The 57,671-nt window shown below is 31.9% G+C and carries 56 protein-coding genes and 3 other annotated features (1 of these 59 running past the window's edge); of the genes, 6 read left to right on the forward strand and 50 right to left on the reverse strand.

The features are described 5' to 3' along the window. Window positions 1-53: 53 nt before the first annotated feature. The 21 genes from B5E75_RS05835 to B5E75_RS05935 all read right to left on the reverse strand — a co-directional run bounded on the left by B5E75_RS05835 (window position 54) and on the right by B5E75_RS05935 (window position 23,041). Complete coding sequence (locus B5E75_RS05835) at window positions 54-311, reverse strand: DUF4315 family protein (protein ID WP_087357835.1); 258 nt, start codon at window positions 309-311, stop codon at window positions 54-56. 15 nt (window positions 312-326) lie between these two features. Beyond that, window positions 327-2,051, reverse strand: coding sequence for a C40 family peptidase (locus B5E75_RS05840; protein WP_087357836.1), 1,725 nt, complete (start codon window positions 2,049-2,051; stop codon window positions 327-329). A 3-nt stretch (window positions 2,052-2,054) separates the two neighbouring features. After that, window positions 2,055-4,475, reverse strand: coding sequence for a VirB4-like conjugal transfer ATPase, CD1110 family (locus B5E75_RS05845; RefSeq protein ID WP_206413964.1), 2,421 nt, complete (start codon window positions 4,473-4,475; stop codon window positions 2,055-2,057). After that, on the reverse strand, window positions 4,444-4,839 hold the full coding sequence (locus B5E75_RS05850; RefSeq protein ID WP_087357837.1) for a PrgI family protein: 396 nt from the start codon (window positions 4,837-4,839) through the stop codon (window positions 4,444-4,446). The genes B5E75_RS05845 and B5E75_RS05850 overlap by 32 nt, the downstream gene beginning before the upstream one ends. A 17-nt stretch (window positions 4,840-4,856) precedes the next feature. Then, window positions 4,857-5,723, reverse strand: coding sequence for a VirB6/TrbL-like conjugal transfer protein, CD1112 family (locus B5E75_RS05855; RefSeq protein ID WP_087357838.1), 867 nt, complete (start codon window positions 5,721-5,723; stop codon window positions 4,857-4,859). A gap of 18 nt (window positions 5,724-5,741) precedes the next feature. Continuing rightward, window positions 5,742-5,957: a Maff2 family mobile element protein gene (locus B5E75_RS05860; RefSeq protein WP_002588764.1), complete on the reverse strand. Its 216-nt coding sequence runs from the start codon at window positions 5,955-5,957 to the stop codon at window positions 5,742-5,744. Between the two features lie 169 nt (window positions 5,958-6,126). After that, window positions 6,127-7,893: a VirD4-like conjugal transfer protein, CD1115 family gene (locus B5E75_RS05865; protein WP_087357839.1), complete on the reverse strand. Its 1,767-nt coding sequence runs from the start codon at window positions 7,891-7,893 to the stop codon at window positions 6,127-6,129. Continuing rightward, window positions 7,890-8,375 (reverse strand): PcfB family protein, encoded by a 486-nt coding sequence (locus tag B5E75_RS05870; protein WP_087357840.1) that lies wholly within the window; start codon window positions 8,373-8,375, stop codon window positions 7,890-7,892. Before B5E75_RS05870 ends, B5E75_RS05865 begins: the two co-directional genes overlap by 4 nt. Window positions 8,376-8,401: 26 nt before the next feature. Then, window positions 8,402-8,743 carry a DUF7768 domain-containing protein gene (locus B5E75_RS05875; protein ID WP_087357841.1) on the reverse strand — a complete coding sequence of 114 codons (342 nt, stop codon included), beginning with the start codon at window positions 8,741-8,743 and terminating at the stop codon, window positions 8,402-8,404. 14 nt (window positions 8,744-8,757) lie between these two features. After that, a complete protein-coding gene (locus B5E75_RS05880; protein ID WP_087357842.1) occupies window positions 8,758-9,387 on the reverse strand; it encodes a DUF3846 domain-containing protein in 630 nt (209 codons plus the stop codon). A 50-nt stretch (window positions 9,388-9,437) separates the two neighbouring features. Continuing rightward, a complete protein-coding gene (locus B5E75_RS05885; protein ID WP_087357843.1) occupies window positions 9,438-10,364 on the reverse strand; it encodes a ParB/RepB/Spo0J family partition protein in 927 nt (308 codons plus the stop codon). Then, window positions 10,321-11,148 carry a ParA family protein gene (locus B5E75_RS05890; protein ID WP_087357844.1) on the reverse strand — a complete coding sequence of 276 codons (828 nt, stop codon included), beginning with the start codon at window positions 11,146-11,148 and terminating at the stop codon, window positions 10,321-10,323. Before B5E75_RS05890 ends, B5E75_RS05885 begins: the two co-directional genes overlap by 44 nt. Before the next feature lie 20 nt (window positions 11,149-11,168). Further along, window positions 11,169-12,044: a DUF6017 domain-containing protein gene (locus tag B5E75_RS05895; RefSeq protein WP_087357845.1), complete on the reverse strand. Its 876-nt coding sequence runs from the start codon at window positions 12,042-12,044 to the stop codon at window positions 11,169-11,171. Between the two features lie 115 nt (window positions 12,045-12,159). Continuing rightward, window positions 12,160-13,785: a 23S rRNA (uracil(1939)-C(5))-methyltransferase RlmD gene (gene rlmD, locus B5E75_RS05900; RefSeq protein ID WP_087357846.1), complete on the reverse strand. Its 1,626-nt coding sequence runs from the start codon at window positions 13,783-13,785 to the stop codon at window positions 12,160-12,162. A gap of 37 nt (window positions 13,786-13,822) precedes the next feature. Further along, window positions 13,823-14,524 (reverse strand): hypothetical protein, encoded by a 702-nt coding sequence (locus B5E75_RS05905; protein WP_087357847.1) that lies wholly within the window; start codon window positions 14,522-14,524, stop codon window positions 13,823-13,825. A gap of 57 nt (window positions 14,525-14,581) precedes the next feature. After that, complete coding sequence (gatB, locus tag B5E75_RS05910; RefSeq protein WP_338037066.1) at window positions 14,582-16,009, reverse strand: Asp-tRNA(Asn)/Glu-tRNA(Gln) amidotransferase subunit GatB; 1,428 nt, start codon at window positions 16,007-16,009, stop codon at window positions 14,582-14,584. After that, window positions 16,002-17,438: an amidase family protein gene (locus B5E75_RS05915; protein WP_241146633.1), complete on the reverse strand. Its 1,437-nt coding sequence runs from the start codon at window positions 17,436-17,438 to the stop codon at window positions 16,002-16,004. Before B5E75_RS05915 ends, gatB begins: the two co-directional genes overlap by 8 nt. Continuing rightward, window positions 17,435-17,758 carry an Asp-tRNA(Asn)/Glu-tRNA(Gln) amidotransferase subunit GatC gene (gatC, locus tag B5E75_RS05920; RefSeq protein WP_162607642.1) on the reverse strand — a complete coding sequence of 108 codons (324 nt, stop codon included), beginning with the start codon at window positions 17,756-17,758 and terminating at the stop codon, window positions 17,435-17,437. Before gatC ends, B5E75_RS05915 begins: the two co-directional genes overlap by 4 nt. Beyond that, a complete protein-coding gene (locus B5E75_RS05925) occupies window positions 17,733-18,803 on the reverse strand; it encodes a CamS family sex pheromone protein (RefSeq protein WP_087357851.1) in 1,071 nt (356 codons plus the stop codon). The genes gatC and B5E75_RS05925 overlap by 26 nt, the downstream gene beginning before the upstream one ends. Next, a complete protein-coding gene (gene ligA, locus B5E75_RS05930; protein ID WP_087357852.1) occupies window positions 18,800-20,788 on the reverse strand; it encodes an NAD-dependent DNA ligase LigA in 1,989 nt (662 codons plus the stop codon). Before ligA ends, B5E75_RS05925 begins: the two co-directional genes overlap by 4 nt. A gap of 105 nt (window positions 20,789-20,893) precedes the next feature. Then, window positions 20,894-23,041, reverse strand: coding sequence for an ATP-dependent helicase (locus B5E75_RS05935; protein ID WP_087357853.1), 2,148 nt, complete (start codon window positions 23,039-23,041; stop codon window positions 20,894-20,896). Window positions 23,042-23,151: 110 nt separating this feature from the next. Here B5E75_RS05935 and B5E75_RS05940 point away from each other — a divergent pair, with 110 nt between their 5' ends. Beyond that, window positions 23,152-24,015 carry an ROK family protein gene (locus B5E75_RS05940; RefSeq protein WP_087357854.1) on the forward strand — a complete coding sequence of 288 codons (864 nt, stop codon included), beginning with the start codon at window positions 23,152-23,154 and terminating at the stop codon, window positions 24,013-24,015. Here B5E75_RS05940 and B5E75_RS05945 read toward each other — a convergent pair. The 9 genes from B5E75_RS05945 to murC all read right to left on the reverse strand — a co-directional run bounded on the left by B5E75_RS05945 (window position 24,012) and on the right by murC (window position 32,157). After that, entirely contained in the window at window positions 24,012-24,935 is a 924-nt protein-coding gene (locus B5E75_RS05945) for a bifunctional riboflavin kinase/FAD synthetase (protein ID WP_087357855.1), read from the reverse strand. The two genes, B5E75_RS05940 and B5E75_RS05945, sit on opposite strands and share 4 nt — an antisense overlap. Continuing rightward, window positions 24,935-25,771, reverse strand: a complete 837-nt coding sequence (gene truB, locus B5E75_RS05950; RefSeq protein ID WP_087357856.1) for a tRNA pseudouridine(55) synthase TruB — start codon at window positions 25,769-25,771, stop codon at window positions 24,935-24,937. The genes B5E75_RS05945 and truB overlap by 1 nt, the downstream gene beginning before the upstream one ends. A 48-nt stretch (window positions 25,772-25,819) precedes the next feature. Further along, a complete protein-coding gene (locus B5E75_RS05955) occupies window positions 25,820-26,173 on the reverse strand; it encodes an FKBP-type peptidyl-prolyl cis-trans isomerase (protein ID WP_087357857.1) in 354 nt (117 codons plus the stop codon). A 9-nt stretch (window positions 26,174-26,182) separates the two neighbouring features. After that, on the reverse strand, window positions 26,183-27,409 hold the full coding sequence (tyrS, locus tag B5E75_RS05960) for a tyrosine--tRNA ligase (protein ID WP_087357858.1): 1,227 nt from the start codon (window positions 27,407-27,409) through the stop codon (window positions 26,183-26,185). Between the two features lie 33 nt (window positions 27,410-27,442). After that, window positions 27,443-27,640: a binding site (T-box leader), on the reverse strand. 40 nt (window positions 27,641-27,680) lie between these two features. Further along, the gene (locus B5E75_RS05965; protein WP_087357859.1) at window positions 27,681-28,931 is read right to left on the reverse strand and encodes a chloride channel protein; all 1,251 of its coding nucleotides are present in this window, start codon (window positions 28,929-28,931) and stop codon (window positions 27,681-27,683) included. Between the two features lie 34 nt (window positions 28,932-28,965). Next, the gene (locus B5E75_RS05970; protein ID WP_087357860.1) at window positions 28,966-29,982 is read right to left on the reverse strand and encodes a LacI family DNA-binding transcriptional regulator; all 1,017 of its coding nucleotides are present in this window, start codon (window positions 29,980-29,982) and stop codon (window positions 28,966-28,968) included. Window positions 29,983-29,984: 2 nt separating this feature from the next. Then, window positions 29,985-30,467 carry a YtxH domain-containing protein gene (locus B5E75_RS05975; protein ID WP_087357861.1) on the reverse strand — a complete coding sequence of 161 codons (483 nt, stop codon included), beginning with the start codon at window positions 30,465-30,467 and terminating at the stop codon, window positions 29,985-29,987. A gap of 5 nt (window positions 30,468-30,472) precedes the next feature. Beyond that, window positions 30,473-30,784, reverse strand: a complete 312-nt coding sequence (locus B5E75_RS05980) for a DUF948 domain-containing protein (protein WP_087357862.1) — start codon at window positions 30,782-30,784, stop codon at window positions 30,473-30,475. Between the two features lie 62 nt (window positions 30,785-30,846). After that, a complete protein-coding gene (murC, locus tag B5E75_RS05985) occupies window positions 30,847-32,157 on the reverse strand; it encodes a UDP-N-acetylmuramate--L-alanine ligase (protein WP_087357863.1) in 1,311 nt (436 codons plus the stop codon). A gap of 127 nt (window positions 32,158-32,284) precedes the next feature. Here murC and B5E75_RS14560 point away from each other — a divergent pair, with 127 nt between their 5' ends. The 4 genes from B5E75_RS14560 to B5E75_RS06000 all read left to right on the forward strand — a co-directional run bounded on the left by B5E75_RS14560 (window position 32,285) and on the right by B5E75_RS06000 (window position 34,830). Next, window positions 32,285-32,422: a hypothetical protein gene (locus B5E75_RS14560; protein WP_162607643.1), complete on the forward strand. Its 138-nt coding sequence runs from the start codon at window positions 32,285-32,287 to the stop codon at window positions 32,420-32,422. 72 nt (window positions 32,423-32,494) lie between these two features. Continuing rightward, the gene (locus B5E75_RS05990) at window positions 32,495-33,193 is read left to right on the forward strand and encodes a LytR/AlgR family response regulator transcription factor (RefSeq protein ID WP_087357864.1); all 699 of its coding nucleotides are present in this window, start codon (window positions 32,495-32,497) and stop codon (window positions 33,191-33,193) included. Between the two features lies 1 nt (window position 33,194). Then, complete coding sequence (locus tag B5E75_RS05995) at window positions 33,195-34,013, forward strand: hypothetical protein (RefSeq protein WP_087357865.1); 819 nt, start codon at window positions 33,195-33,197, stop codon at window positions 34,011-34,013. Continuing rightward, the gene (locus tag B5E75_RS06000) at window positions 33,994-34,830 is read left to right on the forward strand and encodes an ATP-binding protein (protein WP_162607644.1); all 837 of its coding nucleotides are present in this window, start codon (window positions 33,994-33,996) and stop codon (window positions 34,828-34,830) included. The genes B5E75_RS05995 and B5E75_RS06000 overlap by 20 nt, the downstream gene beginning before the upstream one ends. 4 nt (window positions 34,831-34,834) lie before the next feature. On the opposite strand, the gene B5E75_RS06005 is transcribed toward B5E75_RS06000, so the two are convergent. The 12 genes from B5E75_RS06005 to B5E75_RS06060 all read right to left on the reverse strand — a co-directional run bounded on the left by B5E75_RS06005 (window position 34,835) and on the right by B5E75_RS06060 (window position 49,297). Beyond that, window positions 34,835-35,617, reverse strand: coding sequence for a hypothetical protein (locus tag B5E75_RS06005; RefSeq protein WP_087357867.1), 783 nt, complete (start codon window positions 35,615-35,617; stop codon window positions 34,835-34,837). Window positions 35,618-35,735: 118 nt separating this feature from the next. Next, entirely contained in the window at window positions 35,736-36,818 is a 1,083-nt protein-coding gene (locus tag B5E75_RS06010; RefSeq protein ID WP_087357868.1) for a M24 family metallopeptidase, read from the reverse strand. After that, window positions 36,796-38,562, reverse strand: coding sequence for an aspartate--tRNA ligase (gene aspS, locus B5E75_RS06015; RefSeq protein WP_087357869.1), 1,767 nt, complete (start codon window positions 38,560-38,562; stop codon window positions 36,796-36,798). The genes B5E75_RS06010 and aspS overlap by 23 nt, the downstream gene beginning before the upstream one ends. Continuing rightward, a complete protein-coding gene (hisS, locus tag B5E75_RS06020) occupies window positions 38,555-39,835 on the reverse strand; it encodes a histidine--tRNA ligase (protein ID WP_087357870.1) in 1,281 nt (426 codons plus the stop codon). The genes aspS and hisS overlap by 8 nt, the downstream gene beginning before the upstream one ends. Window positions 39,836-39,868: 33 nt before the next feature. Continuing rightward, window positions 39,869-40,053: a binding site (T-box leader), on the reverse strand. A gap of 34 nt (window positions 40,054-40,087) precedes the next feature. Continuing rightward, entirely contained in the window at window positions 40,088-40,945 is an 858-nt protein-coding gene (locus B5E75_RS06025) for a hypothetical protein (protein ID WP_087357871.1), read from the reverse strand. After that, window positions 40,942-41,685 (reverse strand): ATP-binding protein, encoded by a 744-nt coding sequence (locus B5E75_RS06030; protein ID WP_087357872.1) that lies wholly within the window; start codon window positions 41,683-41,685, stop codon window positions 40,942-40,944. The genes B5E75_RS06025 and B5E75_RS06030 overlap by 4 nt, the downstream gene beginning before the upstream one ends. After that, window positions 41,654-42,697, reverse strand: a complete 1,044-nt coding sequence (locus B5E75_RS06035; RefSeq protein ID WP_087357873.1) for an IS1/IS1595 family N-terminal zinc-binding domain-containing protein — start codon at window positions 42,695-42,697, stop codon at window positions 41,654-41,656. Before B5E75_RS06035 ends, B5E75_RS06030 begins: the two co-directional genes overlap by 32 nt. A gap of 297 nt (window positions 42,698-42,994) precedes the next feature. Then, window positions 42,995-43,687, reverse strand: coding sequence for a LytR/AlgR family response regulator transcription factor (locus tag B5E75_RS06040; RefSeq protein WP_087357874.1), 693 nt, complete (start codon window positions 43,685-43,687; stop codon window positions 42,995-42,997). 731 nt (window positions 43,688-44,418) lie between these two features. Beyond that, window positions 44,419-46,632: a RelA/SpoT family protein gene (locus B5E75_RS06045; RefSeq protein ID WP_087357875.1), complete on the reverse strand. Its 2,214-nt coding sequence runs from the start codon at window positions 46,630-46,632 to the stop codon at window positions 44,419-44,421. A 45-nt stretch (window positions 46,633-46,677) separates the two neighbouring features. Then, window positions 46,678-47,190: an adenine phosphoribosyltransferase gene (locus B5E75_RS06050; RefSeq protein WP_087357876.1), complete on the reverse strand. Its 513-nt coding sequence runs from the start codon at window positions 47,188-47,190 to the stop codon at window positions 46,678-46,680. Window positions 47,191-47,249: 59 nt separating this feature from the next. Beyond that, window positions 47,250-48,872, reverse strand: a complete 1,623-nt coding sequence (recJ, locus tag B5E75_RS06055; RefSeq protein WP_087357877.1) for a single-stranded-DNA-specific exonuclease RecJ — start codon at window positions 48,870-48,872, stop codon at window positions 47,250-47,252. Window positions 48,873-49,009: 137 nt separating this feature from the next. After that, window positions 49,010-49,297 (reverse strand): post-transcriptional regulator, encoded by a 288-nt coding sequence (locus B5E75_RS06060; RefSeq protein ID WP_087357878.1) that lies wholly within the window; start codon window positions 49,295-49,297, stop codon window positions 49,010-49,012. Window positions 49,298-49,376: 79 nt separating this feature from the next. Between B5E75_RS06060 and B5E75_RS06065 the strand changes: the two genes are divergently transcribed. Beyond that, entirely contained in the window at window positions 49,377-50,687 is a 1,311-nt protein-coding gene (locus B5E75_RS06065; protein WP_087357879.1) for an oligosaccharide flippase family protein, read from the forward strand. Here B5E75_RS06065 and B5E75_RS06070 read toward each other — a convergent pair. The 8 genes from B5E75_RS06070 to htpG all read right to left on the reverse strand — a co-directional run. Next, window positions 50,682-51,821: an aminotransferase class I/II-fold pyridoxal phosphate-dependent enzyme gene (locus B5E75_RS06070; protein ID WP_087357880.1), complete on the reverse strand. Its 1,140-nt coding sequence runs from the start codon at window positions 51,819-51,821 to the stop codon at window positions 50,682-50,684. The genes B5E75_RS06065 and B5E75_RS06070 overlap by 6 nt on opposite strands. Next, window positions 51,821-52,549 carry an amino acid ABC transporter ATP-binding protein gene (locus tag B5E75_RS06075; protein ID WP_087357881.1) on the reverse strand — a complete coding sequence of 243 codons (729 nt, stop codon included), beginning with the start codon at window positions 52,547-52,549 and terminating at the stop codon, window positions 51,821-51,823. Before B5E75_RS06075 ends, B5E75_RS06070 begins: the two co-directional genes overlap by 1 nt. Then, window positions 52,542-53,225, reverse strand: a complete 684-nt coding sequence (locus tag B5E75_RS06080) for an amino acid ABC transporter permease (RefSeq protein WP_087357882.1) — start codon at window positions 53,223-53,225, stop codon at window positions 52,542-52,544. Before B5E75_RS06080 ends, B5E75_RS06075 begins: the two co-directional genes overlap by 8 nt. Before the next feature lie 19 nt (window positions 53,226-53,244). After that, complete coding sequence (locus tag B5E75_RS06085) at window positions 53,245-54,033, reverse strand: substrate-binding periplasmic protein (protein ID WP_087357883.1); 789 nt, start codon at window positions 54,031-54,033, stop codon at window positions 53,245-53,247. A gap of 118 nt (window positions 54,034-54,151) precedes the next feature. Further along, window positions 54,152-54,358 (reverse strand) — a binding site (T-box leader). Between the two features lie 130 nt (window positions 54,359-54,488). Then, complete coding sequence (locus tag B5E75_RS06090; protein WP_087357884.1) at window positions 54,489-54,722, reverse strand: hypothetical protein; 234 nt, start codon at window positions 54,720-54,722, stop codon at window positions 54,489-54,491. A gap of 8 nt (window positions 54,723-54,730) precedes the next feature. After that, complete coding sequence (locus B5E75_RS06095; protein ID WP_087357885.1) at window positions 54,731-55,267, reverse strand: nitroreductase family protein; 537 nt, start codon at window positions 55,265-55,267, stop codon at window positions 54,731-54,733. 31 nt (window positions 55,268-55,298) lie between these two features. After that, window positions 55,299-56,207, reverse strand: a complete 909-nt coding sequence (locus tag B5E75_RS06100; protein ID WP_087357886.1) for a hypothetical protein — start codon at window positions 56,205-56,207, stop codon at window positions 55,299-55,301. 67 nt (window positions 56,208-56,274) lie between these two features. Further along, window positions 56,275-57,671: the 3' portion of a molecular chaperone HtpG gene (htpG, locus tag B5E75_RS06105; RefSeq protein ID WP_087357887.1), read on the reverse strand. The gene runs 499 nt beyond the window's last position; only the last 1,397 of its 1,896 coding nucleotides appear in the window; the start codon falls outside the window, past its right edge; it ends in the stop codon at window positions 56,275-56,277.

A 57,671-nucleotide genomic window follows, 5' to 3' on the forward strand; every position in this document is an offset into this window, starting at 1 on the left:
GAAAAACAAAAAAACTTGCTGACATTAAAAATGCAGCCATCACTGCAATAAGTTTATTCTTCATCTAAATTATCCTCCTCATTTGTATTATATTCATTAGGCAATTCTTCTGGCACAGATACAGACGCTTTTTGAATAAGAAGTGCTAACTGTTCTGGTGTTAGATTTGCCGCATGAACCATTTCATGAATCAAAGTATTTTCTGTTTCTTTATATTTCTTTTCTAACTCTTTTACACGAGTATCCCACTCATCTCGTTTAGCTCGTGCTTTTTTTAGATCACTGTTAATCTTATCTAGTTTATTTGCCATAAACATTCTCCTTTTTTATTTTAATCTTCCATAACAATAAAAATGTTCTTGCCAATAAGATGAATTTACATGTGCATAAGAAATTGGATTACCACAATGAATCATCATTCCTTTTCCAACATAAATTCCAACATGACTAGCTCCAGTTGTATCATAGGTTCCTTGGAAGAATATCAAATCACCTGGTTTTACTTCACTAGGTCGAATGATATCGCAAATGTTCTTCAGTCCATTTGCTCCTAACCTTCCTACATTCCAACCATTATTAGAATGGTTGATGACCCATGATACAAATCCCGAACAATCGAAACTAGTTTCTGGAGAAGAGCCACCCCATACATATGGATAGCCAAGATACTTTTCTGCTTCTTTGATCATGTTTGCAAACTTTTCATCTGTTAATGCTTCTCCGGGAATATCATAATCTAAATATTCTCCTGTAGAATTTGCATAGATATCATCTTCAAATAAATAAGAGCGATTACCTTTTGTATCTAACAACAATCGGTATCGATCCTTCTGTTCATCAGTTAATCCTAATTGATTGATAGCAGAACCTAATCCATTATTTTTAAGTTTTACATTCAAGATTTTATATTCATATTCCACTTCAACTTCGTACTCATATTCTTCCTGTCGAGTTTCACCAGTTTCAGGATCAACTACTTCTTTTGTACCAGTTCTTGTTTCTGTTTTAGTACGAGTTTCAGTTTCTTCTTCTAAGGTAAGCGAATATTGCAAATCAAATAATTCTTGCAGACTATCTTGAACCTCATCTTGCATATAATCTTCAAAGACAACCGTTAGATAAGAAGTTAATTCATAAGGATTATGGTTGATGTCATCTACATAATAACGATATTCATCATAGCCAGTATGTTCTTCTTCAATCTTCTCAATCTTTGACTGTAGCTCACTTTCTAAAGCTTTATAATCATCATTTGCTCCAATTATTGCTTCATCAGTTGCTGTAAAAGAAGCTCCTACAACCATATTTGAACCACCTTGAAACATAACTGAACAAGATGATAATGCAGTTGAAAGAATGAATAAAAGCATTACTGCTACTGCACCAATAACCAATGTATGCGAATGTCTAGTAGCAAAAGACACCATTTGTTCTGATGCCTTTTTAACTTTATCTTTTACAGTTTGAGTTGCTGTAGTTGTTGTACTTACACTTTTCCCACTTTTAGCAGCCATATATTCTTTTTTGATTTGCTGCTTCTGTCTCCATTTTGAGATAGGATTAGATACAGACTTTGGTTCAACTGATTTTTGTTTTTGATAAAGTGTATTGATATTTGCTTTATCGGCTTTGGCTTCTAATTTCTCTGCTTGTCTGCTTTTACGTAGCTTATTTCCATAAATAGCATTATTTACAGTTCTAACTGATGATTCGGCAATCTCTTCACTTCTGTGAAATGACTTTACACCAACATTATCATCTTCATTCTTTCCAACTTCTTGATGAAGTTTTGCAGAAATTGTTGAACTCGCTCCTTTGATTAGTGCTCTTTTTGTTTTTGATGGTGTTTTGATATCGTCAACAGCTATTTCAGCCTCTCCAAAACGAAGTTTCGCTTTTCGGGTTGCTGATTTTTCTTCTTCAGTAATCAGCTTACTTTTTGCTTTATCAGCTTTATTAACAGCTCTCTTTGCTCTTTTATAGGCTTTACTAACATTTTCATCTTTGAGTTCATCTTTCTTAAAGTGAAGCTTGGTTGTTTGTTTTTTCAACAGCTACTCCTCCTTTTGTTCAGATACCTCTGATAATTTTGTTGTCATAATTCTATACAACTCTAAATCAGTTGGGAAATGATCGACGAATGGCAAAATGACATTACCATAGAATAATAATCCTTCACCCTCACCAGATTGCGTTACATAAGATAGCTGATGAGTAGAGATATTCAACTGTTTCGCTAGAATCTGTCTATCCCCAGCAGCTTGATTGAGCATATAAATGAAGTCTGAGTTCTCAAAAATATTTTCAACTTCTCTACTGGATAATAGATCTTTGATATTTTGCGTGATACCAGTAGGAATACCTCCCCATTTACGGAATCTTTTCCAAATCTCAACAGAATAAGAAGCTGTCTGTTCTTCTTTTAGTAGCAAGTGAAATTCATCCATATAGTAGCGAGTTGTTTTACCAGCATTTCTATTAATTGTTACACGACCCCATACCTGATCTTGAACGACAAGCATTCCAATTTTCTTTAACTGTTTTCCTAATTCCTTGATGTCATAACAAACCAAACGATTTGTGATATCTACATTTGTTCTATGATTAAACAAGTTCAAAGAACCTTTCACATAGATTTCAAGTGCAGTTGCCACATGATGTGCTTCCTTTTCTTCCTGTTTCAACAAAGCATGATACAAATCTTCTAGTAATGGCATATTCTCAGGAATAGGATTCTTAAAATAATTTTGATAAATTTGATGAACACAACGGTCAATAACAGTCTTTTCAATTGGCTGTAATCCATCTTTTCCACCAACAACTAGCTCACAAAGCGATAAAATAAAATCAGCTTTTAATGCAATTGGATTATCTTCTTCTGAATAATTTGAATTGATATCCATTGGGTTGATGAAATGATTGCTTGATGGACTAATTTTGATAACCTGTCCTTTCAATTTCTTTACCAATGCAGTGTACTCAGATTCTGGATCACAGATAATGATATCATCATCTGTTACTAAAAAAGCATTCGTAATTTCACGTTTTGCACTAAACGACTTTCCAGAACCCGGAGTTCCTAAAATCAAACCATTAGGATTCTTTAATTTCTTTCTATCAACCATAATCAAATTATTAGAAAGAGCATTTAGTCCATAATAAAGTGCTTCCTTATCATTTTGAAACAGCTCCTGTGTTGTAAATGGAACAAAAATGGCTGTACTAGAAGTTGTCATTCCTCTTTTAATATCAATAAGATTTAATGCTAATGGTAAACTGCTCATTAAAGCATTCTCTTGTTGGTAATCTAATCGTCTTAAATTACAGTTATGCTTTTGAGCAATGGAGCTTGCTTGAAAGACACTATTTTCAAGTTCTTGCTTTGTTTTTCCTGTATTCATGATAAGCATCGTTAATAAAAACATACGCTCATTTTGACTTTGTAGTTCTTTTAATAATGCTTTTGCATCTTTGCCATAAGTTGCTAAATCTGATGGAATGATATCCATATCATATCCAGAACGAACTGCTTTTTTCTGTTCCTCAATCTTAGAACGATCAAGTTCAGTAATCGTATGCTTTACTTGTTTAATAGCAGAAGTTTGATCAACTGATTGAATATGCATCGTGATGATTTGACTTGAATCCATTTCAAGAAAGTCCTTTAACATCTGATCACTCAAATCGGAAGCACTGATCATCAAATAAGACATAGCTCCAAATGATTCACCAACTTGAAAAACACGACTTCCCGGAAAACTAAAAGAAGTAGGAGCAATAAAATCTTTAACAGATAATCCAGTTTCGCTTAACCATTTCCATTCAAAACGAAATTTATCCATCTCATACATATGAAACATAGAATGCATGAGCTGTAATCTTTCTTTTCCATTCAACACTTTAACTGCAACACCTAATCGACGAAAGTTATTCAATAGATTGATTTGGATATGCTCAAGTCTAGGTTTTGCTTCTTTCATTGATTTTGCTTCTATACCAAAAGTTAAATATTTTGTTTTGGTCAATCCGTTGTTTCCTTGTGATAGCTGAGTTTTCAACATCTGGGAATATTCATTTCTTACTGCATTGAACCCATCATTTTTCAGAGGAATACGAATTGATTTTTCAAAACTCTCAACATCAGTTGCCATATTCATAAATGACAGTTCAAAATGAATCGAACTGTCAAAGAAATTGAGAAAGCTGCACCATTCTTCAAAAATGGCTGATTGGTCTTCCTGTTGTGCTAACTGATAATTGATGTCTTGAAACTGAATGGTTTTCGTATAGTAGTTATCTTTCACCCTACAAATACCATCGGGAAACATTCTTTGAAATGGGATAGATTGTTGAGCTGTTCTAGGAACTCCATCATCATTTCTTGCATTTTCAATGATGCTTTGAATCTGATGTTGTTCCTTTTTGGTTAGATAACTTGGTACTTTAATTTTTTCTTGCTTTTTTCTTTTGAGAATTTTTAACAATTTCCATGACCTCCTTTTCTACTTTTTCCTGTTTTTCTAATAGTTCATAGTAATTATTTGTATTAAAAGGTCTTATCTTTGGACGAATAAACTTTGTTTCAATAAAATGATGAGCAATGACCTCTAGTGGCTGTCCATCTTTTTCGTACATTGCTAAAAAGAACATGGGTAGCATAACAATCATCATACATATAACTGCTACACTTATATTCCCATATTTTTTCATCAGAAAAAAAACTGGTAAACCAATCAATGCTCCTATACCAAAGCAAATCAATTGTCTTTTCGTTAGATTGAATAATATCTTTGATTTCACTCGTGTGAGATCACGAGGTACTGGTACATAAGCTGCCACAATCATTTCTCCTTTCTTTAATGGGCATTAAATACACTCTTTGCAAGATATCCTGTCTTAAACAAGGTAAAACATAATAAAACTGTATATCCCATGACTCCCCAAATAGATGCAATGATATCTTCACTGATTGAAACATTTTGTATCAATACAGCATAAATACCAACGCAAATCATGATAAGAAAGCCTTGAAAACCAAGTGCAAATAAGGATCTAAGATAATTTTGTCCAATCTGACTTTGTTCTCGGTTCACAAAAGTTGAAAATGGGATAGGTGCTAGACTTGTCATCAAATAAATCTCTATCATACGTCCATAAACGATAATAAAAATAATAATAGACAATGCTGACATCGTAAATTGAACAATAAATGATTGTAGGAACAATCCAAACAATGGACCAATATCCATTTCCATCAGTGTTTCCTGAATGGTTTCCAAAGCACTTGCATCAATAGCGGTTTCTGAGGATATAATGCCTGCACTAGAATTGATGACTTGCTGAGACACATCAAAAACTGCCATCGTAATATTGAATGTGTTTGAAATCAATACAACTGCAACAAATGTCTTGAATATCCATTTAAAAAATATCCATGTTTCAAAATTTGATAGATTATTGTGGTCAATAATCATTTGAATGAGTTCATAGCAAGCAATAAAAGTAAGTATCAATCCTGCTATGGGGATGATAACGGATTCTGAAATATTTCTTATCATCTCAAAGACACCAGGTGAAAAATCTGCTGGTGTCGTTCCAACCTGTGTTGCAATATTTCCTACTTGTTGGTTCACGGAATCAAACATGCCCGTAAGATTATCCATAATACCGCTGACAAGTAAATCCTTAATCCAGTCTGTTATCTTATCGAGTATGAAGTCCACACTTTATACCTCCTTTTCTTAACCAAAAAGTCCAGATAGTAAAGGAACCAATGTTGTCCCAATAAGAGCAACACCACCTCCAGCCATAAGCTGTTTCATACCTTGAGATTTTGCTCCTGGGTTATCGTTACCATATCCCTCTAATAAATTGATTGCTCCCCAGATACCTAAACCGGCTCCTAATGCGATAACTAATGTTTGCAATACTGTTATTGCTGAATTAAAAAATGCCATTCTTCTTTTTCCTCCTTAGCTTTTGTTTTTATATTTTTCCTTAATGCTTCCTCATTTTCTTTGACCATCTATTTTACTTTTCATTAACCACGTTAGTTTGTCATGAAATGAGATTACATTTAAGTCAAGAAAAAAAGCCTTCCGTTATTCGCTATGAATACAAAAGGCTTTAGGCAGATGCATCAGCATCTACAACTATAAACACATCATCAGCTTTCAGTTTTAGCTTTGTGCTAATAAACTTTTCAATATTAAACGTATTGCGTTTATCTGCATCTGATGTGTATTGAAAATTTGGGTGTTTCGTTAAATCATATTTATATGATAAAAAAGGACGAACACCTCTTAACTGTAAGATACACTTGTTTCCATCTAAAACAGCTAATTCATCAATTGTCATAAGGTCTTTACCTAACTTTTGATAATTTGTTCCATAAGATGGACTGTTTCCTCGTGTATCTGATGTGTTATACATATCAATCGTTTCTTTACCCAACGCTTGATTAAGTTCTTTTAAAGTAGTCGGTTCAGAACCACCCAAGAATACTCTAGAATCCATATTACCAATAATAGTGTCTGCATTATCCTTATAGATAGCTTTCAACTGACTTTGTGCTTGTAATACCAAGCAAGCTGAAATCTCACGACTTCGAATGGTTGCTACTAACTTTTCTAAATTAGGAATCTGTCCAATATTGGCAGCTTCATCAATCAAGCATCGAACATGAACAGGTAATCTTCCACCATAAACATCATCAGCCTTTTCACATAACAAGTTAAATAGCTGGGTATAAATCATGGAAATCAAGAAATTAAATGTTCCATCCGTATCTGACATGATAAGAAATAATGCTGTTTTCCTATCTCCTAAAGTATCTAGTTCCAATTCATCATAAGAAGTAATTTCTCTTAATTCATCAATATCAAAAGGTGCTAATCTTGCACCACATGAGATTAAGATGGATTTAGATGTTTTACCTGCAGCCAGTTTAAATTTCTTATACTGGCGAACAGCGAAATGATTTGGATTTTTTCTTTCCAATGCTTCAAACATAAGATCAACAGGATTTTGAAAATCTTCGTCATCTTCTCGGACTTCCATTGCGTTAATAAATTCAATCAAAGTAGAAAAGTTCTGTTCTTCAATAGGAGCTTCAAAGTGGATATACCCAATAAGAGCACAATACAAAAGTGTTTCTGCTTTTGTCCAGAATTCATCCCCCTCTTTGCCATCTCCTTTCGTATTGGCAATCAAGGTCGTCACTAGCTTAAGAATATCTTTTTCACTATGAATATAAGCAAAGGGGTTGTAATGCATTGATTTCTTAAAGTTGATGGTATTAAAAATCTTTAGTTTATAGCCATACCTTAATAGTGCATTACCACATTCAATAACAATACTTCCTTTTGGGTCTGTAACGACATAAGATGAATGCATTTGTAATAGATTAGGCTTGATCCAAAATCTTGTCTTACCTGAACCAGAACCTCCTACAATCAAAACATTCTTATTTCGAGCATTCTTTGGGTTTTTAGGACGATTACTCATCATCAAAAACTCTGTTTTCGTAAGAATGATATTATCCTCAAATTTGCTTGCTATAAATGGCTCGATATCTTTTCGTGTTCCCCAACGTGCAGAACCATACTCCACTTTATGACGAAACTTTTTCGCATTTTGCCCTTTGATATAAACAGCCATCCATAAAGTAACTCCACAGATAATTCCAACGAATAGATCAAATGGATAAAGACTAGGCAATGGATTTAGAAATGCAATACCTAATGTTTCTAAGAAAGATAATATCTTTTTTGATTGATTAAATCCTTCAGCTAATCTCCATGCTTCTCCAATATTCGTAGTAATAAGTCCAAATATAAGGTAAGGAAGATAAAGAAAAAGGAGCTTCTTAAATTTGTTTATATCTAAACTCATAAGCTTTGCTCCTTATCTTTATTTCTGACTTTTCTAGGAATTGATTTCACTTTCTCAACCATCTTTCTAAGTTCAGAAAGAGCACTCTTTCTTTCATCTTTTTCCATAACTGAAGATAGATACTCTTTAAAAGCTTTTGACATATCTTTACTGTCTTTTGATTTAAAGAATACTAGATATTTTGGTGGTTCAACTCCATCATCTTTTTTAATTTCATAATCAATATGATGTTTCCTTGCAAATCTTTCAAAACCAGAAATATCCGTTTCAGATATTTCAATGTTAGATAAATGTTTACTTTCTTTCATCAACTGCTTTACAGTTTTCTTCTGTGGATTATTCGCTTTTTCAATTCTTTTATTCATCTTCATTTGTTTTCTGTTTCTATGAATATTTTGCCATCCAACCCACATCGTTCTAGCAGAAAGTTTTGATGTTGAGATAACTAAATTAAAGGTTCTGTTTTCTACTTCTTCCTGCAATGCTATCACCTCCTAAAATAGTAAGATTATTTTTTATTCTTGCCCTCAATTGTTAAAATACCGTCTAAGGTTGTTGCGACAATATGATATCTTTTCGCTAATGCAATATCATTTTTGACTTGTTCATCTGTTGTACTTCCACATACAACAACGATGCGACATCTTCTTAGTAGTTCCATAGCCATACTCAAGCGATCGCTATGTTCCTGTGGAACTTTATCATCTAAAAAATCCGTATGCATAAGTCTTGGACAAATAGGAGAATAACCAGCTTCATATACATTTCTACAATAATTCAATGCTTGTTCTTTACCTTCAATTTCTGCATCACACCAAACAGCAGTAATATAGGCTAACGGTCTAACCATATGCTATTGCTCCTTTACAATTCACCATGCTCAGGTGTGTGTTTTGTTTTTGGGGTTATTTCCTTACTGGTACTTTTCTCTTTTACTTGTCCATCATCAAGAGGAATAACCATAATGCTTTTTCCTAATTTCATGAACATTTCGGGCTGATGAAACATCTTTTCATATTTTTCCAATTGTTCTTTAGATAGCGAACAAAAACTATCTTCTGTTAATCCAACAACAAGAAATGGACCAACGTAGATATCATATACTTCTCCATCATTTGTTCTCATTGCTCGATTCGGTTCTAAACCAATAAGTTTTCCTTCTTCATTTAGAATGATTCCAACTTCTTCATCAAATGGATACGTTACCTCAATCATTCCTCCAACTGCATCTTTGAGTGCTTCATATTCATCTTCAAGTTCAATAATTTTTGGATATTTCCAAGGCTCTACTAACAACACACTCATCTTTTCAAGATTTAAGCTTCTTTCTGCTTCAATAAACATATCTGCACCAACAAAATCTTCACTGTCTAAAACATATTCACCATTTTTCCATCCTGTTTCTACAATCTCTTGAGCTTCTTCTCTTGTGTCAGCTCTTACGGTTATAGTTCGTTCTAAAGTTTCTTTTATCTTTACATCATATTCTTTCAAGTTAGTTCTCCTCCTTTTTCGTACATAAAAAAATTACTAGATAATCTTGGCTAACGTTCCATGTTTTTTTGTCTTTTTTTATGCCAATTTTCTAGTAATTTGATAATCGTATCTTGCATCTGTTTAGGTGTATAAGATCTAGGAAAATATTTTCTTAATACTTCATTATTTATTGTTACCTTATCAAGCTCTTCTTTCTTAGTTTCATTCATCACAGCACACATTGCTTCTAACGTACACTTTTTTTCTTGACTTAGTTTTTTTATTCTTTGAGCTTGTGATAACGAAGGTGTATTTTGAGAATAATCCATTGCTTCTAAAAAATTTTCTTGTTCTTCTTGCGTTAAATAAGATAATTCTACTGCTGGATTAAAAGCAATCTGTTTGTTATCAACCATATCTAATAACTTTGAATTTAATTCAGTTAAACGCATATATCGTTGAACTGTACGAGCACTATCGCCAGTACCTACTGCTAGTTTTTGGTCTGCTCGCAACTTCGTGCCAACTTGGCACGAAGTTAAATCTGTTCGTTCACCTTGTCTTTTAATTGCATCATATTTCATTTTATAAGCAAATGCTCTTTCACTTGGTAAAATCGTTTCTCTTTGAAGATTCGAATCGACCATCAAGATAATGGCTGCATCATCTTCCATATCACGAACAATAACAGGCATTTTTTCTTTACCAGCAATCATAGAAGCATGATGTCTACGGTGCCCTGCTATAAGTTCATATCCGCCCTCCTTACGAGGTCTAGCAATAGCTGGCGATAAAACTCCATATTCTGAAATGCTTTCTACTGTCTTTTGCATCGCCTCATCATCAATCACTTTAAAAGGGTGATTCTTAAAAGGATATAATTCCGACAAAGGAATATCTTGCACCTTCTCCTGTTTAGCTTCAATTCGACTTTCTTCAGTTGAAAAAATATCATCGTAACTGCTCAAGCTGACGTTTATGCTTTTTTTCGGCATTCTCTAACACCTCCTTTGCAAGTATTCTATAAGCATTTGCTACTTTACCATTTGGATCATGTGAAAAAATACTTTTTCCTACAGCACTCATTTCCTCAGCACGTACTGAACGAGGAATATCCGTTTTGTATACTTTCAACTTACTTCCATAAGCCTCTCGAATAAGATTACTTATATCTTTTGCATAATTGGTTCTAGGATCTACCATAGTTAAAAGTATTCCCTCAATCTTTAATTTTGGATTTATTTGTCTACGCACTTTATTGATTGTTTGTAATAACTGCTCCAAACCTTTTGCAGATAAATATTGAGCTTGCACTGGTATCAAAACATTATCAGCAGAAGCTAATGCATTGATAGTTAACATTCCTAAGCTTGGCATACAGTCTAATAATACATAATCATATTCTTTCTTAAAACTGTCTAAAACTTGCTTTAAAATAGTTTCTCTACTCATTGCATTTACCAGAGATACTTCCAATCCAGAAAGTTCAATATTTGCTGGAATAAAATCAATGCCTTCATCATGATGAATAATTCCTTCGTGATATTTCAATTTTTCCTCTTGCATAACTTTTTCCATCAAGTCAGAGATAGATGGTTTAATATCATCAGGTCTTGGATAACCTAAACTAATAGTTAAACTAGCTTGGGGATCAGTATCAACTAGCAAAACCTTTTTGCCAGCTTTGGCTAGTCCAACTCCCAAGTTCTCACAAGTAGTTGTTTTACCTGTTCCACCTTTTTGATTTACAACTGCAATTACAGTTGGTTTCGTAGCCATTCTTTCACTTCCTCTCTTTTTTAATAATTTCCTTTCAAATCATGGTTTACCAAAGTCGTATAATAGCTATCAATTGTTTGAGTAGCATTGTATAAACTCGTTAACAGATATTGTTTGATGTTTCTAATTTTAGTCGTATTTTCTAATAGACAATCAAGAACAAATTGAATATGTTCATATTCCAACTTCATAAATTTTCTTTTAACAACCTCTAATGATTTTTCTTCACCAGCAATACGAATTGTTTCTTTGTTAGAACTTAAAGTATCAGCGACCAACATAATGATTTCATCCACCATCTTTTTGTAATCATGATACACTTGAACCAAAGAAGCGTAATCTACTTGAGCTTTTACAAAATCAATATAATCAAATTCTGAATCATTTCTTTCGAGTTCGATTCTGTCATATTCCGAAGGAATGAAAGAATGATTAATATCATTTATATCAGTATCACTTAAATAAGTATTAATTCCGTTTGATTTTGAAACTTCTTGAAGTTCATTTATCAAACCTCCAGAAGTTTGATTTTCATACTTCTTGAAGTTTGATTTTTCTAAAAAGTTTTTAACAAAAATAATATTTGGTTTTCCTAATCCTTGTCTCTTTCTTTCAATCAAACTGATAGTTTCAAGTTCCTTTAAAAGACCAACGCTTTTAGCCTTTGCACATCCAAGTGCCTCCATGATTTCCTCTATTGTAAAGATGATAAAAACTCTACCTTGTTCATCAAACCACTCATTTTTAGCTGATAAACTCATACGATCTAAAAACAGTCCATATAATAGTTTTGCTTCAATTGATAACTTCTTAAATTTGGGATCAATAAATAAAACTTTTGGTATCCTATAAAAAGTAAATTGCTCTGACTGATGTCCATAAAAATAATCAAACACGCATAATCACACCTCCTATTATGCTAAAAAATAAAAATAGAGCATTCGCTACCTTATATAAGGTACAAGCAAATACTCTATGTAAAATGCTATTCAATTTTTATGTATAAATAAATTAAATCATTTGAAAATATCTAAATGCGTCTTTTATTGCATCTTCTTTTTCCTTAGGACAATTAGGTTGTTTAGAATTTTCCATTTTTGGCTTGTTATAGTTATCTCTTTCCTTTATACCACACTCTTGTTTTGTTTGAGCAATATTCAAAGTAGAAACTTTAAAGCCATATTTATCTAAAACATATTGTTTTATCTCTTGATATGTTGCTTTACTCTCTGATGAAGTTAAATCTAACTCATCAGTATGTAATTCTATATCGATATGTTTTTTGGTTTTGAGTTTGGACAAAAGTACTACCGTCTCAATATGAAAGCTTTGCGGGAACATATCCACAGGCTGACACTTTTTCACATGATAATCATGTTGCTGTAAAATATCAATATCTCTTGCCTGTGTCGCAACATCACAAGAAATATAAACAATTTTATCCGGTGATAAAGTTAACAGCTGATTTAAAAATAAAGTCGAACATCCTTTTCTTGGAGGATCCACTACCACAACATCAACATGTTGATGTGATTTTGCAAATGAAACCATAAATTCCCCTGCATCTTGACAATAAAATTCTATATTATCAACACCATTTCTTTTCGCATTATCTTTAGCATCCTCTATTGCCTGTTCGACAATTTCTACACCATAAACTTTTTTAACATATTGAGCCAGTGATAAAGAAATAGTACCAATACCACAATAGGCATCAATAACAATATCTGTTGGTTTCAATTGAGCAAATTCAATTGCTTTTTGATAAAGGACTTCAACTTGTTGAGGGTTAATCTGATAAAAAGATTTTAATGAAATACGATATGTATGCCCTAATAGACGATCTTCAATATAACCCTTTCCATCAAGAATCATTTCTTCTTCTCCTAAAATGACATTATCATGACGTGGATTATAGTTTTGAATAATCGTTTGAAGTTGAGGAAAACGTTTTTTCAATTGTTGAACCAGATAATCTTTTTGACAAAGCGAACGTTGATAAGTAATCAAAACCAGCATCGCCTGATTTGTATAATAGCCATACTTCACAAGAATATGCTTAATATTTCCTTGATGAGTTACCTTATCAAATGGTTTTTCGCCCACTTCTTCTAGTAATTTTCTCGTATAAGGTATCAGCTGATTAGACAGCTCATTTTGAATAAAACACTGGTCCATTGCGACAATATCATTACTATGTTGTTTATAGAACCCTGTGATAAGATGTCCATTACGCTCTCCGACAGGAACTTGCACCTTATTACGATAAAACCATCCCTCTTGCATCATTAAACAAGGTTCTACCTGAGTATCGCAATGTCCAATTTTAGCTAAGGTATCTTGCACTCTTTTGGTTTTAAACTGTTGTTGTGCCAATGGACTAAGATGCTGTAAATGACATCCTCCACATTGCTTAAAAAGCGGACATCTGGCTTCCTGTCGAAAAGGACTTGACTGTTCAAGTTCAATCAAACGTCCTACTGCATATCTTTTTAAAACCTTAATAATTTTTACTTTCCCTACTTCATCTATTAACATGTTTTTTACAAACACAGGTAATCCTTCATGTTTTACAATCCCTAAACCATCGTGTGTATAATCAACGCACTTTGCTTTAATATATTCATTTTTTTGCATCTTACATCCTCCCATAAAAAAACGAGCTATGCTCGTTTTATTCATCTGTTAAAGTTTCTTGAGCACGTTTTGCACTTTCTTCATCTCTAACAGAAGCTAAAGTATAAGAAAAATCATCATTTTGAATATTCTTTGTTCCATAAATTGGAAAATCATCACTTTGAGCAGATGTCATAAAAACATTGACTTCATACTGAGTGACTCCATCAATCGTTCCAAACAGATCACTATATGTCTTGCCATCCTCTTTTTCTCTGCCCACAATATCATCAAGTGTCTGAACTGTTTCTTCAGCAATATTTTCTGCTTTTTTGGCACTCATATTGTCCTTAAAAACAATATCCACTTTTAATTGTCGACATTCTGTAGATAAAGTCATGGATTCAATGTCATCATATTTTTCTTCCATTGTCGATACAGTTGCATCTCTGGCATCTTTAGAAATACTTACCATGCCTTCACAGCGATTCCCATAGACAGGTCCATCATGCAATGATAAAACTGCTATATAAACAATAAACGCAATTGCTAAAGCACCAAATAAAATCAATAAATAGTGCCACCATTTCATTACAAATCTTTTTTTCTTTTTTTTCATTGGTTCATCTTCCTTGTCATCTTCTTCATCTATTGAAATATAAGGTGCACCTTCTTTTTTGTTTTCTAATTCATCTAGATATGATGAAGAATAATCTTCTTCCAATTCATCTTCATCATCAAAATGAAATTGTTTTGCCATCATTATTCACCTACTTTTTTTCTATTGTATCAAAATTCATGACCAATGTATAGAACATTATGCTTTTCTTTTTTTCAGTAAACATTTCAAAAGTTCATTGGTCTTTTGAGGATTGGCTTGTCCTTTTGTCTTTTTCATAACCTGTCCTACAAAAAAACCACAGATTTGATGTTTTCCAGCATAATATTCAGCCACCTGCTGAGGATAATCATGAAGGACTTCTTCAATATATTGCATCAAAAGATGTTCATCACTGACTTGTTGAATATGATAAGCTTCCATAATAACATGGGGACTTTTCTTTTCAATCATCATGAATTCTAAAATTTGTTTCGTCTGTTTTGAAGAAATCTCTTTCCTTTCTAACATATGCATCAATTCAGCAAAATCCTGTACTGATAATAATTCAAATATATTCCTTTGATATTGATGCATATAAGCTCTAACATCACCAATTAACCAATGACAAATAGTCTGATAATAAGGATAAATATTAACGACCTGATCGTAGAAATCTGATAAGTTCTGATCAGATAATAATATCATTGTATCTTGAAAAGACAACTGATATTGTTTTTGATAACGTTGTTTTCTTTGATCGGGTAACTGAGGTAATCGTTCTATAATTGATTGAATCCATTGCCAATCCAGACAAACAGGTAAAATATTAGGTTCTGGATAATAACGATAATCCAGTAACGATTGTTTTTCACGCATCACCACTGTTGTCTGTGTTTTTTCATCAAAACGACGTGTCTGTCTGGCAACAGGAAGACGTTGCTGTAATAAATGAGATTGACGTTGAATTTCATAATCAATAGCTTTTTGAATATTTGCAAAAGAATTAAGATTTTTGATTTCCACCTTTTCACCCAGTGTTGAACTATGAGGCTGACGCAAAGAAATGTTAATATCACAGCGCATTGATCCTTGAGCCATAATCGCATCACTGACACCTGTATATATCAAAATCAATCGTAAGGCTTCCAGATAGGCAACAACCTGTTGACTTGTATGCAGTTGTGGTTTTGTGACAATTTCTATTAAAGGAATACCAGCACGATTATAATCAATGAGTGTATTATTTTCACTATGCGTCATTTTGGCTGTATCTTCCTCTAAATGAACACGCTCAATAGGAATTTTAAATGTTTCTCCTTCAACTTCAATGTCAAGATAGCCATTTTTCCCAATAGGGTAATCATACTGCGTGATTTGAAAACCTTTAGGTAAATCAGCATAATAATAATTTTTTCGATCAAAACGGAGCAGATTATCAATATCCATATGTAATGCATGACAAACACGAATAGCCATTTCTACAGCCTTTTTATTGACTGATGGTAAAGTACCCGGCATAGCCAAATCAATAACATGCACTTGCGTATTGGGTGGACTGCCAAATGTCACAGGTGCCATAGAAAACATCTTTGATTTTGTTTTCAATTCACAGTGAACTTCAATACCAATCACAGCTTCAAACATCATCTCGTTCTCCTTTAGCATATTGTTGACAATAAGGCATCATACTTTCTAAAGCATAGGCACAATTCAAAACTGTCTGTTCATCAAAACAACGCCCCATTAAATTGACAGCAACTGGCATATCATCAACAAAACCACAAGGCAAAGTTAAACTAGGGAGCCCTGCCAGATTGGCTATAATTAAGTAATCATCCACTAATGTATGAGATTGTGACTGGGCTTCTTCAATCAATGGAGCAATCCCTTCACCACTGGGGACCATCACAATATCATATGTCTGTAATATGTTTTGAATTTCTTCCACAATTAATCTACGTACTTTTTGTGCTTTTTGAAACATTCTTTTTTGATTTTCCTGTTTTAAAGCCAATGCCCCTAAAATAAAACGCTGTTGGATACTTTGATGAAAACCTTGTGAACGTGTGCGAATAACCATTTCTTCTAAGTTTTGTCCTTGACTTTGAAAACCATATTTAATGCCATCAAGACAGGCATGATGGCTTGTGGCTTCCCCATTTGCAATAATTTGATAAACCGGGAAAATAGCTTCAAGATATGTCTGGGAAAATGAAATCTCATGCACTGAGGCTCCAGCATTTTTTAAAAGTGAAACACAATTTTGAAAAAGTGTCTGAATTCTATGATCTTTGAGTTTATCAACAACATTTTGTATAACAGCAACTTTAAGATAGGAAATATCTAAAGATAAATTATATCTATAATGTGGGACTGGCAAACGGCTAGAAGTCATATCATGAAAATCATGACCTGCAATTTTTTCTAAAACAATACTTAAATCTTGAACACTTCTCGTTAAAACACCAACCGTATCTAAACTGGCAGCGTAAGGAATAATCCCATAACGTGAAATCAGTCCCCATGTTGGTTTCATGCCGACCACTCCACAAAATCCTGCTGGACGACGAATAGAATCTCCTGTATCCGTTCCTAATGCAAAAGTCGCAAGTCCACTGGCAACAAGGGAAGCTGAACCACCTGAAGACCCACCAGCAATTCGTCTTGTATCCCACGGATTATATACCGGCCCTGTTAATGCAGTCATATTGGTTGAACCCATTGACAGTTCATCCATTGAAGCTTTTCCAATCAGACAGGCATTTTCCTGTTTTAAAAGCTGCACAACATGTGCATCATAAACAGGAATAAAATCTTCTAACATACGACTGGATGCTGTTGTTGGAATTTGACATGTACAAATATTGTCTTTTAAAACATAGGGAACTCCTGTTAAAAGGGAATCAGACGATAGATTTTGAGGTGGATTTTGAAAACAAATCGTTGTCAAAGCATTTAAACGTTTTTGTTGAAAATAAGTTTCTTTTTGTAATTGTTGATAATAAAGAGAAACATCAATTGTCCCATTAACGAGTCCATCATGCCATTCTTCAATACTATAGACTTTCATCATTCCACCACCTTAAAAACCAATATCTGATTTTCTTTTGTGTTTTTTGCATTTTTCAATATATCTTGAACATCAAAGACTTCTTGAACCTCATCTTCCCTTAATTCATGAATTTCTATATCAAAAGGAAAAACTAAAGGTTCTACACCTTCAGTTTGTATTTTTTCTAAACATGCAACCTGTTCAAGAAAGGTATGATAGACTTGAAGTAAAGAGGGCATATCTTCATCAGGAACAGACAGTCTGACATCTTTAGCTAATTGTTTTAATAATTCTTCTTCATTCATAACTGTTCCTCTAGTATAGAAACGAACTCTTGACATCTTGTCCAGCATCTTTAACAATGACAGTCATCAGTTCATCTTGTGAATAGACCAGCACTTTAATGTCAAACTCAGATGAAAAACGAGTATCAATCCCATCAGCAATAATTGAAGATAAATACATTAATTCAGTTGCTGTTTTCACATTTAAATGAGCTTCAATCACCATTGATTGAATCTTGTTATCTTGATATCTTGCTGTTCCAACAAGTCCAGCGGCTTCTGTTGCTGCTTCCTTTAAATTGTTTTTAATAATATCAAATTCATTAGATGTTGTCGCATCCAATTCTTTGGCTCTAGCACTTGTAAAAAGGACGGTTTCAAAATTTACCTGTTCATTTTTACCATAAGAATCATCACAATAATTCTTTAAGATATAATGACCATCTACGGTACTTTCTGTTAAATCCGTTGCCTGATAAATTGTAATCAAAACAGGCAAATCTTTTAACTTTTCAAAATCTTCATGAGATTGAATAATGTTGTATAATTTTTCACTACAATCATATCCATAATTTAAAATAGACTGATTATCCATGGGTGTATCTAAACGTGCATTATTTTTATCACGAGGATCAAGAACAATCACAAATGAAGCACCAGCTAAGGTATACTTATCACCAGATTTTTCCCAGAAATCCTGTTCCATAATGCTTTGAACCATTGTTGGATCTGGAATATCTGCAATTGTTGTTCCAGAAGATGGCTGTAAAGAATTGTCCCCATCCCTTCCAACCATTTCCTGTTTTAAGGCCAGTTTTAAGTATTGACCTTCACTCATATAATAATCTGATGTTGAAAAATACTGTGATGAAAGAATCTGTAAACCTCGACCAATCGAAGTAAAATCTGATGTTGAACCATAATCGACATAAAAATCTTCTCTTAACTGACTATCTTCAAATTTAACAATATTATAGTAAGTATCATCAAAAGAATCCATTGATGCCGTATTATTCGTTGTTTCTTCTTCAACTGTATTTTGTGAAGATTGACATCCCACCAACGACAATAACGCTAAACAAAGACATATCCATTTTCTCATAGATTCACCTCCTCTTGAAATTGAGCTTCACTTAAAACAGTGACTCCAAGTTCTCTTGCTTTTTCCAGTTTACTTCCAGCATCACGACCACAGATCAGATAATCTGTTTTTTTCGATACACTCCCTGTCACATTCGCTCCTAATCTTGCAAGATATTCTTTAATTTCTTTACGTGTCATTAATTCTAAAGTTCCTGTTACACAAACCGTTTTTCCATTAAAGATACTTTCTTGCAGTAATGAAGTATCTTTTAAATAAGTCATATTTAACCCAATCGCTTTTAAATGTTCTAATAAAGTCATTGATTGAGGTTGACTTCTAAAACGATTCAAAGATTGAACAAGGGTTTCACCAACATCTCGCATAGAAAGTAATTTTGCTGTAGAAGCATTCAATAAAGCATCCATACTTTTAAATTCTTTTGATAAATTGTCAGCCATTTTGGCACCAATACCTTTAATTCCTAAACCAAATAATAATTTTTCCATTGAATTACCTTTACTTTTTTCAATCGCTTCTAATAAATTATCCATTGATTTACGTCCAAAACCTTCAATATCAATAATTTCCTGTTCATGACGAGATAAACTATAAATATCTTCAATCGAACGAACAAACCCTAAATTATAAAATTGTTCAATAATTTTTTCACCTAAACCTTCAATATTCATTGCATCACGTGATGCAAAATGAATAATACGTTCAATCTTTTTAGAATCACAATGTTCATTCAAACAATAATATGCGGCTTCGTTATCCTTTCTAACCAAAGGAGAACCACAATATGGACAGACATCAATCATCTGAAACTTCTTTTCACTACCATCACGTCTTTCCTTTAAAGAACGTACAACTTCTGGAATGACATCTCCTGCTTTACGAATAACCACATAATCTCCAACACGAATATCTTTTGATACAACATTGTCTTCATTGTGTAATGTTGCACGTTGAACCGTACTTCCTGCGACACGTACAGGTTCTAATACGGCATTGGGTGTAATCTGTCCTGTTCTACCAATTGTAAAAACAATATCTTTTAATTTTGTAATGACTTCTTCAGCAGGAAATTTATAGGCAATTGCCCATTTAGGAACTTTTGCAGTATAGCCTAAACGTTCCTGCCAATCCAGACGATTCACTTTAATCACAATTCCATCAATTTCATAAGGTAGTGATTGTCTTTTTTCTGTCATTTCCATAATAAATTGCCAGACTTCTTGAATATTTGCACAGACACGTGTCATTGGATTCGTCTTAAATCCTAGCTGTTTAATATAATCCAACGCCTCTTTATGTGTCTGACATCCTACTTCACTGGCTGTTGGAACCATATATAAGAAAGCATCTAACCCACGTTTTGCAGCAATACGAGAATCAAGCTGTCTGACACTACCTGCTGCTGCATTACGAGGATTCGCAAACAAAGGTTCTCCCGCCTCTTTTCTTTGTTGGTTCAGTTGTTCAAAAGATTTTTTAGGCATATATATTTCTCCACGCACTTCAAAATCTCCCTGATAATCAATAGAAAGAGGAATGGATTTAATTGTCTTTACATTATGCGTAATATCTTCTCCTACTGTTCCATCACCACGCGTGGCTCCATAACTTAATTGTCCTTGAGCATATACGAGTGATACTGCCAATCCATCTATTTTTAACTCACAGACATACTCAACTTGAGGATAGACTTCACGAATACGATCATCAAATTCTCTCAATTCATCTTCATTAAATATATTTCCAAGTGAAAGCATCATTCTTTGATGCGTCACTTTTTGAAAGCCATCTAAGACTTCACCACCAACACGTTGACTTGGTGAATCCGCTGTGATCCATTCTGGATGTTTCGCTTCAATACTTTGTAGTTCCTGCATTAAACGATCATATTCTTGATCAGATACAGTTGGATTATCTAAAACATAATATTGATAATTATATTCATTTAATAATTTCTTGATTTCATTCAATCTTTCTAATGTCATTTTTGCACACTCCATTCACTTGCTCATTATATCAAAAAAAGATGATGAATCAAATAAAAACATCAAAATTCATCACCCAAATTCAACCTTATTTTCCCATGATTTTTAAGACGATAAACGTCTTAATGCTTTATGCTGTGACATCAATGTTTTGATACCATAAGGCATTGAAAAAGCAATATCCAAAGTATTTCCCTGCACCTTCACAACAACTCCTTTGCCAAATACATCATGTTCTACCAGATCACCTTTTTTCCAGTCATAAATTTCATTATCCCCTATCATTTCATCAACAGTTGGTCCCAGATGAACAAACTGTTTTGTCTTAAAAGGAGAAGGTTTTCCAATATGTTCCACATAATCTGTTCCAATCTCATCAATAAACTGTGAGGCCATCTTTGGCGAATTTGTCATATAGTTAAAGCCCTGACTGTCTGTTAAATACAAACGTTTTTTAGCACGGGTAAAAGCCACATAAGCCAGACGACGTTCTTCCTCCATGCCATCTTCCCCTTCTTCAGAAACACTTCTAAAACTTGGGAAAACATCCTGTGATAAACCTACCACAAAAACATAATTAAATTCTAGACCTTTTGCCATATGAATACTCATCAAAGAAACATATTCATCATGACCCATATCATCTTGAGAAGTATATAAGGCAATATCCTGTAAATAACTTTCAAAAGTTGCACTGTCAGGATGTGTTTTCATATATCCAGCAATGGAATTTTTTAACTCCATAATATTTTGAATACGATTTTCATCATCGTCATTTCTTAACATTTGGAAATATCCAACATCTCTTAAAAGATGTTCAAAAACATCACCTAATGGTTCACGTGATTGTCGGGCCTTTTCAATTGCTTGTACAAAGGTACTGACAGCTTTTTTTGCTTTTCCTTTTAAACCAATCTCATCACTATATAAACAAACAGCTTCATAACAGCTTATACCATATTCAATAGCCTTTAATTGTATTTTTTCAATTGTTTTTTGCCCAATCCCACGACTTGGTACATTAATAATACGTTCAAAAGACAAATCATCCATAGATACCATTAAACGCAAATAACTTAAAGCATCTTTAATTTCCTTACGATTAAAGAATTTTAATCCACCAAAGATTTTATAATCAATCTGATGTTGAATCAATTTCTGTTCAAATGGACGAGATAAATAGTTGGCACGATATAAAATCGCAAAATCGTGATAATTGACGCCTTCTACATGATGAATAATATCTTCAATGGTCTGACAGACAAATTCAGCTTCAGATTCCTCATCTAACGCTGAATAATGAACAACCTTATCACCATCTTCTAATTCAGTAAATAAATCTTTTTCTAAACGATTTTTATTTTTTCTAATTAAATTATTTGAAATATCAAGAATTGTTTTAGTAGAACGATAGTTCTGATCAAGAATAACTGTTTTAACATGAGGATAATCCTTATCAAAATTCATAATATAATTCACATCAGAACCTCTAAATGAATAAATGGTCTGATCTGGATCACCTACAACACATAATAAAGATTGTTTTGATAACATATAAATTAATTTATAATCAATATTTCCAACATCTTGAAACTCATCAACATGAATATATTGAAATTTATGTTGCCATTTCTGTAAGATTTCTGGAAATTTTTCAAAAAGTTCAACAGTCTTCAATAATAAATCATCAAAATCCAGCATAAAATGTTCTTCTTTATATTTTTCATATGCCTGATATGCCAAAGCTTTTTTAGCCTCACCTACAAAATCTCCCGCTAACTGATAGGCTTTTTGAGGTGAAATTTCAGCCATTTTACAAGCAGATATGTAATGGATACAGCTTTTGACACTCATCGCCTTGCTATCTATATTTTTTTCTTTAAAAATCTTCTTTAATAATGATTTTTGATCTTCTTCATCCATAATCACAAAATGATGTGGATAATTCAAAGCATGTATATGCTGTCTTAAAATTCTAACGCATAAAGAATGAATCGTACATAAAAGAGCGCCGGAAGCATATTCACCTAAAAGATTAACTACTCTTTCTCGCATTTCATTCGCTGCTTTATTTGTAAAAGTAATCGCTAGTATATGACGTGGTTCAATGCCCACTTCTTCAATCAAATAAGCTATGCGATATGTTAAAACACGTGTTTTCCCACTTCCTGCTCCAGCAATAATACGTAAATGTGAATCCAGATAAGTAGCAGCCTCTTTTTGTTTAGGATTTAATAATTGATCTAAGTTCATCATTCCACATCCTTTCATGTCTAAACATTATATCATAATTCATAAAAAATGAAATGAAAATATTGAACTCTCTTTCAATCAATGAAATAATAACAATGAGGTGATAAACAATGTATTTAATCATTGACATAGGTGGAACTTATATAAAATATGGCTATTATCAAAAAAGTGGAAACTGTATACAAAAATATCAAATACCAACAATCAAAACCAGTAAAGAAGATTTTTATCAATGGATTCAAAAAATGATCATTAAAGATGTCGAAGGGATTGGTATCAGTATGCCCGGGCTGATTGACAGTGATAAAGGCTATATTCATGCTATTACACTTTTACCTTTTTTCAATCAGACTGCCTTTTGTAAAGAATTAAAAGCTTACAGTGATCTTCCAGTCACAATTCAAAATGATGCCAAATGTGCTACATTAGGTGAGATGTGGAAAGGAAGTCTAAAAAATGTGGATAATGGCTTTATGCTTGTTTTAGGCAGTGGCATTGGTGGAACTTGTCTTTTAAATGGTAAGATTTTTGAAACAAAACATCATAAAGCAGGTGAAGTTGGTTCTTTTTTAGTCCCTCAAGGTTATCAATTTTCTAATTTTGGAAGGGAATATAACGCTGTCAAACTGATTCATGAACTCAGTGAGATTTTAAATTGCCCAGATGATGGCAAGATTGTTTTTCAACATTTGCCTGAATCTTCAAAAGCAATGAAACATTTTCAAAACTATTGTCAACAATTAGCCATGATGATCTATAATCTCGATTATCTTTTAGATTTAGACGTTGTGACGATTGGTGGTGGAATCAGTCAACAGCCTTTATTTATTCAAACAATTCAAGAACAATTTCACATTTTAAGAGAACGCTATAAAGAAGATAATCATGAACCTGTCATTAAAGCCTGTCAATATCAAAACGAAGCCAATTTACTTGGGGCTTTATATACGCATATTACAAAAAAAGAAGATTAAATCTTCTTTTTAAAATAATCTCGTACATATTGCTGATCATGGGTTAACTGTTGAATTAAAGCTTCTTTAGATGAAAAAGCTTGTTCCTTACGAATCAAATCATGAAATTCAACATAAACATCATACCCATAAATGTCTTGATCAAAATCTAAAATATTAACTTCCAGAGATGCTTTTTTTAAAGCATGGAAAGTTGGATTATAACCAATATTACACATACCCAAATAAACATCTTGATTAATATAAACTTTTACAGCATAAACCCCACCACATGGCAAAAAGTAAGAATCATAATCAATATTCGCCGTTGGAAAACCTAAACCATGTCCAATATGTCGTCCATGAATGACATTACCATGAATACAATAATAGCGTCCTAATAATTCATTTAAATCTTGGACCTGTCCATTTTCAAGATGATGACGAATACGTGTTGATGAGATTTTTTCTCCTTTATAAAGCACTTCGTCAATGACACTGACATCAAAATGAGGATTGTTTTTTAATGTCTGATTATCTCCTTTATTTTGACAGCCAAAACGAAAATCAAATCCACAAACGACATGACGAATGCCACAATTAACTAAATAATGCTTCATGAATTCCTGTGGTGATAAGGCTGCCACTGTTTTTGTAAACTCAACCACAAACAAATAATCAAAACCTCTTTTTTCTAAAATGTGCTGACGGTCTAAAATAGATGTCAGACATTTTTCTTCTTTCCATTTTCCTAAAACATATAATGGATAATGATCAAAGGTAATCAATGCTTTACAATAATTCTTTTCTTTAGCGACACGTTCTACCTCATGAACCAATGCCATATGACCAAGATGCAAACCATCAAAAAAACCAATAGCTCCAACAATCGGCTTTGATTGATAAAATTGTTCTCCTTCTTTTAAATAAATGACTTCCATTAAAATAACCCTCTTATACTTTTTAAATAGCCTGTTCCATCAGGACCATAGACAGCTAAAACTTGTCCTTCTTGATTACAGACAACAACCTGATGATCTATATCACTTTTTATTTTCTTACCATGATAAACAATTTGAGCATCCTCAACAACATAGTGTTCAAAATGTTGAAAAGCTTCCTCTAAACTTAACATATGATAATGTCCCTGTTCAATATCTTCTAATGAAAAACAATTTTCTAATCGAAAGTGACCTGAGGCTAAACGTATCAATTTTTGCATATGTGCAGGATAACCTAATTTTTTACCAATATCTACACATAATGATCGAATATAAGTACCTTTAGAACATTGAACACGAAAAGTAATGAACTGATCATGCTGATCTAATAATTCTATATGATGAATGACAATAGAACGTGGCTGAACTTCTACTTTTTCATGATTTCTGGCATATTCATATAATTTTTTTCCGTTCACTTTAATTGCTGAATACATCGGTGGTAACTGTTCTTGCGAACCAACAAAAGATTGTAAAACAGCATTGACATGACTAACACCTTGAAATGGTTTTTGAGCAACAACTTGACCACTTGCATCATATGTATCAGTTGCCTGTCCCAGTACCAGTGTTGCCTGATATTCCTTTGTTTCACTCATCAAAAACTGTAAGGCCTTCGTTGCTTTGCCGATACATAATACCAGTACACCTGTAGCTTCTGGATCCAAAGTTCCACAATGTCCCACTTTTTTTGTATGAAAAATCTTTCTGATACGATTCACCACATCATGACTGGTCATTCCTGCTGGTTTATGAACCAGTAAGACTCCATCCATTTTCATTCCTCCTTATCACAAGATAGAAAACTGAGTCTGAAGACTCAGTTATTGAATTTCACGATAAATCTTATTTAATGTAATATCAAAAGTTGCTTCTTTGCCAGCTAAATCAGCAACGTATTCCTCTGGAAAAGTGACAGTAATTGTTTTTTCTTCATTCAATTTCATACCAACGATTCCATCTTCAAAACCATCAATCATAGTATCAGAACCTAATTTTAATTCATAGTCTTCACCACTGCCACCATCAAAGACTTCACCATCTAATTTTCCAACAAAATCAATATTTACATAATCGCCATTTTGAGCCACTTTTTCTTGTGATGTTGTCTTTGTATTTTGTGATGAACATCCCATTAACAATGATACAATAAATAAACTTGAAAATAATTTTTTCATTCTGCCCTCCTATTTATGGTTAATTACATAATAGTTTTTCTTACCACGTCTAATCACAGTTGCCTGTTTTCCAAACGCATTTTCTTTTTTTACAACAAAACCAACATCCGTTATTTTTTCTCCATTGACAAGAACTGATCCTCCAGTCACAAACTGACGTGCTTCTCGATTAGATGAAGCTGCACCAACTTTAACCAATGCATTTAAAATCTGCGTATCTTCTTCCATATCAATGCTTGGAACTCCATGAAAACAAGATTTGACTTGTTCTAATGTTAAATCTTGAATTTTTCCAGAAAATAACATCTGACTGATATCCAAAGCTTCTTGATAAGCATCTGCTCCATGAATAAAAGTAATAACTTCTTTCGCAAGAGCTTTGTGTGCTTCTCTTAAATGAGGTTGTGTTTTGTTTTTTTCTTCTAATGCTTCAATTTCTTCTTTAGATAAGAAAGTTAAGAATTTTAAATAATCAATAACCTTATCATCTTCTGAATTAATAAAGAACTGATACATTTCATATGGTGATGTTTTACGACGATCTAACCAGATAGCCTGACCATTTGTCTTCCCAAATTTTGTACCATCAGATTTTGTAAGCAATGGCATTGTAAAACCGTAGGCTTCTTTTCCAGTTTTCTTACGAATCAATTCAATACCAGCCGTAATATTTCCCCATTGATCTTGTCCAGCTACTTGCATATGACAACCTTTATTTTCATATAACCAGTAAAAATCCATAGCCTGCATAATCATATAAGAAAATTCTGTATAAGTAATACCTAAATCCAATCTTCTTTTGACAATATCTTTATTTAACATATAGTTAACATTGAAATATTTTCCATATTCTCTTAAAAAATCAATAAAATTTAAATCTTTAGACCAATCATAATTATTGACAACTTCAAAACCAAATAAATCCTGTGCCTGTTTTTTAAGACAATCAAAATTATGTTGCACTTCTTCTTTTGTAATCATTGGTCGTTCAGTATCTGGTTTAGGATCACCAATCAATCCTGTCGCTCCACCAACAAGCAAGATGGGATGATGCCCTGCATCTTTTAATCTTTTACTAATCAAAAAAGATGAAAAATGACCAATATGTAAACTATCACCTGTAGGATCTGTTCCAATATAGAAAGTCATTCCTCCATTATTCAATTTTTCTTCAATATCAGGTGAACTGACATCTTTAATTAAACCACGCCATACCAATTCATCATAAATTTTCATACATATCCTCCTATCATAAAAAAAGAATTCATCACAAAGGACGAATTCTCGCGGTACCACCTTTATTTATGCCTTAGCATACACTCTTTATTGATAACGATGTTGCCACCGGCTAAACTTTGCATTTAGCTGCTCCAAAGTGTATTCATTATAAACAATGGTCTATTTCCACCAGCCATAGACTCTCTATTTCATCCATTTATAACTACTTGTCTTCTTCAACGCTTATGTATATCATATGCGATTTTCAAATCGAAGTCAACTCAAAATTTTATTTTGCATTTTGATTAATAAATTCAACAGACGTTTTAGAATAAACAATTTTTTGTGCCTGATATAAACTAAAGTAACCAGACAACACATAACAAAAAGCAATCACAATAGCCATCGCTGTTAAATATTGAATACCAAACATTTCAGCTCCAAGCATCAGACTTGTCAATGGTGAATTAATCACACAACAAAACATCCCAACAATTCCAATAGCAGCTGTTAAATGTGGGTTCATACCCAACAACAAGCCTAAAACATAACCCAGTGTTGAACCAATGACAAAAGTAGGAACAATTTCTCCACCCTTAAAACCACAACCGATCGTAATAGCTGTAAATAATGCCTTCATGAAAAAATCATAAGGAAAAACTTCTTGATACAAAGCAGCTTCTACAACATCCATTCCTGCTCCTAGATAGCGTTGTTTAAAAAAGACGACAAGAATCATCAATAACGCTGCCCCTACTAAAACACGTATATAAGGATTATGAAAATACTGATGAAACCATTTGTGACTATAATGCATCATTAAAACAAAAAGAATGGAAAAAGTCGCAATCAATAAAGCAAAAATAACAAGCTGAAGGCATAATAACGGCGTTAACTGAAAAGGAAGATTCAATGAGTAAAACGTTGGTTGACAGCCAAAACATTGAGCAATACCAAATGAAATTAAACTGCTGCATAAACAGGGGACTAAAGCAGCATAATAGAAAACACCGACACTGACAACTTCCATTGAAAAAAGTGTCGCAGTCAATGGTGTTCCAAAAAGTGCAGAAAAGACAGCACTCATCCCACACATAATTAACATCGACATTTCTCTTTGATCAGCATGAATGATTTTCCCAAAAGTTGTCGCTAAAGAACCACCAATCTGTAAAGCTGCTCCTTCTCTCCCACTTGAGCCACCAAATAGATGTGTAATAACAGTTGCTAAAAAGATTGCCGGAGCTAATAATACTGGCACATGATCTTGTTGACGGACAGATTGAATGATGGTATTGGTTCCAGGTTCATGAACAAGATGAACCAGACGATACAAATAGACAATCGCTAATCCACCTAATGGTAATCCCCAGACAATCCATGAATGACTCGTACGAAAATCAGTCGCATAATCAATCGCAATATGAAACAAAGCCCCTACAACTCCACAAACAACGCCTAAAATCAACGCAATCCATAACCACTTACAAACAAAACATATATTCAATTTTAAATCCATAAAAAATTGTTTAACATGCATATTTATTCCCCTTTGAAAAAAACTTCTAAATAGCTTAGAAGTCTTTCTTTGTTGTGGCACGTGGCATCAATAAATGTTGAATAACCACTGCCTTATTTTCAATTTCTTCTTCATTTAAAATCTTTGTCAATAAACGAACAGCCAAAGCTCCCATATCATAAACAGGAACATGAATAGAAGTCAATGATGGTCGACAAATTAAAGCATAGCTTGTATTCATCATACCAATAACTTCCATATCTTCTGGAATATGAATACCATTATCAATTGCAGCATTCACCACAGCCACAGCTTCTTTATCATAACTTGTAAAAACCAAATCATGGCGATGTGATTGAAAATATTCTAAAAATTGTGGGTAGCTTTTTTCATAATGCGATGATGTATGAACAACCTGTTTTTCCAAATCAAAAGTCAATTGATATTTTTGATAAGCTTCTTGGATTCCTACAATCATCTCTGCAACATTAATTAAATTCTGTTTTGGAGAAACAAATAAAATATCACTTTTCCCTTTTGCCAGATAACGATCAACAACTTCATATGCCATTTTTTTCGCATCAGCAAAAATAGAACCCATATATTTTCCTGTCACGCGTGTTCCAATGACTACAGCAGGTATTTTATATTTATTAACCAATGTAATTTCTTTATCAATTTCTTCATTATTAAACAAAATAACGCCATCTGCACGTGATTTAACAACTTTTTCAATAACTGTTTCAATAGGATTTCCATCTCCTATCTCATCTGTTGTATAAATACTGACATTATAATCTAAGCGACGACTTGTATCACCAATTCCACCAATCATATCCTTGACATGAGCAAATAATGATTGAGGAAAAACAATTGCTATTGTTGTTGTCTTGCTTGTTGCAAGACCTCTGGCAATTTGATTCGGTTTGAAATCTAAACGTTGAATAGCTTCAAGAACTTTATCACGTGTTTTCGGTTTGACGACATTAGAGCCATTAATAACACGTGAAACTGTTGCCAGAGAAACTCCTGCTTCTCTAGCAACATCATAAATTGTGACATTTTTACCCATGATTAATCTTTAATTTCTTCAATCATTTCATCTAATTTTTCTTCAACATCTTCGATTTCATCTTCAAAAGCTTCAAAATATTGATCATCTACAGATGAATCTAAAACCTTTGTTTTCACTTCCTCAAGTTTATCATTCACTTTTTTTGTTAAATCAACAACACCTTCACGAATTGTTAAATACTGATTGCTTTCTTTCACTTTATTCGCAAATTCTTCTAATTTTGCTTCCAATTCACCTAATTTATCTTTTGTCGTTGCTTTAAAAGTATCCATATCAAATTCATCTACAGATTTTTTCACTGTTTCAATTGTTTGACCTAACAATGCTTCAAGATCTTCTTTTGTCATATTCTTTAAATTATCATATGCCTTTAAAGATTCACGCTTAATATCTTCTCTTAATTCACTCCCCTTTTTAGGAGCTAACAATAAACCTGCAACAGCTCCAATCCCTAAACCAACTAAAAACTTTCCAAATTTCATTTTTATCACCTTTCTTTTCTATTTTTTCTTCTTATCAAAGAAGTTAAAAATCCCAAAACACCAAATAACCCAGACTTCATACCACCTCTAGAAAAGATACCACTGACTAATTCTACAGGTGCATTTAACATATCCATCTTATGATTGACATCATCTAAAATATGATCAACTTTTTGTATTGTTGTTTCCAACATTGTCATTAAAACAGTCGTTTCCTTGACAGCTAAAGACATTCTGATGAACAATAGACCTAAACTCAAAAGAGCAAAAGCCCCTGATAAAATCAAAATGCAATAACAAATTAATTGTGCATCCATAAATTCTCCTTTCCGGCATTTTCCATATTATACCATAAATAACATATGATGAAAAGATAAGCCTAATGAGATTCCTTGTAAGCAATCACTTGATCTTCTAATTTATAAATATCCTTACTACTCATAAAGAGGTAAACAACATTATCATATTGACTTAATAGTTTGACTGCTTCTTCATCTTCATGAATCACTTGAGCACGTGGATTGTACTTGGCAATGTCATAAATGTCTATATCAATACCAGGTTCTTTCTTCGCGTTTTCTGGAAAATGAACAAAGAAAGGATAATCTGCTAAATCCATAGCCTGGGCAAACTCTTTAGCAAATCTCAATCCTCTTGAAAAACGATCAGGCTGGAATACTGCCACAATCTTTTTATGTGGATAACGTGAGCGTGTTGCTTCAATGACATAACGGATTGCTGTTGGATGATGCGCATAATCATCCACATAAATATTATTCCCAGAAATTTTAACTGTATAACGACGTTTGACACCATCAAATGTTGATAAACGTTCTTGAATATAATCAGCACTCATATTTTCCAGATATCCTAAAGTAATGACAGCCAAAGAATCATATAACATATGCATTCCATAAAATGGTAAAGCAAAATGTCCAAAGAGTTCCTGATGAATATAAACATCAAAAGATAAACCATGATCATTATTAATAATATTTTTAGCGATTACATCATTTTTTTCACCTGTTCCAAATTTTAAAACACGTTTTTGATAATGGAGATGTGGTAAATGTGGATCATCACCCCAAATAATCACTGTATCTTTGACCTGATTAGCATATTGTTCAAATGATTTTTCATACTGTTCCATAGATTTAAAATAATCTACATGATCCATTTCAATATTATTGATAATTGCATAAGTTGGATAATAATGTAAAAAATGATCCTGATATTCACATGTTTCAGCAATGAAATATTTGCTATCTTCAACCGCATGTCCAGTTCCATCCCCAATTAATACAGATGTCTTATCAAATTCTTTAAACAAATGATAAGCCATCCCTGTTGTGGTGGTTTTTCCATGTGTCCCAGCAATACCAATAGAAATATACTGATCCATTAAATGTCCTAAAAAATCATAATAAGTATGTGTTTTGACATTGGGATTATTTAACGCTGCTTTCACTTCTTCATTTGTTTCATCAAAAGCATTCCCAATAATCACATCATAACCATCATGAATATTATTTTTATTAAAAGAGTAAATAGGAATTCCTCTTTTTCTCAATTCTTCTTCAATAAAAATATATTTATCAATATCACTTCCTGCCACTTCATATCCTAAATCAAATAAAATCGTCGCAAGAGAAGCCATTCCAGAACCTTTAATTCCAATAAAATAATACATATTCTTATTCACCTCATCTTTTATTCTAGCATAAATTTTAAAAAAAGTATTCTCTATCCTTTTATTTTTTTATAATTTTTCCAATTTAACACATACTAATAATGTCAATAGAAAGAAAGGAGAAATTATGAGTCACAAAAAATCTAAAAAAAGACAAAAACACAATGCTTACAAAGGATATAACCAAAATCAACAAGCCAGTTATAGTGGTGAAGATGGTTTAATGAGTGAAAAATACAAAGAAAACTCAAATGCTCAAGAATAATGTAAGAAGCTATGAAATTTGATTTCATAGCTTTTTGATTGTGTTATAATAAAAACATGAGGAGTGATCACTGTGCAAAGTATAATTATTGTAGATGATATGAATGAACATATCCAATACATAAAAAATATCATTCAAGATATGTCCTATTCTTTTCGTATTCAAACTTTTCATAATATTCAAGCATTTCAATCACAAATCCAGCAATTTGATGATGATGCCATTATCATCATGGATATTTTATTAGGACAAAATGATGGTATTGAACTGGCGAAACAGCTCAATCAATTACAACGCCATTTTCAAATTATTTTTGTGAGTAGTTATCTTGAAAAAGCAACCCTTGTTTATGATACAAAACATTGTTATTTTGTTTATAAACCAGAAGCTACCCAAAGATTACCAATGGCTATTTTAAAAGCCATGCAAAATATTCAAAATGAAAAACGTGTGCTTGTGATTGATTTAAAAGATGGTACAACATGTATTTTATTAAAAGATATTCTTTATATCGAAAGAATTCAGCGTTATTCTTATATCCATACACCTTATGAAGTCATCAAAACATCATTGAAAATCAAAGACCTATTACAACAATTGACACTCCCTTTTATTCGTACGCATAATAGCTACATTATCAATGCTCAATATGTCAAAGAATTAAAAAGAATACATGTTATTCTCCAAAATCAACAATCCATTCCAATCAGTCGAGCATATCAAGAACATCTAAAACAACAATTTCATCTCTTTTTAATGCAACAGCTTTAATATGAGTTCACTTGATATTCTTCGTACATGTTCTTATGCTCTTAACTGGTTGCTTTATTTTTATCTTGTTCATCATATTTTTCCTAAAAAACTCAATTCTATGCATATCATTCTTATTATTTGTATGACAATTATTGGGTCTTTGATTTCGTCTAATCTATTCTATTTAAATTTCATTTATAAAAACATTGTTTCATTAATCATCTTTATTTCTACTTGTTATATCATATATCATAAACCATTAAAACGTCTATTAATGATCTATATCTATAACTTTATTTTATCCATCATTGGAGAAGCATTGATTGCTCCTATATTCATTGATTCCAATCTTTCATTGTCCTCATGGTCCCTCGCTTTTACTATGCAAAACTTATTTTTCTTTATTGAAATTAAAATATTTCTTATCTTTTATCACAAAAAGATTCACAATCTTTTAACAGAGCATTTTTCATACTTACTGATTATTTCTTTACTTATTTTATTTTCTGTCTTTACATGTATTTTTATGAATATGCATTATATTAAATATATCTCTCTTGCGCTGTCACAAATTAATATGATTATTTTCATTTCTTTTATTATCATGTTGATTCTTTTTGTTCTTTCTATCATTAAACTTCAAAAGATATATACTGAACTCAAAAATAAATGGCTTATTCAAAGCCTTTTAGATGAATACCAAAAACAATGTTTTGAAACAACCAAACATCAACAACAATTAGAATATCAGCGATTACGCCATGATATTATCAATTATATTGAAACTTATCAAAGGCTTTATAAAAAGGATGATTCATATGAAAATATACAAAAATAAAAAATACATTATTCCTTTCTTTATCTTTAATGAATGTCTAATTATCATTATGATGCTTTCTTTACTCTTACAATCAACCTATTCCGTATTTCTTTTTATCATGATTATCTTTTTCAATGTTGTTTCCTTTTATATCTATCTTAAAATATATACATATATCCAAGAAACAGCTTTAATGGATGCTCAAAAAATCCTTTATGAAAAACAATTTCAAATCCAACGTGAACATGAATCCATCCAAAAAGAAAATCACCGTTTCATGAAAAAAATATCCCAAGAAATTTTTCAACAACTCCAAAATCAATCCTTAGAAACCATTCCTCCAAAAGAAATGAGAAGTTTTGCTGAAAAACTCATGCACCAGCATACTAATCTCTATCAAAATCATTATTGTGAAAATCAAATCATTGATGCCATATTGTACAATAAATCTATTATTGCAAGAGAATATGATATTCCCTTCCACATCCACGTTTATGTTCCTCAACAGTTATCCATTGAACCGATTGATCTCATTTCTTTATATACCAATTTATTAGATAACGCTATTGAAGCATCACTCTTATTAGATAAAGAAAAAAGATTCATTGAAATTCATTCTCATTGTTATAATGATTATCTGATCATTCAAATATCTAATCATTATCAACAATCATCATCACATTTTCTAACAACCAAAAAGAATAAACAAGAACATGGATTAGGTTTACAAATCGTCCAACAAGTTCTCAATAAATATCATGGTATGATGGATATTCAATCTCATAATCAAACATTACAAATCAACATAACATTAAAAGCTATTCTCATTGAATAGCTTTTTAAAATTCAATAAATTCTTTGACTTCATTAGATTTTTTCCCTTGAATACTAGTAATAGATTGATGAATACTTTCTTCATCTATAGATACATCTTCATTATACTGAGAATAAGTATATTCAGTTTTATAAATGTTATCTGGTTGCTTATTTGTTTCCTTATCCAAAATCATGACAACCTGTGAAACAATTTGAGCATCACTATTAACCGTAATATCTTGAACGAGAACTCCCGGTTTTTCTTCTACGCCCACCATCTCAATATTAGCCATATAGGTTGTCGACGATTCCAAATGATAAACAACATTATTATCGTTATTACTTTGTTTGCTAACAGTCAAATCATCAAAATCATCTGTAAAAAATTTTTTGTTCGTATTTTCCGTTGTTCTATAAAAAGTATCTTGATGAGCAAATTGACCTTTATTGACTATACCAATTTCTTGATATTTTTCTCCCAATAATATCTTTTGATCAGCGTCAATACCTTTGTATTGTGTAAAAGCATAAATTTGATTTTCTTTTTTCCACAATTGTGTCTGACCTTTTCCCATTTCCTGATTATCTACTGATGCATCCATACTCAAACGTAATACTGATGTCGTATTTTGATTAAGATAATCTATGAGTGCTAAAATTTCTTCTTTTTCGTTTGTTGCCTCTTTGATAACTTCCTCATATTTTGTAGAAGTCGATGTTTCTTTTGGATGATCTTGTAAAGAAGATTGACAACCTGTGATAACTACAGCAAATAAGATACATAATAATATTTTTGTGATCTTCATTGTTTTCCCTCCCTTGTATTTATTCTATCTTTTTATATCTTATCAAACAATATGGACTACATAATTATCATTATTTTTAACATTTTTAGCAAACAAAAAAGGTTAGAGCTTTTTCACCCTAACCAATAATCATTAAATCTTTTGGATAATGATTTAAAACTTCACAACCATCTTCCGTAACCAAAACCAAATCTTCAATTCTAACACCAAATTCACCTTGAATATAGATACCCGGTTCAATTGAGAAAATCATTCCTGGTTCTACAGGCATATCAAATGATGCTGAAACATCACCATATTCATGGACATCTCTACCAATAAAATGTCCTAAACGATGATTAAAGTTTGGTCCATAACCTGCTTCACTAATGATATCTCTGGCTGTCTTATCAATATCACATAATCTGACACCCGGTTTAATCATAGCCTCAGCTGCTTCATTTGCTTTTTTGACTAATTCATAGACTTCTCTTTGTTTATCAGAAACTTCTTTATAAAAGACTGTTCTCGTCATATCACTGCAATATCCTTGATACAGTCCACCCATGTCAATAACAATGCTGTCACCTGGTTTTAATGTTGAATCATCACAACCATGATGTCCATCAGCACCATTGGCACCATATCCAACAATAGGTTCAAAAGAATTACCGCTGCATCCTAATGACTGGAAAATACCATCCAGTTGCTTAGCAACTTGTTTTTCAGTTAAATTTCCTTGAGCACATAGTTGAATGACTTGATCAATTGCCTGATCATTGAGTAAACTTGATTGACGCATCAAGTCAATTTCTTCTTCATCTTTATGCATACGAACATAATCTACACAGATTGAGCCTAATTCAAAACAACATTCTTCATTTGCCAGCTCCATAACTCTCATCAAGAATCTAGCTTCCCAGTTTTTATCGATACCTACACAATGAGCCTCTTTTAAGACTTCAGCAATTTTTGCTGGACCATCTTCTGTATCATCATACCAAATAATATTTAAATCCAGTTCTTGATCTAAATAAAATAAACGATTTAAAAATAAAGTGTGATGTCCATCTAATGATAAAACCAGTGCATACATTCTTTCTCCGGGATGATTGTCATAACCGATCAAATAATTGATAGAGCTAGGATCACTGATAATCAGATGATCCATTCCTCTTTCTTCCATTTGTTTTAAGACATTATTCACTCTTATCAGATTCATATTCTTTCACTCCTATTCCTAATTCTTCTAATTGTGCATCAGCAACAGGTGTTGGTGCTTTTGACATTGGGCAAGTCGCACTTGTATTTTTAGGGAAAGCAATAACATCTCTTAATGAATCACATCCACATAATAACATGGCGATACGATCTAATCCTAAAGCAAATCCCCCATGTGGTGGTGTTCCATATTGTAATCCTTCCACAAACCATCCAAATTGAGCATCAATTTGTTCTTGTGTAAATCCCAAAGCTTTAAATGCTCTTTCTTGAACATTTTGATCATAAATTCTTTGTGATCCTCCACCTAATTCATAACCATTTAAAACAATATCATAAGCATCTGCCAGACAATGTTCTGGATCTGTTTCTAACTTATCCAAATCTTCATCTTTTGGTTTGGTAAATGGATGATGTTTCGCATAATATCTTTGTGTTTCATCATCATATTCAAACATTGGAAAATCAACAACCCATAAGAAATCAAAAGTATTTGGATCATATAATTTCAATTCTTTTCCTAAATAGTTACGAATAGCCGCTAATGAATCACAGACAACTTCATATTTTGCATCTCCTACAAATAATAATAAATCACCTGCATGAGCATTCATCGCTGTTAATAATTTTTCTAATTGTTCTTCATTAAAGAATTTCGCAATCGGTCCTTGAACACCTTCATCATTGACTTTAAGCCACGCTAAACCTTTTGCTTTATATGTTTTTGCCAGTTCCGTTAACTGATCAATCTTTTTACGTGAAAAATTCGCTGCTTCACCAACAACATTGATTCCTTTGACATGTCCCCCAGCTTCTAAAGCATTTTTAAACACTGCAAAATCAACATCTTTGACAGTTTCATTCAAATTCACTAGTTCCAATCCAAAACGTGTATCGGGCTTATCAATTCCATATCTTTCCATCGCTTCATACCATGTGAAACGTCTTAAAGGCAATTCAATATCAATTCCTTTAACATCTTTCATTAATTTCTTAATCATGCCTTCACCAATTTCAAGAATCTGATCAGTTGACATAAAACTCATTTCTACGTCAACTTGAGTAAATTCAATCTGACGATCTGCACGTAAGTCTTCATCTCTAAAACAACGTGCAATCTGATAATACCTTTCAAATCCAGCAACCATTAATAATTGTTTAAATAATTGAGGTGATTGTGGTAAAGCATAGAATGATCCTTTATGAACACGTGATGGAACTAAGAAATCTCTGGCTCCTTCAGGTGTGGAACGATTTAAATAAGGTGTTTCAATATCCACAAAATCCAAGTTATCTAAATACTCACGGATACTTCTGGTAATCTGATGTCTTGTCATGATATTTTTTTGCATAACTGGACGTCTTAAATCCAAATAACGGTATTGCATTCTTGTTTCTTCTAAAGCATCTGTTTCATCTCCAATAATCATTGGAGTTAATTTGGCTGTATTAATAATTGAAAAATCAGAAGCTTGAATTTCAATATCACCTGTAGGAATTTTAGGATTTTTTGATGCTCTTTCAATGACTGTTCCTTGAACAGATAAAATATATTCATTTTTGACTTCTTTTAATCTTTCTTCAAAAGACTCATCAAAAATCACTTGAGTAATCCCATAACGATCTCTTAAATCAATAAAAACCAATGCTCCCAGATTTCTTTTTTTCGCAACCCAACCAATCAATTCGACTTGTTGACCAACATTTTCGATTCTTAATTCCCCATTGTTATGTGTTCTATTCATGATCATGATCTCCTTCATAATGATTTTCAATAAATTCAACAATATTTTCTAATGGAACTTCCACTTGTTCTTTAGAATGATTACATTTCATATTCACGACTTCTTTTTTGACTTCTTCTTCCCCAATAATCATAGAAAAATGAGCACGATAACGATCAGCTGATTTAAACTGTCCTTTTAAACCACGATCACATTGATCCATATCACAAGTAAATCCATTAGCACGAAGCATTGTGATAATCTGCATTGCTAAATCTTTAGCCTCACTACCTAAAGGCATAATATAGACATCTAATCCTTCATCTTCCTGTGGTTCATCACCCAATGCGATCATCAATCTTTCCATTCCAAAAGCAAAACCTACACCAGGTGTCTGTGGTCCACCTAATTCTTCAACAAGTCCATTATAGCGACCACCCCCGCCAACTGTCGAACCAGCTCCTAATTTTGGATCATCAGAAATAATTTCAAAGACAGTATGTGAATAATAATCTAATCCTCTCACTAAGTTAGGATCAACAACGTAATCAATTTCCAAATCATCCAATAAAGCACAAACTTTATCAAAATGTGCTCTGGCACTCTCACTTAAATAATCAATAGTTTGAGGTGCTGTTTTCATCATTGGATGATCTTTATCCACTTTGCAATCTAAAATACGTAATGGATTTTTTTCATAACGCACCTGACAGTCATGACATAACTCATTTAAAACAGGTTGAAAATGATTTTGTAAAGCTTCACGATAAGCATCACGTGATTCCTGATCACCTAAAGAATTGATATGTAACTGAATATTTTTAAGTCCTAATGCTTCAACAACAGTCACTGCCATCAACATACATTCCACATCAACATAAGGTGATTCTACCCCTAACATTTCTACACCAAATTGATGGAATTGTCTTTGTCTACCATTTTGTGGTCTTTCATAACGAAACATTGGACCCATATAATAAATCTTCTGTAATTTTTCTGGTAATCCATATAATTTATTTTCAACATAAGCTCTTACAATTCCTGCTGTTCCTTCAGGTCTTAATGTCATTGAACGTCCTTTTTTATCCTCAAATGTATACATCTCTTTAGAAACAACATCTGTTGTATCTCCCACTGCACGATTAAATAATTCCGTATGTTCAAAAATAGGTGTTCTCATCTCTTTTACATTATAATTGGCACAGATTGTTCTTAATAACTGTTCCAACTCCTGCCACTTTCCAGATTGAGCAGGTAAAATATCTACTGTTCCTCTTGGTGCTTTATATGCCATTTTTATTCCTCCTTATAAATAAAAAAACGCCCATCTAAGGACGTTATAACGCGGTACCACCTTAGTTCATACAAAAAGTATGCCCTCTCTGTCTTAACGCGACTGACGGTTATTTTCATAACTTCCTCCAAAGTGTCCCACAGCTTCCTCTATCTGTTTTCACCACCCACAGACTCTCTACCAGATTATCACTATTTAATCTTCTTCAACGGATTGACATCATTATAAAAGATTCATCATGAAAAATCAAGTTCAATCCTGATTTTCATTCAACTTTGTTTCAATATCACTTTGCCATTGTTGTAAATATTCATTGGCTTTTTGAATATCCTGCTGATAAAGTAAAGATAAAGTCAACATATGATTTCTTTGATCATGTCTTATTTTTGATAAAACATCATTTCTTTTTCTTTGTTCCTGCATCAACAATTCAATCTTTTGATTTTGATATTCTATTGTCTTAAGATATTTCTGATGTTCAAAACCTTGATCAATCATACGAAAAATCAGATAAAAAATAAAAATAACCATGCCATAAATTACTATATTCAAAACAAGACTTTCAAAACTACCTAAAATAGACAATAAAAAATATTCAATAAAAAAGAATACAACTGTCTTGTTATCAAAAAATATCACATTCATTTTTTGATAAAGAAGACAAGAAAAATAATAAATCAAAGCTAAAGAAATCATTTTATAAAACAATGAACTGATAAATAATTGTTGATTATTTAAGAAAAGAGAAACCAGATATAAATACATATCTTCAAATCCTATACGAATAATACCTGTTAATAAAATAAGCATTTGAAAAACAAAAGCACTTTTAAAATGTGCATCCATCAATCGTTGCATATAAAGCTGACGCATACCATAAATCAATAAAAGAGCAATCAACCCCAAAAGAGAAATCGTGAGTTCTTTTTCACCATAATAATAACTCATGTATGTTCCAACAAATGAAATCATCGTATATGGTAAATGGAAAAGAAGCGAAAGAATAAACATTTTAGAAAATGAATAACGATGAGTAAAAAGATTTTTTGTATAATAGACAAGACAAATTGAAAACACAAACCACATCACACATGAATAACCCATGATCATTGACTTTCACCTTCATATAAGAAAATTGTCACATCAAACCACCCATCTTCTTGTTTTAATGTCATATCCCCATGATATGCTGCCACAATATCACGAATAATTTTTAGACCATATCCATGTCCTGATTTCCTTTCAATGATTTGTTTTGGATCATAGCTGTTTTCTATTTGAACTTTTAAACAATGATATTTTTCTTCTATATGAAGCTTTATAAAAGGTCGTTGACATAATTTTGTCGCATTGATCGCATTATCAATCAAATTAAACATTAAAGAAGATAAATCAATATCAGATAAAAAAGTTTTTGAAGAAACATGAATATCACTTTCTACTATAATATCTTGATTCTCTGGTAAATTCAGTTTATAGGATAATATGGTATTCATTATCATATTTTGTGAGTATTCATTTTGGTATTGATTAATGGTTGCTTCTAAGCCTTCTAAATGTAATGAATGTGATTGTTTTGTATCGATATTTTTAAGCTGTTGGGATAATTGTTGATAATAGTGTATCTTTATGTCTTGAATGGTTGCATGTGATAATTGTTTTTCCTGCCAGAGTTCCTGTTGAATATGATAATAAAAGCGTTGATATAACTGTTGATAGTATTGTCCCAATAAATAGACAATCATTAAAAAAACAACACCAAAAAAGACACTGATAAAAGAAAACGCTCTTTTTAAAAAAATTATTGCTGTGACTTGCTTATTCTGCAAATATTCCATAACGATATTCATAATAAGCTTCTTTAAGAGATATTGGCATTGGTGTTGCCAATACAGATATATTCCTAAATAATGATGTTTCTACCAATAAATTCATAATCTTTTCTGGCATCTCATTTCGTTTGTATCTGTACTTCATCTGTTTTCTTAGTATATTGAAGTTCAGATATCCCTGCAAATATCTCGTGCTTATGCCTTTTGTCTTTATAATCAGACCGGCTACCTCAGTCATCATTTCATTGATGACACCTAATGATTTACCATCTCTAGTCAGGTATCTCTTTTCTGTTGGTGAGGTCGGAACTTTGTTGTTAGTTGTTCCAAGATGATTTGCAAGCTGCTGTATGCATGACTTTGAATCAGAAATGATTTCTTTAATATCGCCAAAATACATTTCATTTGATATATATTTTTCAAAAGATTCGCTTCCAAGTCCTGTAATGTTCATGATCATATGATCATTTTCATCAACAGCACATATCACACTGACTTTATGATGTGATATACCCCTAAATGCAGATTGTCCACCCCTTTTTTTAGAATATCTTGGCATATTATGAGGCATTGTTCCTTTCAGGTTGATACTCAGATATTGAGTATCAACTTCAATTTCTCCTGAAAGGATCTGATTATTGATGATTTCAGTAGCAGCATGATAAAGCTTGTGACGCATGTAAAAACATGTCGTCGTACTGACACCAAGAAAATGTGCTTCATCTTCCAGTTTCATTTCAGAAATCTCCAGATCAACAAAAAGTATCCATTGCTCCATTGTAAGATGCGACCAACTGAAAAGTGTATGGGTTCTATCATTGAATGTTCTATGACACTCTTTGCATAGATATCTCTGACGCTCATTAGAATCTTTTCCGTTTTTCTTGACATGTGTTGATCCACAGATAGGACAAACCTGATCAGATGAATCAGTGTTATTTAGATTATTATTCAATAATGAAAACAAATAATCTATATAAGATTTATCTTTAGTTTTTAAGAAATCAATAACTTGTTTTTCATTAATCATAAGTATCGCCAATCCTTCTATGAAAAGTATAGCATATATGAAAAATAGATAACTTCTAAAACAATGGATAAACACCTAAAAAACGGTGTTAAAATAAAAAAGTAATAATAGCAGCAACATTTTTATTAAAAAGAGCGAAAGAAAATATAAAAGTATAAAAACTAGGGTAATAAGTTTGATAAGAATAGTCTAAAATATATGTAAAAAAATAACTTATAGATAAAGCCAGAAAACAGACAAAACACATAAAGATAAAGTATCTGTTTATTTTTTTATTTTTAAATAAAATGACTCTTTTCATAAAAAAATCCTTTCTTTCAAGAGATGATGATACTTGCGACTCACAGGAATCTCTTTTCCATTGATTAACTCAATAGAGGTTCTTTTCATAGACAAGATATACTTTTCATTGACAATATAGCTTTCATGTACTCTTAAAAAATGATGATTCAACCTTAACATTAAATCTGACAATTTTTCATGACTCGTATAAATATGGCCTTGATGATCTTCAATATAAGTAATTCTTAATTTTCTTTCTAAATATAAAATATGCGTCTGTTGTAAATAAAGGTTTTTATTTTTAGTATGAAGCATCAATTTTCTAGAAGCATAATAATCTAATATTTTTTCAACGAGAAGATCAATCTTTTGGGAAAAATCTTTCTTTTCAATATAGTAAAAAACAGAAGAATTAAAAATATCTTTATAATAATCATCATATTGTGATATATAGACAATTTGGATTTCTGGATGTTTTTGATATAATTTTCTTGCAAAATCAAGAGTTGTTCCCTGTTGTGTACAAATATCCAAAATTAAAATATCAAATGTCATCATCTCTTGATATAAAAGAGCCTCTAAATCATGTTCATCATTGAATGATGTTATTTCAAAAATAATTTGTGATTTTTTTAAAGCATTGAATAAAATTTGTAAAATATAGTCTAATTGTTCTTTTTGATCATCAAAAATTCCTATTTTCAACATACCCTCTCACCTAATGAACTATTCTACTGATTTTTTCATTACATATCAATTTAATGACATATTTGACAAATTTCATGTTATTTTTAGTATATGAGCATAAAAAATAGGAATCAAGATTTTCACTTCTTGATTCCTATCCATTATTTTTAAAGAAGAAATATTATCTTCAATGTGATTCATTTATATTCATTTTTGTAAATAACGATGACACTCTATTATCTATTAACTTATCTATATTTCTATGAATCAAAAACTATATCTATATAGATAATCTCATGAATAATGTTTCCATATTTTCGATAAAGCCATATCACAATGCCTTTTTTACTTATTGCTTATTTTTACAAACAATCAACTTTCTCATTCACTCATTATGATGACACTTTATTATATCATGAACTTTTTTGATGAAGACCTATCATTACCAGGTCTAACGTATGTTAGGGGGTAGAAGATCTCTTTCTAAACGATACTCTTTTGGAAGAAGGAGATTTTCCATGAACCTAGGTCCTAAATATAAAGTTTTGATTTTTCTAGTTTCTTTCATCTTTAAGACCTCCTTTCATTTCCTTTCCTTTTCTTCGTCTATATCATAACACATTTTTTATAAAATTGAAAGCCTTTTCATTTTCATATTATGAAAATATTATTTTCAATTTATCTTCTTTTTATCACTGCTTTTTTGATTTTAAAAAATCATAAATAGATACATCTATTTATGATTGAAAAAGTTAGTGAATAACTCTTGAAATACTATAAACACCTTGTATTTTATTTAAATTATCAATTGTCAATTGTAGAAGTTCAGCATTCTCTACAGAAAGTTTTAATTGAATTTGTGCTTCTGTATCAACGACACCGGCATTAATATTTAAAATATTAACCTTAACCTGTCCTAATACAGTAATAATATCATTCAATAAATTAGGACGATCTAAACCTCTAATATCAATATCAACTTCAAAACGCTTTTGCATAATATTTGTATAATCCCAATAAACATCAATCAGACGTCCTTTTTCTACACCTTTTAGGTTAGGACAATCTGCACGATGAACTTTGATTCCTTGTCCTTTTGACACATACCCAATAATCTCATCACCGGGAATAGGATTACAACATTTCGATAATTGAACCTTTAATCCATCCACACCTTTGACACTAATACCTAAACTGCTGCTTTTCTTTTGATTCTTTAAAGCATTATTGTTTTTCTTTAAAATCTTTGAAAGATTATCAAAGAAACCAGTTTTTGATGGTAAGACTTTATCTATGAGCGTGGCAGCTGTAGCCTGTTTTTTCCCAATCACTAACATTAAATCATCAAAATTTCTAGCTCCAAAAGAACCAAAATATGATTTATAAGTTTCTGGATCAAGAAATTTCTTTTCATCTAAATTACGTTTACGAATTTCTTCTTTTAAAAGCTTCTTTCCTTCTTCTATCGCTTCTTTTTGTGTTTCTGCATCTTTTTTAGAAATATATTGTCTAATTTTATTTCTGGCTCCGGCCGTTCTAACAAATTTTAACCAGTCTTCACTCGGTCCAGAATTTTTATTCGTTTTGATTTCACAGACATCACCTGTTTTCAGTTTGGTATTGATAGGGACCATGACATTATTAACGATTGCCCCTACCGCATGGTGACCGACTTCGGTATGAATACGATAGGCAAAATCAATAGGCGTTGCCCCATTAGGAAGTTCTACAATTTTTCCTTGTGGTGTCATAACATAGACATTAGCTTCAAAGATATCACGTTTTAATGAGTCATAATATTCTTTAGCGTCACCATCTTTAATTTCATCACTTAAAGTAATGAAATCGCCCAGCCATTGTAATTTATCAACAATATCTTTTTGTTCTTGTCTTGATGAATAATCTTTTCCTTCTTTGTATCGCCAATGAGAAGCCACTCCACGTTCTGCCAGTTCGTCCATTTCTTCAGTACGAATCTGTATTTCAAAAATATGTCCATCCTCACCGATAACAGCTGTGTGCAAAGATTGATACATATTAGGCTTAGGCATAGCAATATAATCTTTAAAACGACCCGGTAAAGGACGAAAATGATCATGAATAATACCTAAGACTTCATAACATTTCATTTTATCTTTTAAGATAATACGTAAAGCATTTAAATCATAAAGTTCATCAAAACGTTTATGTTTAATAACCATTTTTTTATAAATACTATAAATATGTTTTGCTCTACCTTTAATACGATAATCAATATGATTTTCATCCAGTAATTTTTCTACGGATTTCATCATTTTTTCAACAGATTCTTTTCTTTCACTACGTTTTTGTTCTAATAGCTCAGAGATTTCAAGATAAGCTTTTGGATCTAAATAATGCAAACAAAGGTCTTCCAGTTCAATACGAATATCATTAATACCTAAACGATGTGCAATTGGTGCATAAACTTCCAATGTTTCCCTAGAAATGCGCTGTTGTTTAGCAGGAGGCATATACTGTAATGTACGCATATTATGCAAACGATCTGCCAATTTAATCAAGATTACGCGTATATCTTTTGCCATCGCAATATAAATCTTACGATGATTTTCAGCATAAACATCAGCTTCATCTTTAAATGGCATTTTATTGATTTTCGTTACACCTTCAACAAGACTGGTAATTTCTTCTCCAAAACGTTCGACCATTTCTTCACGAGGGACATCACAGTCTTCCATGACATCATGTAAAAGTCCTGCCGCAATAGTTGTTGGTCCGGTCTGTAAAGTCGTCAGAATGTATGCTACCCAGATCAAATGAATCGTATAAGGTTCACCACTTTTACGTTTTTGTCCTTCATGTTTTACCATAATAAAATCATAAGCTTTTTGAATTAAATCAATACTTTCTTTTTTGGTAATGTAAGTTGAACAACTTTCCAAGACATCATCAAATGTCACTTGATCATGTGCTCCTTTATATTTCATAAATTCTTCCCCCTTTACTATGCAAAAAAAGAGACATCGTCCCTTTTAATACTTTAAGACTGAAAAAACGTCATAATCTTTTAAAAGTTCCCTTCCTTTTAATGCTTCAAGTTCAATTAAAAAAGCAGTTCCTACAACGTTTCCACCCATTTTTTCAATTAGAGTTATAGCCGCCTCAACTGTTCCACCAGTTGCTAATAAATCATCAACAACCAAAACATTTTGTCCAGCTTGAATACTATCACTATGCATTTGAATTTCATTTGAACCATATTCCAAATCATAAGATTGACTAATCACTTCTCGAGGAAGTTTTCCCGGTTTTCTAACAGGAACAAATCCACAATGTAATGCCAAAGCAACAGGACATCCAAATAAAAATCCTCTAGCTTCAGGTCCCACAATGACATCAACCTTTTTATCTTTTGCAAATTCACTGATTAATCGAATAGATTCTTGATATGCATCCTTATTGGCTAAAAGTGGTGTCACATCTCTAAAGATAACACCCGGTTCTGGAAAATCAGGAATATCTGCGATATACTTTTTTAAATCCATAGCTTAAAAGCCCTCCTTATTTGTCTATTATATCAAAATCTCTGCTTTTTATAAAGAGATTATACAATATCTTTAATAATAAAATTTATACTTTTTTGATGACGATATTCATTAATTTGTAATGTCCCAATGACATTCATTGTTTTTATATTTTTTAATTCACCATATAAATCTCCATGTTGAAAATACAACATAGACATCTGACCATGTGGAAATTGACTTTCCATCTTTAAATGTTTTCCTTGCCCCATTTGTTGAACACGAGAAACAGGAACATTCTTTAATATATATAAAGGTTCTTCATTTTTCATACCGAAAGGTTCTAATAATGATAAAGATTCTACACTGGAAAGTACAATATCATTTTCATCAATCTGCAAAACAGATGTTGTTGGTTGAAAATGCCTACCTTGTAAAGAGTCCTTAACACATTGACAAAATGAATCAAAATGAGCCTCATCAACCGTAAATCCTCCAGCTAAAGAATGACCTCCACAAATAACAAACTGATCTTGATGTTCCATAAAAAATTGATGCAAAGAAAAACCTTCTACACTTCTGGCACTGCCTTTATACAAACCTTTGTCTTTATCATGATTCATCACAAAACTTGGTCTTTCATATTCACGTGTATATTTTCCAGCAATCAACCCCATAATGCCTTCATGAATCTCATCACTTGCCCAGCAAAGAAAATCATCATTCATCTGCTGCTTGGCAAGTTCATACTGTTGGTTGGTCATTGTCTGTCTTTTGGTATTCAAAGATGTGGCCATTTGAGCCACTTGAACCATAAAATCACGAGGCGCATTTTTTAAGAAGTATTTGACCAGAATATTAGGAGAACAGAGTTCTGGTAAACGACCAAAAGAATTGATCTTAGGTGCAATCACAAATCCAATACCATAAGTTGAATAAGTCTGCTGATTTCCTAACAATAATTCTAATGACAGATATTTTCCTTCTTTCATAAAAGTCAAAGCACGTCTAACCAGTGAACGATTTTCATTGAGTAATGGCATCATATCTGAAATGGTCGTAATTGCTGCCAGACAAAATAAATATTTATCTTGTCGTCCAAGCAATGCACTTGCCAGTTTATATGCAACATAGCCTCCTGATATTTCTTTAAAAGGATAATCTGGTGATAGCTTTGTATGAATAATTGTACAGGCATCTGGTAAATCTTGATCAAATTGATGATGATCTGTAATAATGACATCAATGCCCAGTTCATTGGCTCTTTCAACAGCTTCAAAAGCCTTCACACCATTATCCACAGTAATGATTAAAGTATAACCTTTTTCAGCCATCTGTTCTACACGCCTAACATTCAAGCCATAGCCATCTTCAAAGCGATGAGGAATATGATATCCTACTTTCACTCCCAGCTCTAAAAAAGCTTGCACAAGAATCGTTGTTGCTAAAATACCATCACAATCATAATCTCCATAAATACAGATTTTTTCATGCTGTTCAATCGCTTCATGGATTCTTTCCAATGTCATATCAGCTTCTTCAAACAATGAAAAATCATGATAGATCAAACGTGGATTCATCATTTCTTTCAATGTTTTTTCATCATATTGACGACTTTCAATGACTTTTGCTAATAAAGAATTGATATGATATCGAGCCTGAATCTGTTGATAATGTTGTGGTTCTATGATCTTATATTTCATAACTCACTTCAATCTCCTTCACATATAAAAGCATTATAACACACGTTGATTTGTGATTTCAAATCATTGACATTTTTCATTGTTCATTTTATTTCTTAAATAAAAAAGTCCTGCTAACATCACAGAAGTTAGAGGCACTATTTCGCAATAAAATCACTAAAATCATCAATTTTCATCGTCGATGCTTCTTTAATGACTTTCATCTTTAAATAATCAAAAACCTCAGAAAAACGCAAAGACATAATATCATCAATCACATCACACATCGCTTTTGTTTCTACATCTTTCCATTTAATAGAATAAAGATAATCCTTTATATCATAACTATTAATATCATGAACCCCTTCATTTTTAAATTCATTAGCTTTTATACGAATTAAAAAAAGAATATCTAGTGGTAAGTTATTCTTTATATTGATTTCCATCGAATGCACTTCCTAACATATTTTTTAAATATTTAACATATTTATTATAAAGGAAATTCGACAATAAAGGAAGTATTTTATGAAAAGAAAATTGATTAATTCATTTCTCATCTTAACAGCCAGTACCCTCATCACCAAAGTCTTTTCATTACTCAATCGTATGCTTTTATCACGACTTTTAGATGAAAATGGAATGGCACTTTATATTTTGGTTATTCCAACATTATCTTTATGCATTACCTTAGCCCAGTTTTCCGTTCCATCTGCAGTTTTTCGCTTGATTTCACATCCCAAATACAACAACAAAAAGATTATTATTTCAGCATTATGTATATGTTTTATAACATGTTTATGTATTATGGGCACACTTTTATGTTTTTCAAAAATAATAGCTGTTTATTTTCTAAAACAAAGTGATGCTTATTTTCCACTTTTATGTATGCTTCCCTTTATTCCTCTGGTAGGAATAAGTGGTATTATCAAAAACTATTATTTAGGAAAAGAAGATGTCTGGAATCTTTCACTTGCTCAATTATTTGAAGAAGTTTCTCGTATTGTTTTTACTTATATTGTCATCCAAAAATTTCATCATCTTCACATGCCCTATTTAGTCAGCATTGCTATTATTGCTATGAGTATTGGGGAAATCACTTCTATTCTTTTTTTAATGTTACGTTTAAAAAGGAAAGTCAACTGGCATTATCATCCCCTTTCCTATTTTCAAAGTCACTTTCTATTCAAAGATATGATGAATATTGCTTTACCCTTAACAGGATCAAGACTGTTGCATGTTGGCTACAATTTTTTAGAACCCATTCTTCTTGTTTCAATTTTGACAAAACTACATATTGAAGAAACACAAATTCATCTTCAATATGCAATAATAAGTGGTTATGTCATTTCATTACTTGTGACACCTACTTTTTTCAACAATGTGATTTTAAGATTGTTAATCCCTATTTTAAATAAAGATCTCGCCTACAATCGTATTAATGCTCTCAAAAAGCATGTTTTCTATAGTCTTATCATTTGCCTTTTCATTAGTCTTCCCTTTACATTGATCTTTTATTTTTATGGCGATGTCTGCCTTCAGATCATGTACAATACAACCAAAGGATATCAGTATCTTCAGTATATGTGTATTCCTTTTACAATTTTTTATTTACAGACACCCTTAAGTGCCACATTACAGGCACTCAATAAAAATAAAGAAATGTTTATGATGAGTACTTTAGAAGTTTTCATTGAACTAGTTTGTCTAATTATTTTAATTCCTCGCTTTCATGTTGCAAGTGTCGCTATCGTCATGTTAATAGGATTATTTTCAACACTTGTTTTTTCATTTTATTTTGTCTATCAATTTGTTTATAAACATAAAAAAAGCCTATAACACAATGGAAATAGGCTTTTGATCAAATTGTCTTAACCAACGTGAAAAAGTCATTAAACCTTCTTTCATGATTTGTTCATCTTGTGTAAATCCAAATCTTAAATGATATTCCACATCAAAGGCACTTCCCGGAACAAAGAAGACACCTGTTTCTTTTTGCAACTTTTCACAAAAGAGTGTAGAAGGCATATCCACATGGTAATGTAAAAAACAAACTGTTCCATGACGTGGTATAACACATGAAACAAGTGGTTCTTGATCTAACCATCGTTGGAGAATGTCTTTATTTTTCTGACAAATATTTAAACTACGTTTTAAAATCTGATCTTTATTTTCTAAAATCAGACAAGCTAAATAATCATCTAAAGGTCCACTACTGATAATATGATAGTCACGACGATAATTAATCAAATCAATCACTTCTTGAGGGCCTTTAATCCAACCTAGTCTTAATCCGGCAAAAGAAAATACTTTTGACAAACTTTGTGTGACTATCGCCTGATCATAGTAATCACTGAATGAAGGATACAAACCACAAGCTTTTGTATCAACCCCTCGATAAATTTCATCACACAAAATATAGCAATGATGTTTCTTAGCTAAATCAATGATTTCTTTCATTAAAGGCAAAGGAATTGTTGTTCCAGTTGGATTGTTAGGTGAGTTTAAACAAATCATTTTGGTGTTATCTTGTATGCATGATTGAAAATCCTCAATAGTTGGTAACCACTCGTTTTCTTCTTTTAAGGTAATCAAAGAAACTTCACAACCTAATGATAAAGGAAAATCATACATTTGCTGGTATGTAGGAAATAAACTGATCACATGATCTCCCGCTTCCAGCAAACTCATCATGACCAATTCATTAGCATTAATGGCCCCATGAGTAATAGTGATATGACTTTCATCACCCGTTTCATATAACGATAAAATCGCTTTTTTTAAACGTTGAGAACCTACAATAGGTCCATAATCCATTTTCATAGACATGATCTGATCACTGATATTTTCTGATACAAATTGTTGAAGTTCTGATAAAGTTAAGGATGACACACATGTTTCTGTCAAATTATATTGACAGTCATTTTCATGATCAGTCATCCATGTTTCTACTTTAAATTCGTTAATTTTCATTAGTGCATAACCTTATTTAAAAAATCTTGTGCTCTTTGTGTTTTAGGATGCTTAAAGAATTCTTCAGCATTATTTTCTTCAACAATTTTTCCATCTTCCAAAAAGATAACACGATTGGCAACTGTACGTGCAAATCCCATTTCATGTGTCACAACAACCATTGTCATTCCTTCATTGGCTAATTCCTGCATAACCTCCAAAACTTCAATAACCATTTCTGGATCCAAAGCACTTGTTGGTTCATCAAACAACATAATTTCTGGACTCATGCATAAACTTCTGGCTATTGCAACTCTTTGTTTTTGTCCACCTGATAATTTATTTGGATATTCATCTTTTTTATCAAGAAGACCCACTCTTTCCAAGTATTGACAAGCTATTTGTTCTGCTTCTTCTTTGCTTTTTTTCATCACTTGAATAGGGGCTAAAGTCAAATTTTCTAAAACTGTCATATTAGGAAAAAGATTAAAATGTTGAAAAACAAATCCCATTAATCCTCTTAATTTTTTATAATTTTCACTATCTTTTTCATCAAGTAATTGATCATTAACATAGATATGACCACTTTCTGGTTTTTCTAATCCATTAATACATCTTAGCACTGTACTTTTTCCAGAACCAGAAGGACCAATCAAGCAAACGATTTCCCCTTTTTTAATTTCTAAGGAAACATCATTAACAGCCTTTAAATCATTAAATTGTTTTACAATATTCTCTACTTTAATCACTAACTGCCAACTTCCTTTCTATTTTCTTTGCTATATATGAAATCGTCAAAGTCATAACAAGATAATAAACTCCTGCCAAACAATAAGGTGACATAAATTCATAATATTGATTTCCTAATACTTTAGCAGAATTTAATAATTCAACAAGACCTATAATACTGACTAATGATGAATCCTTAATCAAGGTAATAAATTCACTAATCAAAGGTGGCACGATTCTTTTGAATGCCTGTGGTAAAATAACAAGACGCATTGTTTGCCATCTTGATAATCCTAAAGTTTCACAGGCTTCCCATTGTCCTTTATCAATACCGTTAATACCACTTCTGATTAATTCTGTTGTATATGCCCCACTATTAATACTCATGGCAACAACACCAATGAGAAAATAATTCATTCTAAAAACTTCACCTGTAATCTGCGTAACAATAATAGGAACAACATTAAATATCAGCATGATTTGTAAAAGCATCGGTGTTCCTCGAATAACTTCTACATATATATTTCCTAATATTCTTAATAATCTATTCTTTGATATCTTTGCTGAAGCTCCTAGAATACCAAAAATTAATCCAATAAAAAGGGATAGACCTGCCATACTTAATGACACCATTGCCCCCTTAAATAGATATATCAAATTGTCTATAGTGAGTATGTCCCAAAAAGCTGTAAACATATTCTATCCCCTTTCTCATCTATTCTTTTAATTGTTTTAAACCATATTTTTCACATAATTGTGTATAATCATCACTTGCTAAAAACTGATCTAAAGCTTTGTTCACCAAATTAATCATATCTTCATTTCCTTCTTTAGCAATAATATAATTCTTTTCATCTAACAAAGATTCTTCTAACATTACAAAACCTTGTTCTTTGACATAATTTTGAGCAACTGCCAAGTCTACAACAACAGCATCATATTGATGACTTGTTAAAGCACTAAAAATTTCTTGCACATTAGAAACAGAAACAACTTTAGCATTTTTGATTGACTTCGCAGCATCTTCACCTGTTGCTCCACTTTGTGCAGCAATGACTTTTCCTTCAAGATCAGCAACTGTCTTAATATCAGAATCTTTATTCACAACAGCAACTTGAGCTGTGGCAGTATATGGTTTAGACCATTCAACTTTTCTGTCTTCATCATAAGTAAATCCAGAAACACCTAAATCCATTTGACCACTTTGTACTTGAGAAACAATATTTTCAAATGACATTTGATGCCATGTAAATTTATATTCTGTTTTATCATCGTTTAAATAACTTGGAAATAAAGCTACCATATCTGGATCAAATCCTACAATATTTCCATCAGTATCTAAAGATTCATATGGTGCATAGTCTGGAGATACTGCAACATGAATTTCTTTTACTTCTTTTCCTGAACTTGCTTGTGTATCAGTTGTTTCTTTTTCATTTCCCCCACAAGCTGTTACTGTTAATGCCATAGCGGCTACTAATAATCCTTTAAATAATTTTTTCATTTTCTTTCCCTCATCTTTCCTCTATTTTTATTTTTTATCCATTTTTTTGTGAATGTCACCGTAAGATCAACCTCATCATGAAATCCCCCTTTTCATAAAAAAACGCCTCTTAGTTTAACTAAGAGACGAAATTATCGCGGTACCACTCTTTTTGATATATCAAAGATATATCCACCTCTATCCTTAAAGCAGATTCACTCAATACCCTACTCCATTCAAGTATCGTTCTCCAAAGTGCGGTTCATTTAAACGCCTATACTGATCTCACACCAACATCAGTTCGCTTTATATTTGTTTAAACTACTCTCTTTTTCATCGAATTTTTTGATATGCTTCTATTATATGCATTTGATTAAACATGTCAATACTTTTTTTGCTTTTTCTCAATATTCATCTATTATTTTCTATTTAAACATAAAAACAGAACTAATTTTATAAAATATATAAATTTTATTTTATTTTTTCATATAAAATAAAATTTGTTCACTAACATAATGAAGCTTTTGAATCGGTTCTTCCATTAAATCAAGTTGACATTGTAAATCATCCAATTGATTATTTAACTCTTGAATTTCATTTTTTTGTTCCTTGATTTGTTTTATTTTTGATGCCATCTTCTCTCTATAATCCAAAATATAAATTGTCAAAAATAAACAAAGCAATCCACCAATAATATATATAATAATCATAATCATCCTCATTTCATGACAACAATATCTGCAAATTCTTTTCGTGGAGGTCTTTGGACTTCTTCGTCACTATATCCCACAGCAATCACACTCACAACAGCTTGATTTTCTGGAATAGAGAAAAATGCCTGAATAGCTTTTTCATCACGAATCCCCATCACTAACGTTGATAATCCTAACTCTGTTGCTTTTAAAATAAGATTCATATTATGCATACCACAATCATAATAACCCCAGCCATTTCCTAATTCATTTGTTGGAGTTCCATCTTTATTATAACCAGAACGATTTAAAACAATCGTTGAAACAATAAGTATTGGAGCATCACCTACATTTTCTTGATTAAATTCTGGCAAAGCAGCCTTAATAGCCTGTCTAGCTTCTTCACTTTCAGCAATATAATAACGTGTCACCTGCGAATTTTTCCATGAAGGTGCTAATATAGCTGCTTCAATCATCTGTTTTATAAGTTTTCTTTCTACTGGCTTTTGAAGGTAATGTCTACGCACACTTTTTCTTTTTTCTAATACTTCCTGTAATTCCATAAATACCACCCCTATTTATTATAATCTTGATTTAATCCTTTTGCAATGTTTCTTCACTGAGATATTGTGAAGGAATGATTGATAATGGTGCAATATCTTGAATATGATCACCATCTTCATGCAAAGCATACATTCCATCAAGTTCTAGATAAAACGTATCTTGTTCATTTATTTGATAAGGCAAATAGACATCCTCACTGTAAACACTGTCTAAACACAAACAAAGTTTTGTATCTGGATAAAGTTGATGGTCTAACGGTTCAAAGAAAATCTGGTTTTCAGTTTTATCAACAACTTTCATCAAAATACGGCTATATCCCTTCTTTGATGAAGAAGTTTCTACATTCTGACTCTGACTCTTTTGCCAATCTTCTGTTGTCATTTCAAGAGGTTCATAAGGAAATAAAGCTTTTGATACTTGATAATCACTTTGTCCATTAATAATTTGTACATCAATAGGAATATCACTGTCTTTCGTTATAAAAATACGCTCTGTATTGACCATTGTTATAAGTCCTAATAAATGACCACTATAATCAAAATTCTTTTTAGAAAAGATATCTCGCATAAAATCTTGACTCATCGTAATCGTCAATTGAGAATAATCTTCATTTATTTTTACGGATGTTTCTAAATCATTGAATTGTTGAATGACCTCTGTCATGAATTGCTGATTCTTCTCTAAAAATGCCTGAGCCTGTTTTTCATCAGCTTCAATAAATAAATAATCATCTTTAATATATATGTTTTCTCCATATTGTCTATCAATAGATATATCATCTTCTTTTTCATAATGAATAATATTTTGATAAAAGTCTGCATTTAAAAACCAGTCGTAGTATCTGCTTAAACGATAGACTGTGATATTTGATTTTTCCTTTGTTTGACATCCTATTAGACATAAACATATCATCAATAAAATAATTCCTCTTTTTTTCATATGCCTCACCTATTTTTATTATAGCATAAAAAAAGAAACGAAAATCAAAATCGTTTCTTTCCATCTATTATTTATTAGCATCTACCATTAACTGACAAACTTTATTAGAGAATTCAACAGGATCATCAATACTAAATCCTTCAATCAATAAAGCCTGATCATATAATAATGAAGCATAATCATTAATTTTTTCTTTATCTTTTTCAAATAAAGACTGTAAAGCATTAAATATAGCATGATTTGGATTAATCTCTAAAATTCTTCCTGCTTTGATGTTTTGTCCATCTGGCATTTGATTGAGAACTTTTTCCATTTCAAAAGACACACCTTCACTACTTACTAAACAAACAGGATGTGTTTTTAAACGAGCAGAAACTTTCACATCTTGAACTTTGTCTTTTAATGCTTCTTTAAGTGTTGAAATCAAATCTTTATTGTCTTCACTGACTTTTTCTAACTCTTTCTTTTCTTCTTCACTATCAATATCTAAATCACCTTGATTAATATTTTTAAATGGTTTTTCTTTATATTCTCTTAACATCTGAATACAGAATTCATCCACATTATCAATCATATAAAGAATATCAAAACCTTTATCTTTCACCATTTCTACAGTTGGTAAATGATCAATCTTTTCATAACTTTCACCACTGGCAAAATAGATTTCTTTTTGATCTTCTTTCATATTTTCAACATATTCAGCAAAAGTTATCATTTTCTTTTCATTGGCACTATAATATAACAATAAATCCTGTAATTTATCTTTTAACATACCATAGCTGTTATAAATACCAAATTTTAACTGTAATCCAAAGTTTTTAAAGAATTCTTCATATTTTTCACGATCATTCTTTAACATTTTTTCCAATTCACTTTGAATGCGTTTTTCAATTTTATCAGCAATAATCTTTAATTGACGATCATGTTGTAACATTTCACGAGAAATATTTAATGATAAATCTTGTGAATCAACTAAACCTTTAACAAATCTAAAATGTTCTGGTACAAGTTCACTCGCTTTATCCATAATAAAGACACCACGTGAATAAAGCTGCAACCCTTTTTCATAATCTTGTGAATAATAATTCATTGGTGGTTTAGAAGGAATAAATAATAATGAATCATATGAAATTGTTCCCTCTACACTGTTATGCATTACACATAATGGATCACTGAAATCATTAAATTTATCTTTATAGAATTCATTATAATCTTCTTGTGTAATTTCTTTTTTAGGTCTTTTCCATAAAGGAACCATTGAGTTCAATGTCTTATTTTCAATCACTTGTTCATATTCATCACTATCTTCTTTTTTCTTAGAAGTTGTCATATCCATTTTAATAGGATAATGAACATAATCAGAATACTTCTTAACCAATCTTTGAATTTCATATTCATCTAAATATTGATCATAATTTTCATCATCAGTATTATCTTTTAAGTATAAATTGATTCTTGTTCCAT

Origin of the sequence: Massiliimicrobium timonense, assembly GCF_002160865.1 — a bacterium.
Lineage (GTDB): Bacteria > Bacillota_I > Bacilli_A > Erysipelotrichales > Coprobacillaceae > Allocoprobacillus.

Coding starts and splice junctions, on each gene's coding strand:
- B5E75_RS05835 (WP_087357835.1), bottom strand. CDS start 311: ATGGCAAATAAACTAGATAAGATTAACAGTGATCTAAAAAAAGCACGA.
- B5E75_RS05860 (WP_002588764.1), bottom strand. CDS start 5,957: ATGGCATTTTTTAATTCAGCAATAACAGTATTGCAAACATTAGTTATC.
- B5E75_RS05865 (WP_087357839.1), bottom strand. CDS start 7,893: ATGAGTTTAGATATAAACAAATTTAAGAAGCTCCTTTTTCTTTATCTT.
- B5E75_RS05875 (WP_087357841.1), bottom strand. CDS start 8,743: ATGGTTAGACCGTTAGCCTATATTACTGCTGTTTGGTGTGATGCAGAA.
- B5E75_RS05885 (WP_087357843.1), bottom strand. CDS start 10,364: ATGCCGAAAAAAAGCATAAACGTCAGCTTGAGCAGTTACGATGATATT.
- B5E75_RS05890 (WP_087357844.1), bottom strand. CDS start 11,148: ATGGCTACGAAACCAACTGTAATTGCAGTTGTAAATCAAAAAGGTGGA.
- rlmD (WP_087357846.1), bottom strand. CDS start 13,785: ATGCAAAAAAATGAATATATTAAAGCAAAGTGCGTTGATTATACACAC.
- B5E75_RS05905 (WP_087357847.1), bottom strand. CDS start 14,524: ATGGCAAAACAATTTCATTTTGATGATGAAGATGAATTGGAAGAAGAT.
- gatB (WP_338037066.1), bottom strand. CDS start 16,009: ATGTTTGAAGCTGTGATTGGTATTGAAGTTCACTGTGAATTGAAAACA.
- B5E75_RS05915 (WP_241146633.1), bottom strand. CDS start 17,438: ATGATGAAAGTCTATAGTATTGAAGAATGGCATGATGGACTCGTTAAT.
- gatC (WP_162607642.1), bottom strand. CDS start 17,758: ATGTCAAGAGTTCGTTTCTATACTAGAGGAACAGTTATGAATGAAGAA.
- B5E75_RS05925 (WP_087357851.1), bottom strand. CDS start 18,803: ATGAGAAAATGGATATGTCTTTGTTTAGCGTTATTGTCGTTGGTGGGA.
- ligA (WP_087357852.1), bottom strand. CDS start 20,788: ATGACATTAGAAAGATTGAATGAAATCAAGAAATTATTAAATGAATAT.
- B5E75_RS05935 (WP_087357853.1), bottom strand. CDS start 23,041: ATGAACTTAGATCAATTATTAAATCCTAAACAAAAAGAGGCTGCTACT.
- B5E75_RS05940 (WP_087357854.1), top strand. CDS start 23,152: ATGTATTTAATCATTGACATAGGTGGAACTTATATAAAATATGGCTAT.
- B5E75_RS05945 (WP_087357855.1), bottom strand. CDS start 24,935: ATGGAAGTCATTTATTTAAAAGAAGGAGAACAATTTTATCAATCAAAG.
- truB (WP_087357856.1), bottom strand. CDS start 25,771: ATGGATGGAGTCTTACTGGTTCATAAACCAGCAGGAATGACCAGTCAT.
- B5E75_RS05955 (WP_087357857.1), bottom strand. CDS start 26,173: ATGAAAAAATTATTTTCAAGTTTATTTATTGTATCATTGTTAATGGGA.
- tyrS (WP_087357858.1), bottom strand. CDS start 27,409: ATGAAAATTTATGATGAATTGGTATGGCGTGGTTTAATTAAAGATGTC.
- B5E75_RS05965 (WP_087357859.1), bottom strand. CDS start 28,931: ATGCATGTTAAACAATTTTTTATGGATTTAAAATTGAATATATGTTTT.
- B5E75_RS05970 (WP_087357860.1), bottom strand. CDS start 29,982: ATGGGTAAAAATGTCACAATTTATGATGTTGCTAGAGAAGCAGGAGTT.
- B5E75_RS05975 (WP_087357861.1), bottom strand. CDS start 30,467: ATGAAATTTGGAAAGTTTTTAGTTGGTTTAGGGATTGGAGCTGTTGCA.
- B5E75_RS05980 (WP_087357862.1), bottom strand. CDS start 30,784: ATGGATGCACAATTAATTTGTTATTGCATTTTGATTTTATCAGGGGCT.
- murC (WP_087357863.1), bottom strand. CDS start 32,157: ATGTATTATTTTATTGGAATTAAAGGTTCTGGAATGGCTTCTCTTGCG.
- B5E75_RS14560 (WP_162607643.1), top strand. CDS start 32,285: ATGAGTCACAAAAAATCTAAAAAAAGACAAAAACACAATGCTTACAAA.
- B5E75_RS05995 (WP_087357865.1), top strand. CDS start 33,195: ATGAGTTCACTTGATATTCTTCGTACATGTTCTTATGCTCTTAACTGG.
- B5E75_RS06000 (WP_162607644.1), top strand. CDS start 33,994: ATGAAAATATACAAAAATAAAAAATACATTATTCCTTTCTTTATCTTT.
- B5E75_RS06005 (WP_087357867.1), bottom strand. CDS start 35,617: ATGAAGATCACAAAAATATTATTATGTATCTTATTTGCTGTAGTTATC.
- B5E75_RS06010 (WP_087357868.1), bottom strand. CDS start 36,818: ATGAATCTGATAAGAGTGAATAATGTCTTAAAACAAATGGAAGAAAGA.
- aspS (WP_087357869.1), bottom strand. CDS start 38,562: ATGAATAGAACACATAACAATGGGGAATTAAGAATCGAAAATGTTGGT.
- hisS (WP_087357870.1), bottom strand. CDS start 39,835: ATGGCATATAAAGCACCAAGAGGAACAGTAGATATTTTACCTGCTCAA.
- B5E75_RS06025 (WP_087357871.1), bottom strand. CDS start 40,945: ATGATCATGGGTTATTCATGTGTGATGTGGTTTGTGTTTTCAATTTGT.
- B5E75_RS06030 (WP_087357872.1), bottom strand. CDS start 41,685: ATGAATATCGTTATGGAATATTTGCAGAATAAGCAAGTCACAGCAATA.
- B5E75_RS06035 (WP_087357873.1), bottom strand. CDS start 42,697: ATGATTAATGAAAAACAAGTTATTGATTTCTTAAAAACTAAAGATAAA.
- B5E75_RS06040 (WP_087357874.1), bottom strand. CDS start 43,687: ATGTTGAAAATAGGAATTTTTGATGATCAAAAAGAACAATTAGACTAT.
- B5E75_RS06045 (WP_087357875.1), bottom strand. CDS start 46,632: ATGAAATATAAAGGAGCACATGATCAAGTGACATTTGATGATGTCTTG.
- B5E75_RS06050 (WP_087357876.1), bottom strand. CDS start 47,190: ATGGATTTAAAAAAGTATATCGCAGATATTCCTGATTTTCCAGAACCG.
- recJ (WP_087357877.1), bottom strand. CDS start 48,872: ATGAAATATAAGATCATAGAACCACAACATTATCAACAGATTCAGGCT.
- B5E75_RS06060 (WP_087357878.1), bottom strand. CDS start 49,297: ATGGAAATCAATATAAAGAATAACTTACCACTAGATATTCTTTTTTTA.
- B5E75_RS06065 (WP_087357879.1), top strand. CDS start 49,377: ATGAAAAGAAAATTGATTAATTCATTTCTCATCTTAACAGCCAGTACC.
- B5E75_RS06070 (WP_087357880.1), bottom strand. CDS start 51,821: ATGAAAATTAACGAATTTAAAGTAGAAACATGGATGACTGATCATGAA.
- B5E75_RS06080 (WP_087357882.1), bottom strand. CDS start 53,225: ATGTTTACAGCTTTTTGGGACATACTCACTATAGACAATTTGATATAT.
- B5E75_RS06085 (WP_087357883.1), bottom strand. CDS start 54,033: ATGAAAAAATTATTTAAAGGATTATTAGTAGCCGCTATGGCATTAACA.
- B5E75_RS06090 (WP_087357884.1), bottom strand. CDS start 54,722: ATGATTATTATATATATTATTGGTGGATTGCTTTGTTTATTTTTGACA.
- B5E75_RS06095 (WP_087357885.1), bottom strand. CDS start 55,267: ATGGAATTACAGGAAGTATTAGAAAAAAGAAAAAGTGTGCGTAGACAT.
- B5E75_RS06100 (WP_087357886.1), bottom strand. CDS start 56,207: ATGAAAAAAAGAGGAATTATTTTATTGATGATATGTTTATGTCTAATA.